At 70.3% G+C, this 57,114-nt stretch carries 47 protein-coding genes and 2 pseudogenes (1 of these 49 running past the window's edge); 19 read left to right on the forward strand and 30 right to left on the reverse strand.

Features of this window, described 5'->3' with window-relative positions; translation table 11 throughout:
• Together ACFY9I_RS23015 and ACFY9I_RS23020 are read right to left on the reverse strand one after the other, a co-directional pair.
• Positions 1-287: IPT/TIG domain-containing protein (locus ACFY9I_RS23015; protein ID WP_391004464.1), on the reverse strand; the 287-nt coding region annotated here is incomplete at its 3' end.
• Positions 288-536: 249 nt separating this feature from the next.
• On the reverse strand, positions 537-1,283 hold the full coding sequence (locus tag ACFY9I_RS23020) for an IPT/TIG domain-containing protein (RefSeq protein ID WP_391004466.1): 747 nt from the start codon (positions 1,281-1,283) through the stop codon (positions 537-539).
• 526 nt (positions 1,284-1,809) lie between these two features.
• On the opposite strand from ACFY9I_RS23020, the gene ACFY9I_RS23025 reads away from it, so the two are divergent.
• On the forward strand, positions 1,810-2,451 hold the full coding sequence (locus tag ACFY9I_RS23025) for an FAD-dependent oxidoreductase (protein ID WP_391004468.1): 642 nt from the start codon (positions 1,810-1,812) through the stop codon (positions 2,449-2,451).
• Here ACFY9I_RS23025 and ACFY9I_RS23030 read toward each other — a convergent pair.
• From ACFY9I_RS23030 to ACFY9I_RS23060, 7 genes and pseudogenes are all read right to left on the reverse strand, one after another.
• Positions 2,433-2,543: pseudogene (locus ACFY9I_RS23030) on the reverse strand (IS5/IS1182 family transposase); the annotation flags it as partial. The gene ACFY9I_RS23025 and the pseudogene ACFY9I_RS23030 sit on opposite strands and share 19 nt — an antisense overlap.
• 81 nt (positions 2,544-2,624) lie before the next feature.
• Positions 2,625-3,005, reverse strand: a complete 381-nt coding sequence (locus tag ACFY9I_RS23035) for a hypothetical protein (protein WP_391004470.1) — start codon at positions 3,003-3,005, stop codon at positions 2,625-2,627.
• Positions 3,002-3,667: pseudogene (locus ACFY9I_RS23040) on the reverse strand (DUF4389 domain-containing protein). Before ACFY9I_RS23040 ends, ACFY9I_RS23035 begins: the two are co-directional and overlap by 4 nt.
• A 186-nt stretch (positions 3,668-3,853) precedes the next feature.
• Positions 3,854-6,514 carry a bifunctional acetaldehyde-CoA/alcohol dehydrogenase gene (gene adhE / locus ACFY9I_RS23045; protein ID WP_391004472.1) on the reverse strand — a complete coding sequence of 887 codons (2,661 nt, stop codon included), beginning with the start codon at positions 6,512-6,514 and terminating at the stop codon, positions 3,854-3,856.
• A gap of 494 nt (positions 6,515-7,008) precedes the next feature.
• Positions 7,009-7,392 carry an anti-sigma factor antagonist gene (locus ACFY9I_RS23050; protein ID WP_391004474.1) on the reverse strand — a complete coding sequence of 128 codons (384 nt, stop codon included), beginning with the start codon at positions 7,390-7,392 and terminating at the stop codon, positions 7,009-7,011.
• A 273-nt stretch (positions 7,393-7,665) separates the two neighbouring features.
• The gene (locus ACFY9I_RS23055; protein ID WP_391004476.1) at positions 7,666-9,741 is read right to left on the reverse strand and encodes a fructose-specific PTS transporter subunit EIIC; all 2,076 of its coding nucleotides are present in this window, start codon (positions 9,739-9,741) and stop codon (positions 7,666-7,668) included.
• Positions 9,742-9,893: 152 nt separating this feature from the next.
• Positions 9,894-10,619 carry a CBS domain-containing protein gene (locus ACFY9I_RS23060; protein WP_391004478.1) on the reverse strand — a complete coding sequence of 242 codons (726 nt, stop codon included), beginning with the start codon at positions 10,617-10,619 and terminating at the stop codon, positions 9,894-9,896.
• A 740-nt stretch (positions 10,620-11,359) separates the two neighbouring features.
• Between ACFY9I_RS23060 and ACFY9I_RS23065 the strand changes: the two genes are divergently transcribed.
• Complete coding sequence (locus tag ACFY9I_RS23065; RefSeq protein WP_391004480.1) at positions 11,360-12,247, forward strand: universal stress protein; 888 nt, start codon at positions 11,360-11,362, stop codon at positions 12,245-12,247.
• On the opposite strand, the gene ACFY9I_RS23070 is transcribed toward ACFY9I_RS23065, so the two are convergent.
• Entirely contained in the window at positions 12,177-13,436 is a 1,260-nt protein-coding gene (locus ACFY9I_RS23070) for a cation:proton antiporter (protein ID WP_391004482.1), read from the reverse strand. The two genes, ACFY9I_RS23065 and ACFY9I_RS23070, sit on opposite strands and share 71 nt — an antisense overlap.
• 3 nt (positions 13,437-13,439) lie before the next feature.
• Positions 13,440-13,919 (reverse strand): TrkA C-terminal domain-containing protein, encoded by a 480-nt coding sequence (locus ACFY9I_RS23075; protein ID WP_391004484.1) that lies wholly within the window; start codon positions 13,917-13,919, stop codon positions 13,440-13,442.
• A 285-nt stretch (positions 13,920-14,204) separates the two neighbouring features.
• On the opposite strand from ACFY9I_RS23075, the gene ACFY9I_RS23080 reads away from it, so the two are divergent.
• Together ACFY9I_RS23080 and ACFY9I_RS23085 are read left to right on the forward strand one after the other, a co-directional pair.
• Positions 14,205-15,086 carry a universal stress protein gene (locus tag ACFY9I_RS23080; protein WP_391004486.1) on the forward strand — a complete coding sequence of 294 codons (882 nt, stop codon included), beginning with the start codon at positions 14,205-14,207 and terminating at the stop codon, positions 15,084-15,086.
• A gap of 204 nt (positions 15,087-15,290) precedes the next feature.
• The gene (locus tag ACFY9I_RS23085; RefSeq protein WP_391004768.1) at positions 15,291-15,524 is read left to right on the forward strand and encodes a hypothetical protein; all 234 of its coding nucleotides are present in this window, start codon (positions 15,291-15,293) and stop codon (positions 15,522-15,524) included.
• Between the two features lie 61 nt (positions 15,525-15,585).
• Here the strand turns inward: ACFY9I_RS23085 and ACFY9I_RS23090 are convergent, their stop codons facing one another.
• From ACFY9I_RS23090 to ACFY9I_RS23110, 5 genes are all read right to left on the reverse strand, one after another.
• Positions 15,586-16,263: a hypothetical protein gene (locus tag ACFY9I_RS23090; protein WP_391004488.1), complete on the reverse strand. Its 678-nt coding sequence runs from the start codon at positions 16,261-16,263 to the stop codon at positions 15,586-15,588.
• Between the two features lie 184 nt (positions 16,264-16,447).
• The gene (gene ptsP / locus ACFY9I_RS23095; protein ID WP_391004490.1) at positions 16,448-18,142 is read right to left on the reverse strand and encodes a phosphoenolpyruvate--protein phosphotransferase; all 1,695 of its coding nucleotides are present in this window, start codon (positions 18,140-18,142) and stop codon (positions 16,448-16,450) included.
• Between the two features lie 115 nt (positions 18,143-18,257).
• The gene (ppdK, locus tag ACFY9I_RS23100) at positions 18,258-20,951 is read right to left on the reverse strand and encodes a pyruvate, phosphate dikinase (protein ID WP_391004492.1); all 2,694 of its coding nucleotides are present in this window, start codon (positions 20,949-20,951) and stop codon (positions 18,258-18,260) included.
• Between the two features lie 105 nt (positions 20,952-21,056).
• Complete coding sequence (adhP, locus tag ACFY9I_RS23105; RefSeq protein WP_391004493.1) at positions 21,057-22,067, reverse strand: alcohol dehydrogenase AdhP; 1,011 nt, start codon at positions 22,065-22,067, stop codon at positions 21,057-21,059.
• Between the two features lie 135 nt (positions 22,068-22,202).
• A complete protein-coding gene (locus ACFY9I_RS23110) occupies positions 22,203-23,075 on the reverse strand; it encodes a universal stress protein (RefSeq protein ID WP_391004495.1) in 873 nt (290 codons plus the stop codon).
• A gap of 338 nt (positions 23,076-23,413) precedes the next feature.
• On the opposite strand from ACFY9I_RS23110, the gene ACFY9I_RS23115 reads away from it, so the two are divergent.
• The 3 genes from ACFY9I_RS23115 (at position 23,414) to ACFY9I_RS23125 (ending at position 26,586) form a co-directional block, all read left to right on the forward strand.
• On the forward strand, positions 23,414-24,106 hold the full coding sequence (locus tag ACFY9I_RS23115) for a response regulator (protein WP_391004497.1): 693 nt from the start codon (positions 23,414-23,416) through the stop codon (positions 24,104-24,106).
• A gap of 141 nt (positions 24,107-24,247) precedes the next feature.
• Positions 24,248-25,276 (forward strand): type I glyceraldehyde-3-phosphate dehydrogenase, encoded by a 1,029-nt coding sequence (gene gap, locus ACFY9I_RS23120; RefSeq protein WP_391004499.1) that lies wholly within the window; start codon positions 24,248-24,250, stop codon positions 25,274-25,276.
• Between the two features lie 314 nt (positions 25,277-25,590).
• A complete protein-coding gene (locus ACFY9I_RS23125; RefSeq protein WP_391004501.1) occupies positions 25,591-26,586 on the forward strand; it encodes an Acg family FMN-binding oxidoreductase in 996 nt (331 codons plus the stop codon).
• 258 nt (positions 26,587-26,844) lie between these two features.
• Here the strand turns inward: ACFY9I_RS23125 and ACFY9I_RS23130 are convergent, their stop codons facing one another.
• Positions 26,845-27,741 carry a universal stress protein gene (locus tag ACFY9I_RS23130; protein WP_391004503.1) on the reverse strand — a complete coding sequence of 299 codons (897 nt, stop codon included), beginning with the start codon at positions 27,739-27,741 and terminating at the stop codon, positions 26,845-26,847.
• 456 nt (positions 27,742-28,197) lie between these two features.
• Between ACFY9I_RS23130 and ACFY9I_RS23135 the strand changes: the two genes are divergently transcribed.
• Together ACFY9I_RS23135 and ACFY9I_RS23140 are read left to right on the forward strand one after the other, a co-directional pair.
• The gene (locus ACFY9I_RS23135) at positions 28,198-29,223 is read left to right on the forward strand and encodes an Acg family FMN-binding oxidoreductase (RefSeq protein ID WP_391004505.1); all 1,026 of its coding nucleotides are present in this window, start codon (positions 28,198-28,200) and stop codon (positions 29,221-29,223) included.
• A gap of 403 nt (positions 29,224-29,626) precedes the next feature.
• Positions 29,627-30,832 (forward strand): globin domain-containing protein, encoded by a 1,206-nt coding sequence (locus ACFY9I_RS23140; protein WP_391004507.1) that lies wholly within the window; start codon positions 29,627-29,629, stop codon positions 30,830-30,832.
• Between the two features lies 1 nt (position 30,833).
• On the opposite strand, the gene ACFY9I_RS23145 is transcribed toward ACFY9I_RS23140, so the two are convergent.
• On the reverse strand, positions 30,834-31,841 hold the full coding sequence (locus ACFY9I_RS23145) for a hypothetical protein (protein WP_391004509.1): 1,008 nt from the start codon (positions 31,839-31,841) through the stop codon (positions 30,834-30,836).
• Between the two features lie 268 nt (positions 31,842-32,109).
• On the reverse strand, positions 32,110-32,691 hold the full coding sequence (locus ACFY9I_RS23150; protein WP_391004511.1) for a hypothetical protein: 582 nt from the start codon (positions 32,689-32,691) through the stop codon (positions 32,110-32,112).
• A gap of 167 nt (positions 32,692-32,858) precedes the next feature.
• Here ACFY9I_RS23150 and ACFY9I_RS23155 point away from each other — a divergent pair, with 167 nt between their 5' ends.
• Positions 32,859-33,560, forward strand: coding sequence for a PE-PGRS family protein (locus ACFY9I_RS23155; protein ID WP_391004513.1), 702 nt, complete (start codon positions 32,859-32,861; stop codon positions 33,558-33,560).
• A gap of 39 nt (positions 33,561-33,599) precedes the next feature.
• Here ACFY9I_RS23155 and ACFY9I_RS23160 read toward each other — a convergent pair whose 3' ends face one another.
• From ACFY9I_RS23160 to epsC, 4 genes are all read right to left on the reverse strand, one after another.
• Entirely contained in the window at positions 33,600-33,950 is a 351-nt protein-coding gene (locus tag ACFY9I_RS23160) for a cupin domain-containing protein (protein ID WP_391004515.1), read from the reverse strand.
• 13 nt (positions 33,951-33,963) lie between these two features.
• Entirely contained in the window at positions 33,964-34,809 is an 846-nt protein-coding gene (locus tag ACFY9I_RS23165; RefSeq protein WP_391004517.1) for a methyltransferase domain-containing protein, read from the reverse strand.
• 167 nt (positions 34,810-34,976) lie between these two features.
• Positions 34,977-35,915 carry a cysteine synthase A gene (cysK, locus tag ACFY9I_RS23170; protein WP_391004519.1) on the reverse strand — a complete coding sequence of 313 codons (939 nt, stop codon included), beginning with the start codon at positions 35,913-35,915 and terminating at the stop codon, positions 34,977-34,979.
• Positions 35,912-36,502 carry a serine O-acetyltransferase EpsC gene (gene epsC, locus ACFY9I_RS23175; protein WP_391004521.1) on the reverse strand — a complete coding sequence of 197 codons (591 nt, stop codon included), beginning with the start codon at positions 36,500-36,502 and terminating at the stop codon, positions 35,912-35,914. Before epsC ends, cysK begins: the two co-directional genes overlap by 4 nt.
• A gap of 1,056 nt (positions 36,503-37,558) precedes the next feature.
• Between epsC and ACFY9I_RS23180 the strand changes: the two genes are divergently transcribed.
• The 5 genes from ACFY9I_RS23180 (at position 37,559) to ACFY9I_RS23200 (ending at position 44,444) form a co-directional block, all read left to right on the forward strand.
• The gene (locus tag ACFY9I_RS23180; protein ID WP_391004522.1) at positions 37,559-37,864 is read left to right on the forward strand and encodes a FeoA domain-containing protein; all 306 of its coding nucleotides are present in this window, start codon (positions 37,559-37,561) and stop codon (positions 37,862-37,864) included.
• Positions 37,861-39,810, forward strand: a complete 1,950-nt coding sequence (locus ACFY9I_RS23185) for a FeoB small GTPase domain-containing protein (RefSeq protein ID WP_391004524.1) — start codon at positions 37,861-37,863, stop codon at positions 39,808-39,810. The genes ACFY9I_RS23180 and ACFY9I_RS23185 overlap by 4 nt, the downstream gene beginning before the upstream one ends.
• Positions 39,811-39,828: 18 nt before the next feature.
• Positions 39,829-40,437 (forward strand): NifU family protein, encoded by a 609-nt coding sequence (locus tag ACFY9I_RS23190; RefSeq protein WP_391004526.1) that lies wholly within the window; start codon positions 39,829-39,831, stop codon positions 40,435-40,437.
• A gap of 285 nt (positions 40,438-40,722) precedes the next feature.
• Positions 40,723-42,681: an AAA family ATPase gene (locus ACFY9I_RS23195; RefSeq protein ID WP_391004528.1), complete on the forward strand. Its 1,959-nt coding sequence runs from the start codon at positions 40,723-40,725 to the stop codon at positions 42,679-42,681.
• Between the two features lie 5 nt (positions 42,682-42,686).
• The gene (locus tag ACFY9I_RS23200; RefSeq protein ID WP_391004530.1) at positions 42,687-44,444 is read left to right on the forward strand and encodes a UvrD-helicase domain-containing protein; all 1,758 of its coding nucleotides are present in this window, start codon (positions 42,687-42,689) and stop codon (positions 44,442-44,444) included.
• Positions 44,445-44,493: 49 nt separating this feature from the next.
• On the opposite strand, the gene ACFY9I_RS23205 is transcribed toward ACFY9I_RS23200, so the two are convergent.
• From ACFY9I_RS23205 to ACFY9I_RS23230, 6 genes are all read right to left on the reverse strand, one after another.
• Positions 44,494-44,748: a DUF6457 domain-containing protein gene (locus ACFY9I_RS23205; protein ID WP_391004531.1), complete on the reverse strand. Its 255-nt coding sequence runs from the start codon at positions 44,746-44,748 to the stop codon at positions 44,494-44,496.
• 87 nt (positions 44,749-44,835) lie between these two features.
• On the reverse strand, positions 44,836-45,471 hold the full coding sequence (locus ACFY9I_RS23210; RefSeq protein ID WP_391004533.1) for a vitamin K epoxide reductase family protein: 636 nt from the start codon (positions 45,469-45,471) through the stop codon (positions 44,836-44,838).
• On the reverse strand, positions 45,468-46,247 hold the full coding sequence (gene narI / locus ACFY9I_RS23215; protein ID WP_391004535.1) for a respiratory nitrate reductase subunit gamma: 780 nt from the start codon (positions 46,245-46,247) through the stop codon (positions 45,468-45,470). Before narI ends, ACFY9I_RS23210 begins: the two co-directional genes overlap by 4 nt.
• The gene (gene narJ, locus ACFY9I_RS23220) at positions 46,244-47,023 is read right to left on the reverse strand and encodes a nitrate reductase molybdenum cofactor assembly chaperone (protein ID WP_391004536.1); all 780 of its coding nucleotides are present in this window, start codon (positions 47,021-47,023) and stop codon (positions 46,244-46,246) included. Before narJ ends, narI begins: the two co-directional genes overlap by 4 nt.
• Positions 47,020-48,555, reverse strand: coding sequence for a nitrate reductase subunit beta (gene narH, locus ACFY9I_RS23225; protein ID WP_391004538.1), 1,536 nt, complete (start codon positions 48,553-48,555; stop codon positions 47,020-47,022). Before narH ends, narJ begins: the two co-directional genes overlap by 4 nt.
• A gap of 1 nt (position 48,556) precedes the next feature.
• Positions 48,557-52,255: a nitrate reductase subunit alpha gene (locus tag ACFY9I_RS23230; protein WP_391004540.1), complete on the reverse strand. Its 3,699-nt coding sequence runs from the start codon at positions 52,253-52,255 to the stop codon at positions 48,557-48,559.
• A 405-nt stretch (positions 52,256-52,660) separates the two neighbouring features.
• Here ACFY9I_RS23230 and ACFY9I_RS23235 point away from each other — a divergent pair, with 405 nt between their 5' ends.
• Both ACFY9I_RS23235 and ACFY9I_RS23240 read left to right on the forward strand, forming a co-directional pair.
• A complete protein-coding gene (locus ACFY9I_RS23235; protein ID WP_391004542.1) occupies positions 52,661-53,494 on the forward strand; it encodes a DUF2249 domain-containing protein in 834 nt (277 codons plus the stop codon).
• Between the two features lie 124 nt (positions 53,495-53,618).
• Positions 53,619-54,119 carry a hypothetical protein gene (locus ACFY9I_RS23240; RefSeq protein ID WP_391004544.1) on the forward strand — a complete coding sequence of 167 codons (501 nt, stop codon included), beginning with the start codon at positions 53,619-53,621 and terminating at the stop codon, positions 54,117-54,119.
• Positions 54,120-54,190: 71 nt separating this feature from the next.
• Here ACFY9I_RS23240 and ACFY9I_RS23245 read toward each other — a convergent pair whose 3' ends face one another.
• Positions 54,191-54,436, reverse strand: a complete 246-nt coding sequence (locus tag ACFY9I_RS23245) for a hypothetical protein (RefSeq protein WP_391004546.1) — start codon at positions 54,434-54,436, stop codon at positions 54,191-54,193.
• Positions 54,437-55,078: 642 nt separating this feature from the next.
• Here ACFY9I_RS23245 and ACFY9I_RS23250 point away from each other — a divergent pair.
• Positions 55,079-56,338, forward strand: a complete 1,260-nt coding sequence (locus ACFY9I_RS23250; protein ID WP_391004548.1) for a TIGR04053 family radical SAM/SPASM domain-containing protein — start codon at positions 55,079-55,081, stop codon at positions 56,336-56,338.
• Positions 56,335-57,114: the 5' portion of a multicopper oxidase domain-containing protein gene (locus tag ACFY9I_RS23255; RefSeq protein ID WP_391004549.1), read on the forward strand. Its footprint extends 1,878 nt past the window's final position; 780 of the gene's 2,658 nt are visible here — the first part of the coding sequence; the start codon lies at positions 56,335-56,337; its stop codon lies beyond the right edge, outside the window. The genes ACFY9I_RS23250 and ACFY9I_RS23255 overlap by 4 nt, the downstream gene beginning before the upstream one ends.

The following is a 57,114-nucleotide window of genomic DNA, read 5'->3' on the forward strand; positions in this document are numbered from 1 at the left end:
GGCGAGATGCTCGAGAGGGAGGGAGCCGATGTGGTGACGTAGGTGAAGGTGACCGTTTGGGTACTGGTGCCCTGACTGGTGGTGACGGTGACGTTCACCGTCCCGGTGCCCGATGGGCTGACCGCCGTGATCTGCGTGCTGCTGTTGACGGTGAACGACGTTGCGGCTTTGCTGCCGAACCGGACGGCTGTCGCGCCGGTGAAGCTGGTACCGGTCACGGTGATGGTGGTACCACCGGAGACCGACCCCTGGTTGGGACTGACCGAAGAGACAACGGGGGCAGCCATGGCTGTACTCCTTGGGCAAGCAGGGTGCCCTGGCTGTAATACTCAGGGCCGGATGGCGGTCTTGGAGTGAATGCCCGAGGGCGAGCGCCGGCTCAGCGGGGATCGCGATCCGCCCTCCCAAACTCATGCCGTGACCCAGGTGGTATGGGCCGTGCACGGCACCCAGCAGCAGGGGTGACCCCGTCCGGGCGGAGAGGGAGCTGCCGCCCGGACGGGGTCCATCGCCTTCCCTGCGCGAAGATCAGAGGGTCAGATGCCGGGTCCGGCGACGTAGGTGAACGCGCCGACCTCCGTGTCCGACCCTGCGGGGTTGGTCACCACCACGTCGGCCGCCCCCGCGGTGCCGGGCGGGGTGACCGCCGACAGCGTGGTGGCGTTGACCACCGAGAAGGGTGCCGGGGTGCCGCCGAAGGTGACCGAGTCGGTGCTGTCGAGGTTGGTGCCGGTGATGGTCACCGCCGTACCCCCCGACGTCGGACCCGAAGTCGGGCTGATGGTCCCGATCGCCGGGGTGTCGACGTAGGTGTAGGTCAGGCCGTTGTTGGTGCCCCCGGCGGTGGTGACGCTGACCGCGACCGGCCCGGCCGCCGCGCCCGCGGGCACGGCTACGCTGAGCGAGCTGTCGGAGTTCACCGTCGGCGTGGCGGTCACGCCGCCGAAGGACACGCTGGTGGCCGTGGACAGGCCGGTGCCGCTGATGGAGATGGTGTTGCCTCCCGCCAGCGGCCCTGACGGCGTTCCCAGGGAGGACTTGAACGGGGCGCCGACATAGAAGTACGACACCGGGTTGCTGGTCCCGCCTGGGGTGGTCACCGTGACCCCGACCGTGCCGGTCCCCGAGGGGGAGACGGCGGTGACCTGGGTCGGCGAGACCTGGGTGACGCTCGTGGCCGACTTGGTGCCGAACCTGACCGCGCTGGTGTTGGACAGGTTCGTACCCGTGATGGTCACCAGCGTTCCGCCGCCGGTGGAACCCTGATTCGGAGATATGGGCATGAGGACACTCCTCGCTGATTGAAGGGGACATGCGAGGAACCGGCAAGTGGGGACCTGACCACCGGCTGCCACGTCGCGGGACCGAGCCGCAGGCAGCAGGCAGGCCTGCTCTCTTGGCTCAGGCGCCGTCAGTTCTGCCGGGCCCAGAGCGAACGAAGAGATGCTCGCCCCGGCACGCTGGCAGGAGGCGCGGCAGGCTACGCCATCTCCCCCTGGGCAAGGAGAAAACCGGCATGGGCTGCCTGTCTCAACGTTCCCCCGGCACGGGATGGGCAGCCCGCCGGTTCACACTCTCAGTGACCCACACACCCGATCGGGTGACAAGGGGCCGTCAACGCACATCACCCGAACGGAGTAAACCTCTGCAGCCTTCCCGCCGGCCCGCCCGCTGAGAGGAGCTCCTCACCTGGCAAAACGTGCCGGGTTTGACTGCTGCTGGAGGTTCATGTCTGTGGCAGCGGCTTGGTGTCCAACGATCGCGGAGGCAAAAGGTGATGACCGGTCAGCGGCCGGGGGTCGCGCATACATGGCCGCGTTGCACCGAGAGGCGGGCATCGACCTGCGGACCGGCACCACGATCACGGACTTCTGCTCGTCGGCCGACGGCCGCATCACCGGCGTCCGGCTCTCGGACGGCTCCGAACTGCTCGCCGACACCGCCGTGCTGGCCATCGGAGCGGTGCCCGCCACGGGCTGGCTGGCCGACTCCGGTCTCGCGGTCGAGGGCGGGGTGCGCTGCGATCCGTATCTGCACGCCCTGTGCCCCGACGGAACGGTCGCGCCCGGTGTGGTCGCCGCCGGAGACGTCGCCAAGGTGCCGCAGCCGTCGGCCGACAGTGAGCCACTGGCGCTGGGCCACTGGACCAACGCCGTGGAACACGCGGCCACCGCCGCGCACACGCTCCTCAACCCGGCTGCCCCGCGGCCCTACGAGGGCGTACCGACCTTCTGGTCGGACCTGCACGCCGTCAAGATCCGCTCGGTCGGTCTGCCCGCCGCGGCGGACGAGGCCCGCGTCGTCGAGTACGACCTCGCCGCCCGCCGCCTCGACATCGCCTACCACCGGGCCGGCCGGCTGATCGGCGCCCTGACCATCGGCCGGACGAGCCGCCTCGCGGCCTACCGCAACGCACTGAGCCCTTTCCAATCTCAGGCCCATGCGATGTGAAGCGCGAGGACGGCCTGCACGAGGCCGGTGATGCGGGTGGTGCTGCACCGCAGTTTGCGCAGGAGACGCCAGCTTTTCAGGGTGGCCATGGCAACGATGCTTCGAGCGAGGCGGCACCCGAAGTCGTTGGCCATACGAGCCGTAACTGTGCGAGTCGAAGGGCCTGCCCGTCCTCAGTAGACGGAGGCGGGCCACGTGCAGGCCACGGCCACGATGACGCCCACATCGAGCAGTACGCCGATGCTGAGCCACGGGTCGAACCACACCGCCTTGAGGACGAGCCCACTGCCGGCAGCGACGAGAGCTGCTGTGGGCCACCAGCCGCTGCTCGCGAGCGCCCCGGCGCCGGCGATGGCGTAGACGACGGCCGTGTACCAGGCGATCGCCAGGGCTGCGGCTCGGGCAGGGGCAGGCGAGACGTGGGCGGCGGCCAGGGCCCATGAGTGTCCGGGGTCGAACGGGGAGGGCCTGTCGGGCTGCTGCGGCGCCGTCCAGACGCCGGGGTGCAGCAGCCCGTGCATGATCAGGAACGCTGCCACCAGAAAGGCGGTCATGACAGCACCTCCGGTTCGCTCGGTTCCGTGCCACCCATGTCGAGCCGGAACGGCGGATACGTGTCCGTCATCAAGGCAGCGTAGGCGGCGACTCGCAGCACCCACCGGTTGAGGCCGAGGACCAGGTCGAACAGACCCTTGGGGTACTTCTCTGTGAAGGCCAGCGTTACGGCGGCGATCACCGCCAGCACGGCGACGAGCCCGCCGTCCCACCAGCCGAGGTGCCAGCCACCGAGGAAGAAGCCGATGACGATGTAGTGCGGGATGACCAGCAGCCACCACTTCACCAGCACCAGGCCGCGGGAGAGCCGTTCGGGGTGGACGATGTCCAGCCGCGCCGGGTAGTCCGGCTCTTCACCCAGGCTGAACGGCGGATACCGGTCGGTGCCCAGGGCGCCGTACGAGTAGTAGGCGACCCGCCAACGTCAGCGCAGCACCCCCAGGTTGAAGTCGAACAGAGTGCGCGGATAGCGCTCGGTGAACAGGATGCTGAAGAACGCGATCACGCTCACCACGGTGAAAGCGATCCAGAGGAAGGACAGCACCACGTAGTGGGGGACGAGCAGGATCCACTTCACCAGCCACAGCCACCGGGACAGCGGCGCATCCAGCACCGCCTTCACCCGGACCGGGCGGTCCGGTGTTCCGGCCAGGGTCGTCATGGCGATCAACTCCTTCGGGCCCAGCACGACAACCGCAGAGTCGGGTCCATGACCAGCGTGGCTGCCGACGGGGAGCCGCGACGAGGGCCGTCCGGGACCGATGTGGGGCCATCGGTCCCGGACAGCACGACCGTCGCCGGGTGGATCGGCACCGGCTTCCTGCAGATGACGATGCCGCTGTATGGACTATGCGCCGGCTGTCCGGTCCGGGCCGTAGTAGGCCGCTCGCATGAGCTCCTGCATGTCGTCGAGCATGGGCATTCGCGGGTTGGCGGGGGCGCACTGGTCCTCGTAGGCGTTGAGGGCCTGCTGGGGCAGGGCGCTGAGGAAGGAGGGCTCGTCGACGCCGAGGGACTGGAACGACGGCTCGATGCCCACGGCGTCGCGCAGGCGCTCGACGCCCCAGGCGAGCGACTCCACACCGGCCTGTGGGGTGGCGGCGGGCAGGCCGAGGGTGCGGGCGATGTCCTGGAAGCGTTCGGGGGCGCGGTAGTTCTCGTACTTGGGCCAGCCCGTGAGCTTGCTGGGGACGGTGCCGTTGTAGCGGATGACGTGGGGGAGCAGGACGGCGTTGGTGCGGCCGTGGGCGATGTGGAAGGTGGCGCCGAGGGTGTGGGACATGGCGTGGACGATGCCGAGGAAGGCGTTGCCGAAGGCCATGCCCGCGATGGTGCCGGCGTTGTGCATCTTCTCCCGGGCCTCCGCCGAGCCCTCGCGGTCGTTCACCGCCGCTTCGAGGTTGTCGAAGATCAGGCGGATGGCGTGCAGGGCGAGGCCGTCGGTGAAGTCGTTGGCGTAGACGGACACGTACGCCTCGATGGCGTGGGTGAGGGCGTCGAAGCCGCTGTCGGCGGCCAGGGTCGGGGGCAGGGCGGTGGTGAGGAGGGGGTCGACGATGGCCACGCTGGGGGTGAGGGCGTAGTCGGCGAGCGGGTACTTCTTGCCGGTGGCCGGGTCGGAGATGACCGCGAAGGGGGTGACCTCGGCGCCGGTGCCGGAGGTGGTGGGCACGCACACCAGGCGGGCGCGAGCGCCGAGCGTGGGAAAGCGGAAGGCGCGCTTGCGGATGTCGGAGAACTTGTGCCGCATGTCGGCGAAGTCGATGTCCGGGTGCTCGTAGAGCAGCCACATCACCTTGGCCGCGTCCATGGGTGAACCGCCGCCGAGCGCGATGATCGTGTCCGGGCGGAAGTCCCGCATGAGGCGGGCACCGCGCTGCACGGAGTCGATGCTGGGTTCCGGTTCGACGTTGTCGATGATCTGCAGCGTCACGGGCTCGGGACGGCGCTTGAGGACGCGGTCGACGCGGTCGACGAAGCCGAGGCGGGTCATGGTCGCGTCGGTGACGATCGTGACGCGGTGGACGTCCGGCATGGAGGTCAGGTAGCGGATGGCCTGCGGCTCGAAGTAGATCTTCGGCGGGACCTTGAACCACTGGAGGTTGTTGCGGCGCGTGCCGACCCGCTTGACGTTCAGGAGCTGGGCGGCGGAGACGTTGTTGGACACCGACGTGCTGCCCCATGAGCCGCAGCCCAGGGTCAGGGATGGCAGGAGGCTGTTGTAGATGCCGCCGATGGCGCCCTGCGAGGAGGGTGCGTTGACGATGATCCGCACGGTCTTGATGCGTTTGCCGTACGCCTCCGCCAGCGCGCTGTCCTCGGTGTGGATGACGGCGCTGTGGCCCTGGCCGTGGAAGGCGACCATGTCGGCGGCCAGGGCGAAGCCCTGCTGCTCGGAGTCGGCGCGCAGGACGGCGAGGACCGGGCAGAGCTTCTCGCGGGTCAGTGGCTCGTCCGGGCCGACGCGTTCGGCCTCGACCAGGATGAGGGAGGTGTCGGCGGGCACGGTGAAGCCGGCCCGTTCGGCGATCCATGCCGGGCTCTGGCCTACTGCCGCGGCGTTGACCTTGGGCTCGCAGCCGCTGTTGGACTTGTCCGCCGGGAAGAGGTACGCCTCCAGCTTCCGCTTCTCCTCGGGGGTCGCCAGGTGGGCGTGCAGCGTGCGGAACTCGGCCAGCGCCTCGTCGTAGATCTCGTCGTCGAGGATGACCGCCTGCTCGGAGGCGCAGATCATGCCGTTGTCGAACGACTTCGACAGCACCAGATCGTTGACGGCCCGGCGCAGCTTGGCACTCTTGTGCACGTAGGCGGGGACGTTGCCGGCGCCGACGCCCAGGGCGGGCTTGCCGGCCGAGTAGGCGGCCTTGACCATGGCGTTTCCGCCGGTGGCGAGGATCAGCGAGACGCCCGGGTGGCGCATGAGCGTGCCGGTCGCCTCGACCGACGGGGTCTCGATCCACTGGATGCACTGCTCCGGTGCCCCCGCGGCGACGGCGGCGTCGCGCACGATCCGGGCCGCCTCGGCGCTGCAGCGCTGGGCTGAGGGGTGGAAGGCGAACACGACCGGGTTGCGGGTCTTCAACGCCATCAGCGCCTTGAAGATCGTGGTGGAGGTCGGGTTGGTGACCGGCGTGATCGCGCACACCACACCCACCGGTTCCGCGATCTCGACCATGTCCTCGATGTCGTCCCGGGCGATCACACCGACGGTCTTCATCCGGCCCATGCTGTGCGTGACGTGCTCGCACGCGAACATGTTCTTGGCCGCCTTGTCCTCGAACACGCCGCGGCCGGTCTCCTCCACCGCGAGCCGGGCGAGTGCCGTGTGCTGGTCCAGGGCGGCGACCGACGCCTTCTTGACGATGTGGTCGACCTGCTCCTGTGTCAGGTCCTCGTAGTCCGCGAGCGCCTTGAGCCCGTTCGTGACCAGCCGGTCGACGGCGATGACGGTCTCGGACGGCTCGCCGCCCGGGGCGGCGGGGCGGGTTCGGGCGTCCTGTCGGGTCATGGGGGTTGCGCCTCCATCGTCGAGGTCGTGAGCCGGAGGACCGGCAGCGTGCCGTGCGGGGAGCAGCACCGCGGGTCGGTACCGCTCCCACACCACCGTCCCGCAGACGGGAGCCGCCACCCAGACGGCAAAGGTCCCGACCGGGGCCCGACCGGCCCGGGGCGCCTGGGCCGGTCGGCCACCTGACGGCGAGGGGTGTCGGCTCGCGTACCGAGGCGGGCGTTCGGCAGCGCCTGTGAGCGCTGTGGAGTCGGCGCCGGCCCCCGCGGCTGGTTGCACGCAGTGGCAGCCACCGAGAGTCGCTCCCTGCACCTGGCGTAGGCTCCAGACCACTACCGGCGGGGATCCGGTACGCGGGTCAAAACGCGTGGATCGCAGTGCCCGCGCCGCACCGGGCCGCCGGGCGGCTGTGCTGCCTGGTCCCGCCCAACGGCGCCGACGCGCTGATCCGACATTGCGTTGCAGCCGACCCCGGGAGTCGTCGACGGTTCCGGCTAACGCGGCTCGTTGCGGGCGTCGGCAACCTGGGCATACACCGGCAGCACTGCATCGGCGCCGGTAAGGGAGAGGACCTGGCGTACCAGCGTCGGCACCGCGGCCAAGACCAGGCAGCCCCCTCCCTCGGCCGCCCGCTTACTCAGCCGCAGTACATCGTTCAGCCCCGCCGAGTCGAGGAAGTCAACCCCGGACATCTCCAGCACCAGGTGCTGGGCAGGCGATTCCAGCAGCCTCTGGGCAGCGGCGCGGAACTCGGGGCCGGTGAGGTAGTCCATCTCCCCGCTCACCGCGGCGATGAGAACCGCCGAAGCGCTGAGGCAACGCTCGAATGGGTGAGGCCGGACCTCTGCTCCCCAGTCGACAGACGTCCGGCCCTCCACGCAGCTGTCGGCCCCCCACCCGGGGGTGACACTGCAGCCCCTCCCGAAGCATGCGTCCCGTCCACTGTGGCCGGCCAACTCGCGCTTGCGACCGCTACGGGCTTTCCCAGCGGCCGCAGCGCTGCCACGGTCGGGCTACTGACGGCCGTGTGGATGAGGCGCCGCCGCTGCTGGAGATGATGGCGCTGCGGTGAGCCGTGAATGATGCCGGGCGCGGGGAAACGCCCAGTGGAGCCGCCGCAGGGTTACCGGGGCGGCTCCACTGGGTGGGGGTCAGGCTGCTGCCTGGAAGGTGTCGTGCTGCTTGTCCGGTACGGGCTGGTCCTCACCGTCGCCTGCCGGGACAGCGGGGTCTGCCGTGTGGGGTCGTCGGGCCTTGAGGGCGATGACCAGGGATGCGGTAACGGCGGTGCCTGCGGCGATGGCGACCAGGTACAGCAGCGGCTGGCCGATCAGCGGGACCACGAAGATGCCACCGTGCGGGGCGCGCAGTGTCGAGCCGAGGCCCATCGACAGGGCGCCGGTGACCGCGCCGCCCGCCATGGAGGCCGGGATGACCCGCAGGGGGTCGGCAGCCGCGAACGGGATGGCGCCCTCGGAGATGAAGGAGGCGCCGAGGACCCAGGCGGCCTTGCCGTTCTCGCGTTCGGTCTCGGTGAAGAGCTTGCCGCGGACGGTGGTCGCCAGCGCCATGGCGAGCGGCGGGACCATGCCGGCGGCCATCACGGCGGCCATGATCTTCATGGCCGAGTCGCTCGGGCTGGTGACGGCGATGCCGGCGGTGGCGAAGGTGTAGGCGACCTTGTTGACCGGTCCGCCCAGGTCGAAGCACATCATCAGGCCGAGGACGATGCCGAGAAGGATCGCGTTGCTACCGGACAGGCCGTCCAGCCAGTCGGTCAAGCCCTGCTGGGCCTCGGCGATCGGCTTGCCGATGACCACGAACATCAGGAAGCCGACGACGGCCGTGGAGACCAGCGGGATCACCACCACTGGCATGATGCCGCGCAGCACCGGCGGGATGTCGATCCGCTGGATCGCCAGGACGACCGCGCCCGCGATCAGACCGGCGGCCAGGCCGCCGAGAAAGCCCGCGTTGATGGTGAGGGCGATCGCGCCGCCGACGAAGCCGGGGACGAGGCCGGGGCGGTCGGCCATGCCGTAGGCGATGTAACCGGCCAGGACCGGGACGAGGAAGCCGAAGGCGGCGGCGCCGATCTGGAACATCAGCGCGGCCCAGCTGTCCACCTGCCCCCAGGCGAAGTGCTCGGTGACCGAGGCTGCCTTGTTGATCTCCCAGCCGCCGATCGCGAAGCCGAGCGCGATCAGCAGACCGCCCGCGGCGACGAACGGCACCATGTAGCTGACGCCTGACATCAGCCACGTGCGCAGCTTCGTGCCGAAGTGGTCACTCTGCGCGGCGCCCCGGTCCATCGGAGCGTTGCGGGTGGCAGCGGCCGGGGCGGTGGTCTCCCCGCGTTCGACCCTGCCGCGGGCCTCGTCGATCAGCTCGGCGGGGCGACTGATGGCAGCCTTGACGCCGACGTCGACGGTCGGCTTCCCGGCGAAGCGTTCCTTCTCCCGTACGGGGACGTCGTGCGCGAAGATCACCGCGTCGGCCGCGGCAATGACGGCTGGGTCGAGCCGGGTGAAGCCGGCCGAGCCCTGGGGCTCCACGGTCAGCTCGATGCCACGGTCGGCGGCGGCTTGCTGGAGCGACTCGGCGGCCATGTAGGTGTGTGCGATGCCGGTCGGGCAGGAGGTGACGGCGACCAGCCGCAGCGGCGCCCGAGTCTCGCTCGCCGTGGTTACCTTCGTCGTCCCAGCGGTGTTCGCCCGAGCCGGGGCCTGGGCCGGGACTTGGGCCGTCTCGGTCGTCCGGGCCTCGTCCGGGGGCGGGTCGCCGGTGATGAGCGCGGCGGCTGCGGCCGGATCCGCGACTGTGCGCAGCGTGCTGGTGAAGTTGCTGTCCATCAGGCGTCTGGCCAGTGAGGAGAGGATGCTCAGATGGGCGTCGTCGGCGCCGTCCGGCGCGGCGATCATGAAGATCAGGTCGGCCGGGCCGTCCGGGGCTCCGAAGTCCACACCCTGCGGGCTACGCGCGAAGACCAGGCTCGGCCGGCTGACGTGGGCGGACCGGGCGTGCGGGATGCCGATCCCACCCTCCAGGCCAGTGGGCATCTGTGCCTCGCGGGCCGCGATGTCGGCGAGGAAGCCGTCGAGGTCGGTAACCCGCCCCTCGTCGGCCAGGCGCTCGGCGAGGGCGCGGACGGCTGCGTCCTTGCTCTCCGCCGTCAGGTCGAGGTCGATCAGTTGGGGATTGATGAGGGGGACGGCGGAGTCGGTCATGCGCTCTGCTCCTTGCGGGCCGGGCCGGGCTGGTTGGTTGGTTGGGCTGGGGTTCAGGCAGGCGGCGGGGGTGCGGACGTCGCCGGGTGACGGGGACGCCGGAGCGGTCGTGGCTGCCGTACCAGTGGTGCGTCGCTGAATCAGTGCGGGGGTTACCGCTCGGGGAGCCAGTGATGGGCGATCCGGCGGGAGGGGTGTTTCTCCGGTGGGCGAGTGTCGTCGTCGCGGAAGGTGAGGCTGTTCATCACGCCCACGACGCCGTCCACCCGCCAGGTCAGCTGGACTGCCACCGGGATGTCGCTACGGCGTTCCAGGCGTCCCTCCAGCGTGGCCGTGCCGTCGTGTACCGAGACGATGACGGTGCGGGGCGGCAGGCACATGGCGCGGGTCAGGACTTCGTCGATGATCTCCTGACGGATCTCCTCGTCGGTGCGCAGGAAGACCCGCAGCAGGTCACGGCGGGTGGCGATGCCGATCAAACGGTCCTCCTCGTCCACCACGGGCAGCCGTTCGATGTGGTGGCGCTCCATCACCCGTGCGGCGTCGGCGACGCGTTGCTCCGGGTGCACGGTGATCGCGGGTGTCGACATCAGCTGCCCGGCGGTCATGGCGCGGGCCTTGGCCGCAGCGACACGTGCCTTCCGGCGCAGTGCCGGCAGCCGGAAGCGGCCTTCCCGGTCCCGTTCGGCCTTCGCCGCCTGCCGGTGCACCAGGTCGGTCTCGGAGATGACGCCGAGGACCTTGTCGTCGGCGTCCACCACCGGCACACCGCTGATCCGGTGCCGGGCCAGCAGCTGTGCCACGTCCTTGAACGGTGTTTCCTGGTGCGCCTGGATGACCTCGGGCGTCATCACCTCGCCGACCTTGGCGGTCTTCACGGCAGTTCCCTTCTCCGCTGGCGCCTGTCGAGGGCCACCGGTTCTCACTGAGTACGGCCACTGCGGCCCGTCCCGTATCCCCCGCAGGGCCATGTGCTCCTGAGGTGGGCATCGGGGCCGGAACTCGCGGGTGAGGGCGGCCGGTCCGGTCGCTGCTGTCCCGTTGGACTGTCCCGGGTAGCCGGCCCCTCGATGCCTCTTCAGCCTCCCGGGCACGGGCTTGACAGGGCAGGGCCAACTGGTCCCGAGCTCCCGGGCCGAACTGCCCTCTCAACGGACCTGGAGGGCGGCGACGAGACCGCCACGGCGAAGTCCGGAACGGCAGCCCCACCCTGCCGTGAGCTGGCTGGGGGAGCCCCAGCCACCAAGCGAGGCAGTGCGGTTGGCTCACCGCTCACACGGCGACGGCACCTGCTCCGGGTGCGACGGCGATGTGGAACGCCCATGGCTGAAGTCCGTGACAGTCCGCAACCTCAGGCTGAGCCCGGCCTGTTCCGTGCGTTGCGGCGCCGAGTGCCGTCGGCGCGGCGGTGAAGAGGACGGTCGTGAAAGCTGTTCGGCGAGGAGGTACGGCCCTTCGCCCAGAGAGGACGTCGTGGGCCAGCCGTCACATGGGGCACGTCGCTGCCGCAGGGAGTGCCGGTCGGCCTGGCAGTGACGCCATCAGGCCCCATGTAAGAGGGGAGTGGCCGGGTGAGTCTGGAGGTGACAGCAAGGGCGTAGTGGATGCGGGAGGCACGATGAGCGGTGTGGTGGTAGTCGGTGTGGACGGGTCGGCGTCGAGTCTCGCCGCGGTCGAGGCGGCGGCTCGGGAGGCGCGGTTGCGCGGGGCGGGGCTGCGGGTGGTGCACGCGTTCTTCTGGCCCGCGATGCATGTGCCCCTGGGCCCGTCGCCGGTGGGCCCGCCCGAGGGCGGGCTCCGGAACATGGCAGACCGTCTGGTGGCCGAGGCGGTCGAGCGTGCGCACGCTGCGGCACCGGAGGTCCATGTCGGCCATGCCGTGGTGACCGGTGAGCCGCTGACGGTCCTGGAGGCGCAGTCGCGTGCGGCCGAGCTGGTGGTGGTCGGGTCCCGGGGCTTGGGCGGGTTTGTCGGGCTGTTGGTCGGGGCGACGGCGGTGCATCTGGCGGCACACGGCCGGTGTCCGGTGCTGGTCGTGCGTGAGCAGCCGAGTGGGGAGGGCCCGATCGTGCTGGGCGTCGACGGATCGGCCGCGGGCGAGCATGCGATGGACTTCGCCTTCGCCGAGGCCGCGCTGCGGAAAGCGCCGCTGGTGGCACTGCACGCCTGGACCACGTGGAACGCGCCTCTGCCCGCACCGCAGGACGCGTCGACACCGTACGCGAACCCGCCCAGCGCCCTGCCCGGGGAGGAGGAGCGACTGCTGTCCGAGGCGCTCGCCGGCCGCCAGGAGCGTTACCCGGGTGTGGTGGTGGAGCACAGGGTGGTGCATGGCGGGACACGGGAGGCGTTGATCGAAGCGAGCCAGTCCGCCCAGCTGGTGGTGGTCGGTGCCCGGGGGCGTGGCGGGTTCGCCGGGCTGCTGCTCGGCTCGGTCAGCCAGGCCCTGCTGCACCACGCCCACTGCCCGGTCGCGGTGGTGCGGGGAGCGGGCCCGCATCACTGACCGCGTCCGGTGCGAGGCCCGCCGCCCCTTTCCGCCGTATGGGCGGGCGGGGGGCCGTGGGCCGGGTGGGCGCGAAGCGGGTGAGGACGGGGCCGCAGACGGCGAGGAGCATCACGTACGTGGTGACCAGAGCCGCCAGGCGGTCCTGTCCGGGAGCGGCCAGGCCGATGATGACGACGGAGAACTCGCCGCGGGCGATGAGCGCGGTTCCGGCCCGCAGCCGGCCGCGGCGGCCCGCACCCTCGCGTCCGGCGGCATACCAGCCGGCGGCCAGCTTGGTGGCCCCCGTGACCACGGCCAGCGCCACGGCGGCGGGCAGCACCGGCAGCAGGTCACCCGGATCGACGGACAGTCCGAGGGCGAGGAAGAACACCGCGGCGAACAGGTCGCGCAACGGGCTGAGCACAGCCCGGGCCCGGTCGGCGGCGGTGCCGGTCAGGGCAAGGCCGATCAGGAAGGCACCGACGGCGGCCGAGACGTGGATGATCTCGGCCAGCGCGGCCACGATCAGGGTGAGGCCGAGAACGCGGAGCAGTACCTGCTCGGCGTCAGGGTGGGACAGGACTCGGCCGACATGATGGCCCCAGCGCCAGGACGCGGCTATGGCCGCGGCGACGGCCGACATGGCGGCCGCGACGGCGAGCAGCGCCTGCCACCAGGTGCCTCCGGAGACGACGACGGCGAGCAGCGGCAGGTAGGCGGCCATCACGAAATCCTCCACCACCAGCACGGACAGCACCGCCGGGGTCTCCCGGTTGCCCAGCCGGCGCAGGTCGCCGAGCAGGCGGGCGACGATGCCGGAGGAGGAGACGTACGTTGCGCCCGCCAGCGTCAGGATGCCGCCGGCGTCCAGGCCGAGCAGCCAGCCGGCCACGGCACCAGGAGTGGCGTTGAGGACGAGGTCGACGGCGGCGGAGGAACGGTGGCGGCGGAGGCTGACGGTGAACTCCCGGACGGTGAAGTCCAGGCCGAGGACCAGGAGCAGCAGGATCACGCCGATGGCGGCGCCCATGTCGACGAACTCCCGGGCAGCCGGAACCGGCGCGATCCCGCCGTCGCCCAGGGCCAGTCCGGCCACCAGGTACAGCGGCACGGGCGAGAGGGCGAAGCGCCGTGCGAGCGCGCCGAGCAGGCTCAGCGCGGTCAGGATGACGCCCAGCTCCAGCAGCAGGGCGATGGGCGTGTGCACCGGTCAGCCCTGGACGATGCGCTCGACGCCGGCGATGCCCTCGCGGGTGCCGATCACCACCAGGGTGTCCCCGGCCCGCAGGGTCTGGCCCGGTCCGGGGGAGGCGATCACCTCCTCGCCACGGACGACAGCCACGATCGAGGCGCCAGTGCGGGTCCGGGCCCGCGTGTCTCCCAGGGCTCGGTCGGCGAACGGGCTGCCGGGACGTACCTCGACCTGACCCGCGTTCAGACCGGGCACCTCGCGGGTCAGGTCGGCGAACCGCTCCGCGATGCGCGGGGCGCCGAGGATCTCGGCGAGGGTGTCGGCCTCCTGGCTGGTGAGCCGGAGGACCGGGTGGGCCTCGTCGGGATCGTCACCGGGATACACCACCATTTCGAAGTCGCCCGAGCGCTGGGCGATGACCCCGATCCGGTCGCCCTCGTGGTTGACGAACTCGTACCGCAGCCCCACTCCGGGCAGCAGCACCTCGTTGACGTCCATGTGAACTCCCCGTCGTCACGCATCAGGATTCTCCGCGCGGGGCGGTGGTCCCGGCCCGCCGTGCACAGGTCTTCGGCAGGCGTCGCGGGGTACTCAAGCCCTCGTACCACAGGTGTCCGTTCCTGCGCTGCTGGTGATCAGTGTCCTGGGCCCCCGCGGGTACCCGACAGGGCCGAGTGGCCCCTTGGGGCGGCCTGAGGGCCCCTGGGCGTAACGGGCCGGCTGCACCGAGACTCGGGAGCCGAAGGGCCGCGCGTCGGCTGTGTTCCGGGACGGGAGTATCCAGTGAGTGATCCAGTGATCGTAGGAGTGGACGGTTCCGCCTCCAGCATCGGCGCGGTCGAGGCCGCGGCCCGTGAGGCGCACCTGCGCGGGGTGGGACTGCGGATCGTGCACGCCTTCGGTCATGGGCCCGGACACCTGCCGATCGGCGCGCCACCGTGGAACCCCGCCGACCACGGCCTGGAGCCGATGGTGCGGGGGGCTCTGGCCCGCGCCGAGGAACGGGCGCACGCGATCGCGCCGGACATCGAGATCACCCGGTCGGTGGTGGCCGGGGAGGCGCTCGAAGTGCTGGAGATCGAGTCGCGGTCGGCGTCGCTTGCGGTGGTCGGCAGCCGGGGCTTGAGCAGTTTCGCCGGGCTGATGCTGGGCTCGACAGCGGTGCACCTGGCCGCCCACGGCCGTTGCCCGCTGATGGTGGTGCGAGGCCGCCCCGATCCGGCCGGCCCCGTCCTCCTGGCCGTGGACGGCTCCGAGGCCGGCGAGGCGGCGGTGGAGTTCGCGTTCGCCGAGGCGGCACTGCGCGGGGCGCCGCTGGTGGCCGCACACGTGTGGAACACGTGGAGCGAGCGCGCCTACGAGGGCCCCGGCGACCCCCTGACCGCTGTGGTGGCGGACGCCGACCGTCTCCGTGAGGCCGAGCAGCACCTGCTGGACGGGACGGTGGCCTCCTGGCAGAAGGTCTATCCCCAGGTCGAGGTGGAGCGGCGCCTGGTGCGTTCCCGAATCCGCCCGGCCCTGATCGACGCCAGTCGCGGCGCCCAGCTGGTGGTGGCCGGAGCCCGGGGCCGGGGCGGCTTCACCGGCCTCCTGCTCGGCTCGGTCAGCCAGGCCCTGCTGCACCACGCCTACTGCCCTGTCACCGTCGTGCGCGGCAAGGGGTGACCGTGCCTCAGCGGACTACGGCCTCGGACCACAGCCTGTAGGTACAGACGCCCCCGCAGCCGGACACTTACCGACGCGACGCCGCCGAAGCGGCGGTCTTGCTCGCCGTGGTCCCGGCCACGGGCCTGACCACGGCGACGCCGAGCAGCGGACCGCCGCCTGGGAGCCAACGAACTGGCCGAACCGGCCCGTCGGCCGCAGTGGCTGTGCCTGCTGGACCAGTTCCGCAGCTGGCTGATCGGCATCCTGCTTGCCGCCGCCGTCGCTGGAATTGTCGACGAGATCAAGGACGCCCTCGTCATCACCGTCGTCCTGCTCATCAGCGCCACCCATCGGATACCTGCAGGAACGCCGGGCGGAGCGCAGCCTGGAGGCGCTGCGCCAGATGCGGCACCGCCCCACCGGCCACTGCCCATGTCCAGCACAACTGCCACCTGACAATGCAGGAAAGGGTCTTCGCGCTAGTGGTTGTGTCAAGGCCCCCAGGCCGAAGGAGCCTTCAGGAGCCGCCAGGGTGAGATCCGCCGATTCCTGGCCGGGGGCCTGGGGGGTTACGCGGGCTGTCGATGCGCCGCACGTGCGTAGGTGCCTCCTGGAGCCGACCGTCGATGCGCTGCAGAAGTGCGGTGCCTCTCCTGGTGGTGATGCACTGAACAGCCGCCGCGAGCGCATCGACGGGGAGCAACGGAAGCCAATCGGGCTGGAGGATGGCTCGGACGGCCATGTCGAGCAAATCCTCTGCCGTCCCCGGCTGAAGAGCTGTTCGTGCAAGCTCTTGTTCGTCGGTATCACGTACGTTGCGGTCCGCTGTCACGATGGGAGCCGACCGCCTCCGCACTGTTTTACGCCTCCCTGGAGGCTTTGGGGCCGGATGAGGTGCCTGCCGCTCCAACCCCCACTCAACCGCGTGACGAGCGAAGATCTCCTTCAGGCCGACGTGGTTCCAGGCTTTGGCGCGGATGGAGATCGCCAGCTCCTTGCAGTCCCTGACGAGCCCGGCACGGTCGGCTTGATCGCGAACGACGACACGACCGGGCGGTTCATCCGTGATCTGCGCGACGAGGGCCCTGTACTTGCCGAGCAGGCTGTCGATGTCCCCCTTACCCAGTTGTGCCTCTCGTGCCGCCGCCAGCAGCTCTGCGGCAGCAGAGTCGACGTAACGCATTGACTCGTCCATCGCCCCCCAATCGATCGGCAAGACTCCATTTTGGTGTGCGCGTCCGCGCGACCGGTAGAGCCCGAAGAGGCCATCACCTCCCGCCGACCAGGCGCTCAGCATGATCAATCTCGGCGCTACTTCCTGTACCTCAACTACTCACACCCGGTGCCGGCGAACCGGGTGCGCGGGGCGGTCGAGGGCGTCAGGCAGCCTCCCCGAACGGTTCGTCCGTGCCGGACAGGACGGTGCGGGCCGCTGCGCGTGCCTCCTCGGCGGTGTCCGCGGCGCGGGCCGCTGCGGCTGCCCGTCGGCATTGGGCGAGGGTGTGCCGGGCCAGTTCGGCGCGGACGTACGGCAGTGATGCGGCGCCCATGGACAGGCTGGTGACGCCGAGTCCGGTGAGGACGCAGGCGAGCAGGGGGTCGGCGGCGGCCTCGCCGCACACCCCGCAGCTCTTGCCCTCGGCGTTCGCGGCGTCGGCGGCCACGGCGACGAGGTCGAGCAGGGCGGGCTGCCACGGGTCCTGCAGCCGGGCGAGCGCGCCCACCTGCCGATCGGCGGCGAAGGTGTACTGAGCGAGGTCGTTGGTGCCCAGCGACAGGAACCCAACCTCCTGGAGGATCGCACGGGCGCGCAGCGCGGCCGAGGGGATCTCGACCATCGCGCCGGTCTTCGCACGCAGGCCCGCCTGGCGGCAGGCGTCGGCGAACGCCTTGGCGTCCGCGCGGTCCGCGACCATCGGCGCCATCACCTCCAGCTGTACAGGCAGGCCCGAGGCCGCCGCGGCCAGCGCCCGCAGCTGCGCGTGCAGTATGCCGGGGTGGTCGAGCAGCGTGCGCAGTCCACGCACGCCCAGTGCCGGGTTCGGCTCGTCGCCCGGGGTGAGGAAGTCCAGCGGCTTGTCGGCGCCCGCGTCCAGCACCCGCACCACCACCCGGCCCGCGGGAAACGCCTCGAACACCTGGCGGTACGCCTCCACTTGGCGTTCCTCGGAGGGCGCCTGCTTGTTGTCGTCGAGGAAGAGGAACTCGGTGCGGAACAGGCCGACGCCCTCGGCACCCGCCGCGACGGCGGCGGGCACGTCCGCCGGGCCGCCGATGTTCGCCAGAAGCGGCACTCGGTGTCCGTCCGCGGTGGTCCCGGGACCGGAGCTGGAGGTCAGGGCCGCTTTGTGGGCGGCGACCTGACGCTCAAGCTCTGCGCGCTTGCGGGCATCCGGCTCCAGGAACACCTCGCCGGTACTCCCGTCCATCGCGACGACGGTGCCTTCGGCCACTCCGGTGGCGCCGGGCAGAGCCACGACGGCCGGTACGCCAAGGGCGCGGGCGAGGATGGCGCTGTGGCTCGTCGGCCCGCCCTGCTCGGTCACGAAGCCCAGGACCAGGTCCGGGTCGAGCAGAGCGGTGTCCGCCGGGGCCAGGTCGCGGGCGAGCAGCACGTAGGGTTCCTTGCTGTCCGGCAGGCCCGGCATGGGCACGCCCAGCAGCCGGGCGATGATGCGGTCGCGTACGTCGTCCAGATCGGCGACCCGGCCCGCGAGGTACTCGCCGGTCTGCGCCAGCAACGCCCGGTACGCGGCGAACGTGCCGAAGACCGCGCGCTCGGCGCAGCTGCCCCCGGCGATACGTCGCTCGACCTCCGCCATCAGTTCGGGGTCCTGTGCCATCAGGGCCTGGGCTTCGAGGACCGCTTGTGCCTCACCGCCGGCCAGGGCACCGCGCGCCGTGAGATCCGCGGCGACCGCGTCCACCGCCCGCCGGGCGCGGCCCTGTTCACCCCCCACGGCCTCGGCCGGGATCCGCCGGTCGGGCGGCTGAAGGACCGCGGTCACCATGTGCCGTACCGTGCCGATCACCACACCGTGGCTGACACCGACGCCTCGAAACGTTGTCTCCATCGTGCTGTCTCCGCATAGGTGCGGCGGCGCACCGCCGCACATCGTCATCTCACTTGCAGCCGACGGCCCGCAGGACCGAAGCCGGGTCTTTCACCTCCGGCCCTGCGGGGGCGTGTCACCTGCTGTCGCTGGTCTTCGTCTCGGGCAACGCGGCCCGTCCGGCCTCCAGGCGGGCGACCGGGACCCGGAACGGTGAGCAGGAGACGTAGTCCAGCCCCACGCCGTGGAAGAAGTGCACGGAATCCGGGTCACCGCCGTGCTCGCCGCAGACACCAATCTTCAGCCCGGGCCGGGCCGCACGCCCCTCGGCGACCGCGATCTCGACCAGGCGGCCCACACCCGCGCGGTCGATGGTCTCGAACGGGGACACCGTGAAGATGCCCTTGTCGAGGTAGGCGGAGAAGAAGGCCGCCTCGACGTCGTCGCGGGAGAAGCCCCAGGTGGTCTGGGTCAGGTCGTTCGTGCCGAACGAGAAGAACTCCGCCTCCTCGGCGATCCTGCCGGCCGTCAGAGCAGCCCTCGGAAGCTCGATCATCGTGCCGACCGGGCATTCGACGGGGACGCCGGACTCCTTGGAGACCTGGGCCAGGACCTGCTCCACTTCTTCGCGTACGAGTCGCAGTTCCTCCACGGTGTCGATCAGCGGCACCATGATCTCCGCCCGCGGGTCGCCGGCCGCGCGCTTGCGCTCGACGACTGCCTCGGCGATGGCCCGTACCTGCATGGCGACCAGGCCCGGCGCGACCAGGCCGAGGCGTACGCCGCGCAGGCCGAGCATGGGGTTCTCCTCGTGCATGCGGTTCACGGCGTCCAGCAGTTCGGCGTCGTGTGTGCTGGGCGGGTTGCCGTGTGCCTCGGCGGCGGCGAGGCGGACGGCGAGTTCGGTGCGGTCGGGCAGGAACTCGTGCAGCGGCGGGTCGAGGAGGCGGATGGTGACCGGCAGGCCGTCCATCGACTCCAGGATGCCGACGAAGTCCTGCCGTTGCAGCGGCAGCAGCGCGTCGAGGGCGCGGTCGCGTTCGGCGTCGGTGCGGGCCAGGATCATCGCCTCGACCAGCTGGCGGCGGTCGCCGAGGAACATGTGCTCGGTGCGGCACAACCCGATGCCCTCGGCGCCGAACCGTCGGGCCCGGGCGGCGTCCTCGGGCGTGTCGGCGTTCGCCCGCACACCCAACCGCCGTACGCCGTCGGCCTGCTGCATGGCCCGGGCCACGGCGTCGACCAGCCCGGCCGAGCGCTCACCCTGCTCGCCGGTCTCGAAGTACCGCATCACCGCGGAGTCGACCAGTGGAGCAGCGCCCGGGTAGACGGCACCGTCGGAGCCGTCGACGGAGATGACCGTGCCCTCCTCGACGGTGGTGCCGCCGACGCGGAAGCGGCGGCCCTGCGGGTCCACGGTGATCTCTTCAGCCCCGCACACGCACACCTTGCCCATGCCGCGGGCGACCACGGCCGCGTGGCTGGTCTTGCCGCCCCGGCTGGTCAGCACGGCCTGGGCGGCGACCATGCCGGGCAGGTCATCGGGGGTGGTCTCCTGCCGTACGAGGACGACCTTCTCCCCGGTCGCGGCACGCCGGACCGCCTCGGCGGAGTCGAACACCGCCGCGCCGACGGCGGCGCCCGGCGAGGCCGGGATGCCGTGCGCGAGCGCCTCACCGACGGCAGAAGTGTCGAAGCGGGGGAACATCAGCCTGGCCAGCCCGTCCCCGCTGACGCGCGCCAGAGCCTCGTCCGGGGTGATCAGCCCCTCGTCGACCAGCTCGGCGGCGATGGCGAACGCGGCCTCGGCGGTGCGCTTGCCGACCCGGGTCTGCAGCATCCACAGCCTGCCGCGTTCGATGGTGAACTCGATGTCGCACAGGTCCCGGTAGTGGGCCTCCAACGTGGTCATGTGGTCGCGGAGTTGGGCGAACGCCTTGGGGTTCAGGCGGCCCAGTTCGTCCAGCGGGACGGTGTTGCGGATGCCGGCGACGACGTCCTCGCCCTGCGCGTTGGACAGGTAGTCCCCGTACACGCCTCGGGCGCCGGTGGCCGGGTCGCGGGTGAAGGCGACGCCGCTGCCGGAGTCGGAACCGAGGTTGCCGAAGACCATGGTCTGCACGTTCACCGCGGTGCCCAGGTCGTCGGGGATGTGCTCGCGCCGCCGGTAGAGGCGGGAGCGCTCGCCGTTCCAGGACTCGAAGACGGCCAGGACCGCACGGCGCAGCTGCTCGGCCGGCGACTGCGGAAAGAACTCACCCGACTCCTGGCGGACCAGCTCCTTGTAGAACTCGACGAGCCCGGCCAGATCGGCCGCGTCCAGCCCCAGATCGTCCGCCGCACCCCTGGCCTCCTTGAGGCGGGCCAGGGCGTTCTCGAACAGCGCGCTGTCGACACCCATGACCGTGCTGCCGAACATCTGCACAAGGCGGCGGTAGGAGTCCCAGGCGAAGCGCTCGTTCCCGGAGGACTTCGCCAGCCCCAGCATGGACTCGTCGTTCAGGCCGATGTCGAGGATCGTCTCCATCATGCCGGGCATGGAGAACCGGGCCCCGGACCGGACGGACAACAGCAGCGGGTCGTCCGGCTGCCCCAGCCGCCGTCCGGCGGCCTGCTCCAGGGCGGTGAGGTGATCGGAGATCTCGCGGGCCAGACCGTCCGGCTCGGCACCGGTGGTGAGGAAGGCGCGGCAGGCTTCGGTGGTGACGGTGAAGCCGGGCGGCACCGGCAGGCCCATGCGGGTCATCTCGGCCAGGTTGGCGCCCTTGCCGCCGAGCAGGTCGGCCAGGTCACGGCCGCCCACGGTGAAGTCGTACACGTAACGGACCATGACGGTGTTCTTCCTTCCTGCTTCCCGGAGGGAGAGTGCGCCTCGGCCACTCGCGGAGCTGCACCCCGATCGGTGCACGAGGTGCGGCAGCCAGGCGCGGGCGGGTCACATCTCGAAGACGATGCGTGCCTTGATCCGCCCGCCGAGGACGTCGGCGATGGAGTCGTTGACGGTGTCGAGCGGACGGGTCTCGTAGATCACCTTGGTGCGTCCGGCGGCGTGCAGTTGGAACACCTCGTCGAGGTCCTGGCGGGTGCCGACGATCGAACCGATGACGGAGGTGCCGTTCAGTACGGTGTCGAAGATCGGCACGCTGATGGTGCCGCCGGCGGGCAGGGCGACCATGACCAGTTTGCCGCCGCGCCGTAGACCGCCGTAGACGGAGGCGAACGCCTGCTCGTTGACGGCCAGCGCGATCGCCGCGTGGGCGCCGCCGTGCTGCTTCAGCACCTCGGCCGGGTCCTCCTTGCGGGCATCGATGAGGATGTCCGCGCCGAGCTCCCGGGCGAGTTCGAGCTTGTCGTCGGTGACGTCGATCGCGGCGACAGTGGCTCCGGCGATCTTCGCGTACTGCACCGCGAGATGGCCGAGCCCGCCGATACCGGAGATCGCCACCAGCTGGGTGGGACGTACGCCGGCGACCTTCAGGGCCTTGTACGTGGTCACGCCGGCGCAGGTCAGCGGGGCCGCGTCGCGCGGGTCGATGCCGTCGGGGACCGGGGCGGCGAAGTCGGCCGGGGCGAGCATCTTCTCGGCGTAGCCGCCGTCCACGCTGTAGCCGGTGTTCTGCTGCTTCTCGCAGAGCGTCTCCCAGCCGGACAGGCAGTGCTCGCACCGTCCGCAGGCCCAGCCCAGCCAGGGCACGGCAACCCGCTGCCCGACCGCCAGATGCGTCACACCGTCCCCGAGCGCCTCGACGATGCCGACGCCCTCGTGGCCGGGGACGAACGGCGGGCTGGGCTTGACGGGCCAGTCGCCGTGCGCGGCGTGGATGTCGGTGTGGCACAGTCCGGACGCCTCGAGGCGGATGCGGACCTGGCCGGGTCCGGGCTCCGGGTCCGGGCGGTCCTCGATCACCAGCGGCTCGCCGAAGGATCGGACGACTGCTGCCTTCATGTGGTGCTCCTCGGGTCTGTCTTGGCTGTCGGTGCGGTGCGGTTCCAGGGTCGAACGGGCTGTGCCGCGGCGGCAGGTGCTGGACGTCCTCGGTGGTGGGGCCGCTCGGCCCTGAAGTCGAGCGGAATCCGGCCCTCAGTGGTGGGGCACCACGGCGACCGGGGCGGCGGCGTGGTGCAGCACTGCGTGGGCCACCGGCCCGATGCGCATACCGAGCGCTGGGCGGTGCACTCGGCGGCCGACCACCACGAGTCCGGCCTGCGCGGCGGCCTTCAGTACGACTCCGGAGGGGCGGGCGAGATCGATCGTGTGGGCGACGGGGACCTGCGGGTATTTCTCGCGCCACGGTATGAGAGCGGCGGACAGTTCCTTCTCCGCCTGCCCCGTGATGCCGCCTTCCTGGCTGGCCAGTTGCCCCACAATCGGGCCATGTCCGTATAGCGGCGGCAGGTTCGGTGCGTGCACGGCGCGCAGTGCGGTCCTGCGGGTGGCGGCCGCGTCGAAGGCGAATTCCAGCAGCGGCGCGGTGGGGTCGCCGAGGTCGTCGAGCCCGACGATGACCTCTCCACCGTCGTGCTTGGCGGCCGAGCGGGCGTTTGCCCGCACCATGACCACCGGGCTGTTCGCCCGGGCGAGCACCTGCTGCCCGACGGAACCGAGCAGGAACCCGGCAATGGCGCCGTGACCGCTGGAGCCCAGCACCAGCGTCTGGGCCTTCTCCGCCTGGCCCAGCAGCACCTCGGCCGCAAGGTCGGATATCTGCTCGGTGCTGACCGCCAGTTCCGGATGCCGCCCGCGCAGCTCCTTCTCGGCCTCCCGCAGCACGCGCTGGGCCCAGTGCTTCTGCGTGTCCAGATCCTGTGCGACGGGCACGTCGTGCGGCTGCCAGATCCAGGCATGCACCAGATGCAGCGGCGCGCCACGGCGCTGCGCCTCGCGGGCGGCCCAGTCGGCGGCGGCCAGGCTTTCGGGGGAGCCGTCCAGGCCGACGGTGATGGGGCGAATCATGGGAAGAGACCTCCGCGTCCGATAGGGGATCAGCGGGCCGCGGACAAGTGCGCCGGCCCTCGTCCCGAGCCTCACGACCACGCGGCTGCGGTTCCAGGGGCCGATGGTCCCGACTTGGACGGCATGGTCCTCACGGTGAGGGCCCGCCCGGTCTCCTCTGCCGGGTAGGCGATCAGAACCGGTACGCGTGGGAACACGGGAACATCGGAGCGAAAAGGGCCGGTCGGCCCTGGCCGTTCGGCCCGGAATCGCGCAGGATCTGCGACAGGGAAGGACCGGTCCCGCCCAATTGGCGGTTTTCGGTTCTCGAGACAGACGACACAGGACAGGAGCCGTCGATGGCGGACAGCGAGCGACCCGGTACCGACAACCCGATCCGGGTCTTCCTGCTGGACGACCACGAGGTGGTACGGCGCGGGGTGCGCGACCTGCTGAACGACGAGCCGGACATCACCGTGATCGGCGAGGCCGGCACCGTCGAGCAGGCCCTGGTGCGCGTACCCGCACTGCGCCCGCAGGTGGCCGTGCTCGACGTGCGCCTGCCCGACGGCGACGGCGTGACCGTCTGCCGCGAGCTGCGCTCACGCATGCCGGAACTGTCCTGCCTGATGCTGACCTCGTTCGACGACGAGGAGGCCCTCCTGGACTCGATCATGGCCGGAGCCTCCGGATACGTGCTGAAGCAGATCCAGGGCACGGACCTGGTCTCGGCCGTTCGCACGGTGGCCGCCGGCCAGTCCCTGCTCGACCCGAGCGCCACCGCCAAGGTGATGGCCCGGCTGCGCCAGGACCAGCAGCCGGAGGAGGAGCCGGACGCCCTGCCGGGGCTCACCGCCCGGGAGCGGGAGATCCTGGCCCTGATCGGCGAGGGCCTGACCAACCGCCAGATCGGCCAGCGGCTCTACCTCGCTGAGAAGACCGTCAAGAACCACATCTCCCGCCTGCTCGCCAAGCTCGGCGTGGAGCGGCGCATCCAGGCCGCGGTGATCGCCACGCAGGCCCAGGACCGGCTGCGGCACGAAGGACGCTGAGCTGCCCCTCGCAGCCGCAGCCCGCAGGGCCGAAGGTCCCTCACCTGACCCCCGTGCGGCCCAAGCCGGATCCTCTCCCTGGCCAGCAGGCTGGCAGCGCACCCCGGATACCGCCGGGCGCTGATCGGGAGGGCGACGGACATGACCGTGCGCGTGGGCATCAACGGCTTCGGCCGCATCGGACGCAACTACCTGCGCTGCGTGCTGGAGCGCGCGGAGAGCGGTACCGGCGCACCGGTCGAGGTCGTGGCGGTCAACGACCTCACCTCGCCGGGGGCACTGGCCCATCTGCTGGCGTACGACTCGACGTACGGGCGCCTGGGCCGCACCGTCGAGCACGACGACGCCTCACTGACCGTGGACGGGCACCGCATCGTGGTGACCGCCGAGCGTGACCCGGCCGAGCTGGACTGGGCGAACCTCGGCGTGGACCTGGTCATCGAGTCGACCGGCCGCTTCCGCACCCGCGAGCAGGCCGGCCTGCACCTGAAGGCCGGCGCCCGCAAGGTACTGCTCTCCGTGCCGGGCAAGGGAGTCGACGCCACGGTCGTGATGGGCGTCAACGAGGGCACGTACGTCCCGGAGAGCGACCACGTCGTCTCCAACGCCTCCTGCACCACCAACTGCGTGGCGCCCATGGTGAAGGTGCTCGACGAGCACTTCGGCCTCGTCAAGGGCCTGATGACCACCATCCACGGCTACACCAACGACCAGGTGGTCCTCGACGGCCCGCACAAGGACCTGCGCCGCGGCCGCAGCGCCGCCGTCAACATCATCCCCACCTCCACCGGCGCCGCCCGCGCCGTCGGCCTGGTCCTGCCGGAGCTGACCGGGACCCTCGACGGCATCGCCGTCCGCGTGCCGGTCGAGGACGGCTCGCTGACCGACCTGAGCGTGATCCTGGAGCGGCCCGTGACCGCCGACGAGGTCAACGCCGCGTTCCGGGAGGCCGCCGACGGACCGCTGAAGGGAATACTGCGCGTCTCGGACGCCCCGATCGTATCCCGTGACGTCGTCGGCGACCCCGCCTCCTGCGTCCTGGACGCCCCGCTGACCCAGGCGCAGGGCGAGCTGGTGAAGGTCTTCGGCTGGTACGACAACGAGTGGGGCTACACCAACCGGCTGCTCGACCTCACCGAGTACGTCGCCCGCACGCTCCCACGGGCCTGATCAACCGGCCGGGGGCCGAGAGGGCAGATGGGAGCCGGCGGCGCGGGCGCCGCCTTCCGGTCGGGTACGGGGGAGCCCTCGCGGATCGTCGATCCCGGCGTCCGCGCCTGACTCCATCATCGGTTTGTGGGAACTGGCTACGTCGGCGTGCGGATTCCAGGTGCTCGGCGGTGCCGCCGGGCAGACACTGGAATCGGCCCGTCGGGTGATGGTGGCCGGACCGCCGTTGTGGCCATGGCGCCGACCCGTAGGCCAGCCGCTTATGCGGTACCTGGTGGGGCCCGCGTCACGGCGGGGCAAGACAGGAGGATTCCATGGCTTCGCGCGAACTCGACGAGAAGACGGTGACCATGCTCGTGGCCGAGGCCACCGCGGCTCCGTCCATGCACAACGCGCAGCCCTGGCGTTTCCAGTACGTCGTCGACGAGCGCCTCCTGCTGCTGCGCGCCGACCTCGCGCGGGCCATGCCCCGGTCCGATCCCGGCAACCGGGCGCTGCACATCGGCTGCGGGGCGGCGCTGTTCAACCTGCGCGTCGCCGCAGCGCACACGGACCTCGCTTCCGACATCCGGCTGCTGCCCGAGCCACAGGATCCGCTGCTGCTCGCGGCCGTCCATCTGGCCGATCCGGACGAGGGACGCCTGCGGGAGGACGACCTGGCGCGGCTGCATGAGGCGATCCGGCAGCGGCACACCAGCCGCCATCCCTTCGCCGAGAAGGACATCCCCGAGGACGTCCAAGCCGCCTTGCAGAATGCGGCGGCGCGCGAGTCGGCCGTCCTGCTCTTCCCCGGCCCCTGGCACGCCGAGACCGTGCTCGACCTGGTCCGCGATGCGGAGAGCCGCGACGCCATGGACCCCGGCGCCCGCGCCGACCTCATCCGCTGGACCCGACTCGGAGCGGAGGCGGACACCGCCGTCGACGGCGTCCCCGAGTACGCCTTCGGCCCGCGCAAACGGGACGGCAAGGCTCCCGTACGTGACTTCACCGGACGCCGGCCGGTGGCCGACCGCGGCAGCACCGCCTTCGAGCACACCCCGCACCTGGCCCTGCTGAGCACCCCCGGTGACACACCCACGGACTGGCTGCGCGCCGGACAGGCCCTGGAACGGGTTCTGCTGGAAGCCACTCTGGCCGACCTGGCCACCTCCCTGACCTCCCACGCCCTGGAAGACCGCGAGCTGCGCCTGCTGGCCCGAGACCCAGGATTGGGCACGGGCCACGTGCAGATGGTGCTGCGACTCGGCTATGGCCCCCGGGGCCCGGCCACCCCTCGCCGCCCGGTGAGAGATGTTCTCGACATCGTGTGACCGAGGACCCCCAGCCCTGGTTAGGCAGGAAGACATGGCTCTCCGGCCGTCGACGGGCTCGACGCCGCTCGTGTGCGCCGCGTGTGGTTCAGCCTTCTTGATACAGGGCCGACCCGGGTCCCGCACGGGCCGGTCGTCCCTTCCCATGCCGGTCCTCGCGCTTGCGGGACCCGAGGAGACCGGCAGCGGTGCCGCGTCCGGGGCCCGGCCCGTGCCCCGGACCCTGCTGCACCTCGCAGCCATCACTCGGTCTTTCGGTCACTCGTGCGGGATCACCGCGACCGGCGCCGTGGCGTGGTGCAGCACCGCGTGCGTGACGGGTCCGATGCGGGCGCCGAGCGGGGTGCGCCGGATACGGCGGCCGACGACGACCAGCGACGCCTCGCGGGCGGCGTCCACCAGATGGTCGCCGGCGCTGCCGACCGAGGTCTGCTCGACGACCTCCACGCCGGGGAACTTCTCGCGCCACGGCGCCAGGGCCGCCTCGACGGCGCTCGCCTCCTCGCGGGCGAGTTCGGCGTTCAGTACCGGGTCCAAGGGGAGCCCGTAGGCGAAGTAGGGCGGCAGGCTCCAGCCGTGCACCACGCGCAGCCTGGCCGAACGACGGGCCGCCGCCTCGAACGCGAACGCGATGACCGCGTCGTCGGGGTGCTGATGGTCCAGCCCCAGCACAACGTCCCGGTACGGCGTCGTGCTCGACGGCCGGCCGTCCGCGTCCATCTGGTGCTCGTCCTCTGCGCTTACACCGGAGCGTACGAGGACGACGGGTCGGTCGGTGTGCGCGACGAGAGCGAGCCCGACGGAACCGACCAGGAATCCCACGGTGCCGCCGAGGCCCCGGGATCCGATGACCAGCGGGTCGGCGTCCGCGGACGCCGACACCAGCGCCGTCATGGGCGGTTGTGGAACCTGCTGCGAGGTGATCTCCAGGCCGGGGTGGTGCTCGTGCAGCCGCTCGGCCGCCTCGCGCAGGACACGCCCGCCCCAGTGCCGGTGTGCCGCGTCGTCCGGCACCGGCAGGGCGTAGGGCTGCCAGTCCCAGGCGTGCACCAGGTGCAGGGGGAGGCCACGCAGTTCCGCCTCGCGCGCGGCCCACTCCGCGGCAGCGAGACTTTCGGGCGAGCCGTCCATTCCGACGGTCACAGTACGGGGCATGGCACGACCTCCAGGGTGAATGAGGCGCTTGCTGCGCCCGGTTGACACGGTGTCAGCCGAGGCCGTCGCGACAGCAGGGCCGATCGGCCCGCCCTGTGGCGGCGTATGGCCCTGATGAGCAGGCAGGTCGGGCCGGACAAGACAGGCCGGGCGAGGGTCCTGGCTGGCCATCCGACCAAGACCGGGCGGAACCCCGCCCGCAGTTCGTCGTGGGGCCTGCCTGCGGGTTCCTGGCGAGTGCTCCCCCGAGGGTGGCCGGCCCGGTCCATGTCAGGCCCTGACATGGACCGGCTGAGGGGCTGACAGGCATGCCCTTCACGGGACAGACCGGTGCGTCAGGCTCGCGGTTTCAAGGCCGTATGGCCGGCCCGGAAGGGCCGGTCAACCCTCTCCCGAGCCGGGGACCGTGGCGCAGGGTTGGCGGTACGGGGGAGAGCTTTTTAGAGGAGAGCCGTCATGCAGACCCGGGAAGTCGACGCCACAGCCGTTCGGTCCCTGCTGGCCGCGGCGGTGGCAGCACCGTCGATCCACAACACACAGCCCTGGCGGTTCGGCCTGGACCCGGACAGCCGGTCGGTCGAGGTCCGCGCCGACCGCAGACGGCCACTGCCGATGACCGATCCTGACCTGCGTGCCCAGCACCTGTCGGTGGGCGCGGCCGTCTTCAACCTCCGGGTGGCCGCGGCACACCTGGACTGGGAACCGATCGTCCGTCTGCTGCCCGACGCGGACGATCCCGACCTGCTCGCCCGCGTGCTCCTCGCCCGGCCCACCGAGGACGGACCCTCGACCCTGGGCGGCCTGTACGAAGCAATCGAGCGGCGTCACACCAGCCGGATGCCCTTCACCGGCCGCCCTGTGCCCGAACCGATCGTGACGCAGATGATCACCGCCGCCCGGGCCGAGGGCGCGCACCTGGACGTTCCCGACATCATGGGAACCCGGCGTCTGCTGCAGTTGACCCAGGCGGCCGAGGCCCGCAACGCATCCCATCCCGCCCGTACCGCCGAGGCACGCACCTGGCTCACCGCCCCGGGAAGGAACACCCCCTACGGCATCCCCATCACAGCGCTGGGTGCCCGGGATGCCTCCGGGCGGATGCCGATGCGGGACTTCACCGGCCGGCTGCCCCTGCCGCACCTGCCCGCGCTGCGCTTCGAACGCCACGCCCAGGTAGGGCTGCTGTGGACCTCGTGGGACCGGCGCGAGGACTGGCTGCGGGCCGGCCAGGCCCTGCAGCGCGTACTGCTCACGGCGACGGTGCACGGGGTACGCACCTCGATGCTGCACCAGGCGATGGAGTGGATGGATCTGCGGTCGGCGATGGGCGGATCGAGAAAACCGTGCCCACAGCTGCTGATCCGGTTCGGGTACGGCCCCGACGGCGGCCGCACGCCACGCGCGGCCGCGCAGGCCACACCACGTCCCGCTCTCGGATCCGAGCCGGCTGCCTCCGATGCGCGTGCCATTCCATCCGACTGACTGTGCCGCCAGGCGGCATACGCCGGGCGTGGACTGAGTGTTAAAGGTTGACGTGTTGACGTGACGAGGTCAACACCGGCTCGGTCCGGCCTGGTCCGAGACTGCCGGTAGACGGCCCGTAGCCGGGAAAGTCTCGTGGGAGTGTTTTGCATGTCCGTCACTGGAGAGCCGTGCGGAACAAGCGCGACACCCATGACGCGAACGGGCCGGGACTGTCGGAGGTCTACTGGCGTGTGTCGCCGTCCGTGACGGACCGAGGGACTCGGTCTTGGGATGTCCGAACTCATACGAGCCGATCGATTCCACCCAGAAGGCGCGCTGTCACGTCTGCCCCAGTTGGACGGGCCTGGCCGCGACGGTGAGCGCCATTCCCCTTGCACATCCCGTACCGGGGAGAAGATCCATGCTTTCGCCCGAGTCGGCCGCCGTGGTCCGCGCCACCCTGCCCACCGTCGGCGGGGCCCTGGACGAGATCACGGAGCGGTTTTACGCCACGATGTTCGCCGAGCAGCCCGAGCTGCTGGACGGGCTGTTCAACCGCGGTAACCAGGCCAGTGGCCAGCAGCGCCGTGCCCTGGCGGGTTCCATCGCGGCCTTCGCCCAGGCGCTGCTCGCCGACCCCGACGCCCGGCCGGACGCGCTGCTGTCCCGGATCGCCCACAAGCACGCCGCGCTCGGTGTCACCGAAGACCAGTACACGATCGTCCACAAGTACCTGTTCCGGGCCATCGCCGACGTGCTCGGGGAAGCGGTCACCCCGGAGGTCGCGGCCGCGTGGGACGAGGTGTACTGGCTGATGGCCGGCGCCCTCATCGCCCAAGAGGCCCGCCTGTATCAGGAGGCCCAGGTTGATTCCCGGCATCCGTGGCGGCAGTGGACCGTGGTGGAACGGCGGGAGGAAACCCCCGACGTGGTCTCCTTCCTGCTGCGCCCGGCCGACGAGGGACCGCTTCCGCCCGCCCGCGCCGGGCAGTACGTCAGCGTCTGGGTGAAGATGCCCGACGGCGTCCACCAGGTGCGCCAGTACAGCCTGTCCAACGCCCCCGGCGATCGCCTGCGGCGCATCACCGTCAAACGCGTTGCGAGCGTGGCGGAGGCGCCCGAGGGCGAGGTGTCCAACCAACTGCACCGTACGGTCCGGGCCGGCGACGAACTCACCCTGTCCGCGCCGTTCGGCGACGTGGTCCTCGACGATGCCGACAGCCCGCTGCTGCTCATCTCGGCCGGTATCGGCTGCACCCCGATGGTCGGCATGCTCGAGCACCTCGTGGCCACCGGCAGCACTCGTCCGGTCACGGTGCTGCACGCCGACCGCTCCCCGGCCGACCACGCCCTGCGCGCGGATACCCACCGACTTGTCGGCGAACTCCCTGATGGACGAGCCCAGTTCTGGTACGAGCAGGACACCGCCGACGAAGCGGGCGCCCGCACCGGCCTGATGGACCTTGCCGAGGTGGATCTCCCCGCGGACGCCGACGTTTACCTGTGCGGCTCGCTGCCGTTCATGCGCGCCGTACGTGCCCAGTTGCTCCAGGCCGGCATTCCCGCCCGGCACATCCGCTACGAGGTCTTCGGCCCGGACCTGTGGCTGGCCCACGCGGAAGACTGATTCAGGGCAACGGCGGTGGTTCTGGGAGGCGGCCAGTCAGGGATTCGATGTACTGCAGCACCAGTTGAAGGTCAATATCGGCAAGGAACGCAGTCTCTGTATGTCCGCCGTACTTCATCTGGTCGGCGGTCAGCGCTCGCGGAATCCCCCGCCCGCGTATCCAGATCTTGATCTGGCGCTCGAAGGCCCACGCATCACCGGTGAGCTCGAAGTCCCAGCGCGCGACCAGCTGCCAGCCTTGGGACACGTGCTGGGTGATGCGTTGTTCGAGGTTGGCGATTCCCCACTTCAGAGCGCGGTGGCCGTCGTGGACGACGAGGTACAGGTAGCCCGGCCGGACGGGGTTGATGCCGCGCTCTGCGCAGGTCGGGCAGCCTCCCTGTGGGCCTCGGATGTTGTGCAGCGTCGGACCAGGGGCCAGGACCGTCTCGCAGGTCAGGCAGCGCGCCTTCCAGGGCAGGTCGGTGCTGCCTGGATAGGGGAGGAGCGGATCGAGTCCCTTCTCCAGCATGCTGGCGACGGCTTCTGCGGCGCCGAGCCGCAGCGCGTCCGCGATCTTCTCCGAACGGCACGACCAGCATTGGTGACCGCGGGCACGGACCTTGGCGTAGGTGGGAGTTCCGACGTGACCGCAACGCACGCAACGACACAGCCAAGGCTGCAGCGAGCCCGGATAGTCGACGAGGGGCTTCAGATCAGCCTCCGCCATTAGCTTCCGCGCGGACTCATCGGTGACATCGCGCCCGGCGCACTTGGTGCAGCCGCCGCGACCGTTCTGGACGTGTGACAACTTCTTCGGCTTGATGACCCCGCAGTGGACACATCGGGCCGGCCACGTCTTGCCCGCCCCCGGATAGTCCTCAAGCGGGTCCCAGCCCCACGTGAGCATGACGGCAGCAGCCTGAGCCCCATCGCGGGTGAGCTTGGTTGCGATTTTGAGTGAGCGGCAGGTCTTGTTGCAGACCCCGGTCCCCTTGTTCACGACGTCGTTGTAGCGCGGCGAGCTCACCTCCTTGCAGGTGAGACAAAGGCATTTCCAGGGAAGTTGTGTCCCCGGAAACGGCTCCAGCGGGCGCGCTCCACGGCTGGTCAGGGCCTCGATAGCCTCAGCTTCGGTTACCTTGCGTGGCACACGGTCCCTCTTGGCGGTGAGTCGGGCGCTCAGCTCCGCTTGAGGGAGATCCTATTCCAAGGGGTTGTGGAGGTGGCAGGGATTCGCAGAACCACGTAGGGGGCCGCAGGAATAGGACGTGTTCGGCCCTGCTGTTGGAGGTGTCCTACGCGTGCCGGTGGCCCCGGTGGGCGTTGAACTCCGCCCAGGCCCGGTCCCACTGCGCCCTGCGATGCACATCCAGCCGTACCCGGACGATCCACCAGCCGCCCACGACCAGCACGCACACACCCGCCCCGGCCGCAGCGCCGAGGGCGGCTCCCTGTGAGCTGGCCTGAGCGGGGGTGGGCGGGGCGGGACGAAGGCGGCCCGCGTTGTCGAGCCACACCGTGGTGGACGAGCCCGCCTTGCTGCCCGCTGCCACCAGGGCCTCGCCGGTCTTGGGGGAGCCGTCGGGCGTCGTCCACCGCACGGTCGCCCGCACGTGGTCGTCTGCGATCCCGGAGAAGCGTGACGGTGTCGCGGGGGCGTCCTCGACGAGGTGCGCGGCAGTGCGGTGCAGACCCTGCGCCTGGTCGAGGGCGGAGCGTTCGCCGAAGTCGGCCATCGCCATGCCCACGGCGGGCACTATGAACAGCAGCATCGCCACCGCTGCCACGCCGATCCAGGCTTCGGCAACGTCGGAGCGCCGCTTGAGCAGGTTGCGCCGCCAGCGCCAGAGCAACACCCTGCCACTCCGTTTCAGCATGCGTGTATCCCTCCGGGTACGACGGACCTGACCATCACACCTACGGTGGCGGATCGGCGATCGATGGCGGCAGAGACCAACGGGGTCGTCTGTGAGGGCCGATCGGCCCCGTTACGAGAGCCAGCCGGGTCCGGGCTATCGAAGCGCCACCGGGCACAATGCCGTTCATGACAGACGAAGCGGCCGATGGCATGGATACTCCTCAACTGGGGGAAGCCGTAGCGCTGTTGGCGGGCTTCCTGGGCGCTGAGCCGTTGACCGCGGCCATCGCCTCTCTGGAGCGGGACCTGGTGGGAAGGCCCGTGAGGGAGGTCGGTGACATGGCCGCCGCCCGGGGTTTCGGTCCGGAACTGATGGTGGCGGCCTTGACGGTGCGTGAGCGCCTCGGTCGGCTGAACGACCTCATCCACGCGGCCGGGATCGTGCTGGCGCTGCCTCATCTCCTGGAGGACGGGGAGGAGATCTCCGTACGTCCTTCGCTGGCCGCCGGCAACGACCCGCGTCGGCCGTTCGACCTGGAGACGGACCGGCGCGTGGCGGAGTTCAAACTGGCGCGGTGGCGCGGCGCGGACGCCATGCGCAAGCGGCAGACGTTCAAGGACCTGGTCATGCTCGCCGCTGACCGCACGGGCCGTCGCGCCGAGTTGTTCGTCGTCGGGCCCGAGCCCGGCCGCTTCCTGAGCACCTCCAAGGCGACGGCGGCCTGGGCGCTGGACCGCACCCTGCACGCGCGCCGCGTGTTCGAGGAGTCCTTCGGCTCCCTGGACGTCTCCGTCGCGCAGTTCACCGAGCGGCACGCCGGCCATGTTGAGGTCACCGACCTGTGCGACGTGCTGCCGCCCATGGTGGCAGCGGCGCTGGTGCGCTGATCAGGGCAGGGCAGGGCAGGGCACGCGGCCGGGCGTAGGTCATGCTGCGGGAGGCACCCCGGCTCCCGACGGCTCCGGGACGGGCAGCATGGTCAGCAGCATGACGCTGGGCTCGGTGGCGCGCACCGTGTGCGGCAGCCGCGCGGGCAGGTGGATCCAACTCCCAGGCGTCGCCTCCGTCTTCTCCTCGCCCAGGACGAGGTCGAGCCGGCCCTTGACGACCTGGATGACGACGGGCAGGGCGGAGGTGTGCTCGGTCAGTTCCTGGCCGGTGGCGAAGGCGAAGCCGACCACGCGCAGGCGGTCGTCGCGGTACAGGACGCGGCTGAGGGTGCCGTCCTCGGGCACGGTCAGTTCGGCGGCCAGGTCGGTGATCACGGTGGCGGTCATCCGGGGTTCCTCCTCAGGACTGGGACGGGGTGGGGACGGCGAGCATGCTGATCGCGCCCAGGTGGTCGCGATGGCGGTGGAAGACGCGGCGCATGTGCAGTACGCGGCGCAGGGCGGCCGGGTGGCGCAGTGCCCGGCCGACGATGCGCAGCGCGGGGACCACTCCTTCGTCGGCGATCAGTCGGCGTGGTTCGAGCAGTGCCATCGGTGCCGTCTTCATGGCAGTGACGGTGAAACCCTCGGTGGCGAGCAACTCACTCCAGGCGGTGGGGGTCAGGGGGCGGGCACCGACGTGGATGGCCTTGTGCAGGTCATGGGTGATCCGCTCGGCGAGTGCCGGGTCGAGATCGTCGGGCAACAGGCACAGTTCGTGGATGGCGTACCGGCCGGTGGAGCCGTCGAGCAGACGAAGGGCCTCTCGTACGATGCGCCGCTTGGCGGGTTCGGGCTGCATGGTCAGCATCGCCTCGCCGTACACGACGGTGGCGTCGCCGTCCGGCAACCGGGTGTCCGCGGCGTCCGACCGTACGGCGCGCACCTGGGTCGGGCTGGGGGTGGGGAGGGCGCTGAGCGCGGCCACTGCGGTGGCGTCGCGGTCGACGGCGGTGTAGGTGGCCGGGTGGCGGGCGAGGGTCAGCCGGGCGGTAGCTCCGAGGCCGGCGGCCAGCTCCACCACTCGGTCTTCCGGGTCCACGCCCAGGGCGTCCAGCATCCACCGGGTCAGCTCCACACCGCCGGGGCGCAGCACCCGCTTGCCCAGGCGGGCCAGCAGCCAGTGGCCGGGCATGCGGGAGGCGTCCAGTCCGTCGCCGGGAAGGGGGATGTTCTTCTGCAGGGCCGAATGGTCTGTCGATGCCATGTTCGTGCCTCGCTCTCTGCCTGTATCGGTGTTACTTAGGCGAACCTAACTCGGAATGGTGGTGGGGTGCGGGGGCCGAACGTCCCGATCGAAGGGGCCAGTGGGCCCGTCTCGGCAGGCGGCGTGCGGTTCATGGCTTCGCTCTGTGTTCCGGGCCCGGAGAGCCGTCATTCATCATGGAACAGGTCCGTGCTGAGGTAGCGCTCCCCGGTGTCGGGCAGGACGACGACGATCAGTGCGCCCTGGTGCTGTGGGTAGTGGGCGAGGGTGGTGGCCGCGTGGAGGGCGGCTCCGCCGGACACGCCGGTGAGGATGCCCTCGGTGCGGGCCAGGCGCCTGGCCGCGGCGCGTGCCTGGGGCGCGGAGACGCGCTGCACGGTGTCGTAGACCTCGGTGTCGAGGACATCGGGGACGAAGCCCGCGCCGAGGCCCTGGACGCGGTGCGGGCCGGGGGAGCCGCCGGACAGCACGGCCGACTCCGCCGGTTCCACGGCCACCACGATGATGTCGGGGTTCTTCTCCTTGAGAACCTGTCCGACGCCGGTGACGGTACCGCCGGTGCCGACGCCGGCCACCAGGATGTCGACCTGGCCGGCGGTGTCCTGCCAGATCTCCTGGGCGGTGGTGCGGCGGTGGGCGTCCGGGTTGGCCGGGTTATGGAACTGCTGCGGCATGAACCAGCCGTGGCGCTCGGCCAGCTCCGTGGCCCGGGCGACCGCGCCGCGCATACCCTCGGCGGCCGGGGTCAGGAACAGCTCCGCGCCATACGCACGCAGCAGTGCGCGCCGCTCGGTACTCATGCTCTCGGGCATGGTGAAGGTGACCGGGTAGTCCTTGGCGGCGGCCACCATGGCCAGGCCGATGCCGGTGTTGCCGCTGGTCGGTTCGACGATGCGCTGCCCGGGCCGGAGCGCACCGGTGTCCTGGGCGTCCTCGATCATCGCGAGAGCGATGCGGTCCTTGACGCTGCCACCAGGGTTGGCGGACTCCAGCTTCACAACAAGGCGCACGGGCAGGTCCCCGCCGTAGCGGTGCAGCGCCACCAGAGGAGTACGGCCTATCAGGGCCGTGATCGAGGGCATGATCGAGGGGCGCGTCGCCGTCATGGCCGTCCTTCTTTCTTGTCTGCGGAGGTGAGGATCCCGGCGTGGGCCGCCGCCGGCGCTGTGCCGTGAGGGCGGGCGGTGGAGGCCGCCTGGGGGGCGTGGACACGTGAGTGGGCGGGGACGTCACGCAGCACGAGGGCGTGCGCGCCGACGATCGTGTCGTGGCCGACGAGGACCGGGCCGAGGACGGTGGCGCCGACGCCGAGGACGACCCGGTCGCCGATGGTGGGGTGCCGCTTGGCAGCCTTCGTGTCGGTCCACCAGCCGGTGCCGCCCAGGGTGACGCGGTGGTACAGCATCACGTCGTCGCCCAGGACGGCGGTCTCGCCGATCACTACGCCCATGCCGTGGTCGATGAAGCAGCGGCGGCCCACGACCGCACCCGGGTGGATCTCGATGCCGGTCAGCGCCCGGGCGAGCTGGGACAGCAGCCGGGGCACCAGCAGCACACCGAGCCGGTACAGCCGGTGGGCGACCCGGTGGGCCCAGATCGCCCACAGGCCGGGATACAGCAGGACCTCGACCACGTGGACGCCGTGCAGAGCGGGGTCCTTGCGGCAGGCTGTCCGGAGGTCTTCGAAGATCATGCGCGTCTTTCTGCGGGCCGGTCGCGGCATGCAGCCGGTGAGTGCGGGGCCGGGTGGCACGCCGTGCTCGACGGGCCGCGCCGACAGAGGGAGTGAAGGCTTGTGGGGCTGGGGCCGACGGAGGTCTGTCACCGCCGTGACGGGTGCACAAGCGCCGACCAACGGTCGGCGCAGACAGCTGCGGACCCGATGAGCCTCAAGTCGCCGAGGAGGGAAAGCCCTCCGCGTCGGAGGTACAGGACAAGCGTGTGAACGCAGGGAATTGACATCGCGCCGGTCCCTGTCGCGCGACGAGTCGACGCTCCCTCTCGTCGTCGGCTTTTGAAGCCACCGCACTGGTGCCGTTGTCCATGCGAGTGAACGCTACGGTCCGTTCCCGGTGCGGCGCCCGGTCCGAAGCGCCTGGTGTGGGTGGGCCGGATGGTCCGGATCGTCGCTCGTGGTCCGGGACCAACAGCCCCCGGCAAAGGGACCGTTCGGCCCGAGCGCACCTTTCTGCGGTCCGGTGATGCTGCTTCCCGAGATCGAACGGGAGGAGGCCACGGACCACCGCCTCCATCTGCCGGCTGTGCGTTCTCCATTCCAGAGGCCGCAGTTGGAAGCGGTGCCCTCCCGGCTCGGTCACCGTCCGGCCGCCCGCCACACCCGTCCCGGGCGGCCGGACGCACCCTCCGCACGCTCGGCGGCGACGCGGAGTGCTGTGTTCACCTGCGGCATTTCGACCATTGGCCGCAGAGACGGGCCCTGCACGCGACGGCCCAGGAGCAGCCGAGCAGCTCCGCTCCGGCGTGGTCACCTTCTGGCGCAGCCTTCCCCTGCCTTATCTCGGCACCACCGAGCGCGTCCCGCAACTCGCCGCGTCTGAGCCTGACGTGCGCCTGTCCGTCTGGCAGCCGACTTGCCGCTGTGGGCCGTGTGGCCCGGCTGAAGGGGCCAAGGGGCCCATGCCTGAGGGCCGCAAGCCCCAGGTCTCCGCTGGACAGGTAAGGCTAACTTCACCTTATTGGTGATCTTTCGCTGGGCGGATGTGCTCGGCGCAATGCCGTGGAGACACACATGAGTGGCACTGATGGGGAATTCGAGGCAGCAAACGGCCGGGGAACCACCGTCATCGGCCCCCTACCGCGATCTTTGGCGGACCTGGCACGCGGTACCCACGCCGCGGTGATCGGGGTCGTCGCTGACGGAGAGCCCGTCGTTGTCCGCCGGTTGCACGACCTCGGCTTCACCCCTGGGGCGGTCGTGGAGGTGGTACGCCGGGCGCCACTGCGTGAACCGGTCCTCTACCGGGTCAGGGACTACGAGGTGTGCCTGCGCCGCGCGCAGGCGGAGTGCGTGCACGTCACCGAGGCGAAGCGGTGAACGCGGGCTGCCACGACTCCGGCGCCGCGGATGCGACTCTGACCGAAGCACCACGGATCGCCCTGGTCGGCGCACCCAACTCGGGCAAGACCAGCGTCTTCAACGCCCTCACGGGTCTGCGCGCCAAGACCGGCAACTACCCCGGAGTGACCGTGTCCCGCTACGTCGGGGAAGCCCGGACGGGCCGCCACCAGCACGCGGTCGAGGATCTGCCGGGCACCTACAGCCTGGAGCCGATCAGCCCGGACGAGCAGATCACCGTCGACGTACTGGACGGACGACTCGAGGGAGCCGACCGGCCCGACGCGCTGCTGGTCGTGGCGGACGCCACCACGCTGCGGCGCTCCCTCGGCTTCGTCGCCCAGGTCCTGGCCCGCGGACTGCCGACCTGTGTCGTGGTGACCTTCACCGACGAACTCGCCCGCCGTCAGGGCCGCTTGGACGTCGACGCGCTCGCTCAGGCGCTCGGCGTGCCGGTACTGCCCGTGGTTGGCCACCGAGGGCTGGGTATCGCGCAGCTGCGCGAGCAGCTCACCACGTGGCGCGCCTGGCCGGCTCCGGCCGTACCACCGCCCACCGAGCCCGGTGAGTGGGACGCCTGGGCGGAGTCGGTCCTGGCCTTCGCCGACTACCGGCCCCCGGAACGCCACCGGATCACCCGGCGTGTGGATGCGGTGCTGCTGCATCCGCTGTGGGGGACGACGGTGTTCTTCGCGGTGATGGTGCTGTTCTTCCAGACCGTCTTCACCGTGGCCGCCCCGTTGCAGGACGGGGTGGAGTCGCTGTTCGCATGGCTTTCGGACCAGGTGGACGCCCACATCAGCAGTCCGTGGCTGTCCGGATTCCTGGGGGATGCCCTCATCGGCGGGGTGGGCGGGGTGCTGGTGTTCGTTCCGCAGATCGTGCTGCTGTTCCTGCTCCTGGCCCTGCTGGAGGGCGTGGGGTACATGGCGCGGGCGGCCTTCCTGATGGACCGGGTGATGGCCCGCTTCGGCCTGGAGGGCCGGGCCTTCGTGGCGCTGCTGTCGTCGTTCGCCTGCGCGATCCCGGGCATCATGGCCACCCGCACCCTGCCGTCGGCCAGGGACCGCCTGGCCACGATGATGGCCGCCCCGCTGATGACCTGTTCGGCGCGGCTGCCGGTCTACGTGCTGCTCATCGGCCTGCTGGTCGACCCGTCCGCCAAGGCCGGCCCGTTGGGTGCGCAGGGCCTGGTCTTGTTCGGCCTGTACCTGCTGGGCGCTGTCTCGGCGATGTTGGCCGCCTGGGCGTTCAAGAAGCTCGGCGACCGCCGCGGACAGGCCGTGCCGTTCTTCATGGAGCTGCCGCCCTACCGGCTGCCCGCCCCACGCGCGGTGCTGGTGGCGATGTGGTCCTCCGCGCGCGCCTTCCTGCGCAAGTGCACGACCGTCATCGTCGCCACCAGCGTCGTGCTGTGGCTGCTGCTGAACCTGCCGTTGCATACGGACGCGCAGCTGCGCGCGGCGGGCGTCGACACCATCGACTCCGTCGCGGTGTCCGCCTACACCGTCGACCACAGCTACGCCGCCGGCCTGGGTCGCCTGGTCGCCCCGGTCTTCGATCCGCTGGGCTTCGACTGGCGCATCAACGTCGGTGTGCTGTCGGCCCAGGGCGCCCGGGAGACCTTCGTCGCCACCCTCGGACAGGTCGCCGCCGCCGAGGACCCCGAACAGCCGGCGCAGGCGCTGGAAGCCATGACCCACCTTGACGGGCCGCACGCCGGAGAGCCCGTGTTCACGGCGCCCACCATCGCGGCACTGCTGGTCTACTTCGTATATGCACTGCAGTGCATGGCCACGGTGGCGGTCCTGCGCCGGGAGACAGGCACCTGGAGATGGCCGACGATCGCCTTCACCTACCTGACCGTTCTCGCTTGGTTGATGGCCTATCTGGCCCGAACGGCCACCGTCCTGCTGGGCGGGTGAGTCGACATGATGATCCCCATGCACCCCCAGGAGGTCCCCGGCCGACCCGATCGGCTGCGCTGGATCATCCCCGCCGGGACCCTCACCGGCAGCGGCCCGCTCGCCGAGGTGCCCGCACCGCTGGCCGCGCTGCTGGCCGACGGCATCCTCGCGCGGATCACCCTGGACGGCGAGGCCGTCGTCACGCGCCTCGGTGCGGGGCGCGACTGGGCTCGGGAGGGAGCCCGGGTCCGTACCGCGCTGCATGCCGCCCTCGAGGACCCCGCCGTGTGGATCCCGGTTGCCGGCACCCCCGCCGGCGATGACGACGCACAGCTGTACGGCGTGGCACGCGAGGTTCTCGCCGGCGAGGTGGGCGAGTTCGCCCGGTCGCACGGCGGCAGCATTGACCTCATCGACGTGTGCGACGGCATCGTCACCGTCCGCCTCGGCGGTGCCTGCAGCGGTTGCCCCGCCTCCTGGTTCACGCTGCACCAGCGGCTGGAACGTCAGCTGCGCCGAAGCCACCCAGGTCTGCTGAGAGTCAGGAACATCGCCTCACTCGTGACACCGGCCGACCAACGAGTGTCCCGGGCCGTTCACGCGGCCCAAAGTGATCGCTACGGCACCCACGGGGCGTGCCCCTGACCACCCCCTACTACGTCGCCGTGGCCACGGGGCCGTATTCGTGCCCGTGCTTCCCTCCTGACCAGGCCCAATACTCATGCGGCAGCGCGCAATTGGCCACCGGCTCGGGACGCAGCGAGGTACCCGCCACCCAACGTGGCGAACAACACGCTGTGTTGCTTGCTGGTTCGTCAGTACGACCTTGGGATCGTGTGCCAAAGTGCGCAAGGGCTGGCCTATGCGACGGATGGTGCAGATGGCTGCTTTCGCGTGCATTGGTAGGCGTGAACTTACGGGGATGTGCTGGTGAGCCAGAGGCAAGAAGAGCCGGAAGCCGGGATGTATTTGTCCAAGCTCGGCATCAAGAACTTCCGGTCTTGTTACGACGTGGCGGTCGAATTCCGGCCGGGTATCACGCTGCTCGTTGGTGAGAACAACTCTGGCAAGTCCAACGTCATCGAATCGTTGCGGCTGGCCACCACGCCCCTGAACCGTCGCAGCACAAGGTGGTTCGACGAGTCCGACCTGTCGCGAGGCCGGGAAGTGCAGGAAGCTGAGTTCCAAGCCACCTACGACGGGCTGACAGCGATACAGCGAGCTCACTACATCGCCGCGCTCGACGTGGACACGCATCAAGCGATCTACACGACGACCTACAAGAAGGACCCGGCCCGGCAGCAGATGCGGCCCAGTGTCTCGGCCGGGCCTGTCGGTGGTCCGGACGCCGAGCCGGGGAAGCGCGAGCAGATAGGACACGTCTACCTGGCCCCGTTGCGCGACGCCCAGCGGGAGCTCGACTCGTCCGACGGCAACCGGCTGCTGCGGATCATCCGGTACCTCACCAGCGAAGAGGAGCAGGAAGAGTTCCGTACGAGCGCCAACGACTCGCTGACGAAGCTCAAAGACCACAACGTCCTGACCTCAACAACCAGCGAGATACAGGTCCACCTCGGCGAGCTCACTGACTCGGTGCGGGGCCAAACCGTCGAGGTCACGTTCGCCGAGTACGAGTTGCACCGGCTCGCGCGGAGTCTCCGCGTGAAGATGGCAGAGGCCGGGATCGAACCAGCTGATCTCGCTGAGTCGGGTCTGGGCTATGCCAACCTGCTCTTCATCGCGACCGTCATCCTGGAGTTGCGGAAGGCGCAGGCAGCGGAGCTGACGCTGTTCCTCGTTGAGGAGCCCGAGGCTCATCTCCACCCACAGCTCCAGGCCGTGCTCCTGGACTACCTGCGTGAGCAGGCCGAAGCCTCTCCCCGGGACGACACGCAGGGGCCTGCGGGACGCATCCAGATCATCGCGACCACCCACTCGCCGAATCTGGCCAGCAGCGTGGGCATCGAGAACGTCGTGGTGCTGCGGACGCGTGTGGAGAAGGAGACGTTCCAGGACGACGAGGGCGATGGCAAGGAGGTCCTTCGCCGGAAGACCCAGTCGCTGCCTCTGGCCAAGCTCGCGCTCGCCGACGACGAGCGGCGGAAGATCAATCAGTACCTGGATGCCACCCGCGCCGGCCTGCTCTTCGCTCGCCGCGTCATTCTCGTCGAAGGCATCGCGGAGGCGGTCCTCCTCCCGGCCATCGCCCGGCACTGCGTCTTCAAGGGTGAGGACAAGACGAAGCAGCGCCGTGACTTTCACGGCGTCACGATCATCAATGTCGGCAGCGTCGACTTCGCTCCTTACATCACCTTGCTGCTCTCGACGGTCAACGGCTGCCGCCTGCTGGACCAACTTACGGTCGTTACCGACCGAGACCCGGATCCCGAGCTGCCCAAGAAGCCGAAGCAGAAGGATGGCCAGCAGGCTGAAGGTGGACCTGAGGGTGATTCTGAAGCGCTACCTGCTGAACAGCACGAAGTGATCGAGGACCGTGCTGCCAATCGAACCAAGGTGAGCAACCGGAAGGAACTACTCACGGCGCATGCCGCAGCTATTGGTGCTGCCGACCACCTGATCGTGGCTGAAGCTCCCCACACACTCGAAGCGGATTTGCTCGCCTCAAAGATAAACGAGCCTGTACTCAAGGCGGCCTATTTGAAGCAACATCCCCAGTCAGAGCACCATTGGAAAGACATCCTGGGGCATAGTAAAGGTCCGGCTTTTGGCTTCTATCAGAAGCTTTGCAAGTACGACAAGTTCATCAGCAAGGGCGAGTTCGCGCACGACGTGGCCCTCGCGATCCAGGGCGGTATGGCCTTCGAGGCGCCCAAGTATCTGGCAGACGCCATCCGCGGCGTGTTGGTGGACAGCGGCGGTGAAGGTTGAGCACTGTGATCTTGACCGGTGATCAGCAGGCACTTGTTGACGCCGAGGACAGCCTGTTCGCTGTCGCCTGCCCTGGAGCAGGAAAGACCCGCGCCATGGTCGCCAGGTTCTTGAAGCGAACTGCCGAAGAAAAGCGCCGAGGTATCGCCCTCATATCGTTCACCAACGCGGCCGTGAACGAAGTACGGCAACGGTGTGGGGACCGAGCTGAAGCTCTAGAGGCGCCACATTTCGTAGGGACCTTTGACGCATTTATTCACCGCTTCATTGTGACCCCCCTATACGTAAAGGTGTACAAGCAGAAGCCCAACTATGTGCAGTCCTGGCGAGATGTGCCCAGTACGAGCTTCCGCCTGCGTGACATGGGGAGAACCAAAGACCTGGAGTTCAACTGGTTCGACTTCGATCCAGATGGGCGGGCTCACCTCGATCTGAGTCGAGTGCCGCGAGAGTTTGGCGATGCGGATGCGCACAGGAAGATTGCTGAGCGTAAACAAGAGGCGGAGGCCAATGCCGCCTATATCTTTGGCCGCCTCCTCAGGGCAGGTACCGTCAGTTGTGCAGCCGCACGCGTGCTGGCTGAATTTTGGCTCGGCAGCGCCAAGGAGCGGGTCATCCTCGCGCCGCTGTTGCGGTCACGTTTTGCTGAGGTGATTGTCGACGAGGCGCAGGACTGCGGTCGCGAGGAGCTGCGCATCCTGGAGTTTCTCCGCGACTGCGGAGTACGCGTCGTGCTGGTCGGCGACATCGACCAGTCGATCTACGAGTTCCGCAGCGCCACACCTGCCGCCGTTCAGGTGTTCGCCACCAGCCTTCCCCGGCTACTGGAACTGCGGGACAACTGGCGCAGCTCGCCAGCCATCTGCGCGCTCAACAGCGCCTTGAGGTCTGGGCCGTTCGCCGAGACAGCTCGGGGTGACAACTCCATCGTCCAAACTCCGGTGCACCTGATCGAGTTCTCGTCTCTCGACCAGATCGTGCCCGCTGCTCTGGACGTTGCTGAGCAGCACAAACTGGCCGCAGCCGATTTGATGCTCCTGTCGCACGCCGAGGTCCACGGTATGAAGGCAGCCGGCGTGGTGAGCCCCGAAAGTGTGGGAAGCAGCCGAGTCCTCGCCATCGCCAGTGCCGGGCTGAAGCTCAGGTCCCGGGAGACCGATCCGAAGACCCGTCAGAAAGCAGTGGATCAGGTGCAACGTGCTGTTCTGGCAGTCCTCACAGTGAACCAGAAGACTGAGCACCACAGCTTCGATGCGTTGTGCGAGCAAGCAGGGGTCGAGCGGCGCTGGTTGGAGGCGTTTGCGGTCCGGATGGCGATGAGTCTCCACGCCGAGCCCAAGGCCAAGCAGACGTTCGCCGCAGAAGTACGTGACTTCATGAAAAGGGCGGATTGGGGCGACGTGGCACCTCCCAGTTCCGGCGACCTCGGCAAGCTGTTCAAGGCTCCGTCGGATGAGGCTTGGACAAGCGTCGCCGGCTTCGGCAACAGCCCAGCGATTCCCTTCTCCACCGTGCACGGCGTCAAAGGCATGGAGTTCCCCGGCGTGGTGCTCGTCCTGCCGGAGAGGCTTCGCGTAGATCGCGTCACAGAGCGGACAGTCCTCGACGACTGGGAAGGCGGTCATGACACCGAGGCCCGGCGCGTCCTCTATGTGGCCGCCTCTCGGGCCCAGCAGCTGCTGATGTGCGCGGTCCACCGCAAGCATGTCGCCCGAGTGGGGGCACTCCTCGACGCTAAGGGCGTCCCGTATGTCAAGACTTAGTGCGATCTGCCAGTCTGCCTGCTGATCGCGACTGACGGTCGGGGGCTGGTCATGCGGCCCTGGAGCCGGGGCGGCGGTCGGCTTCGTCGGCCCACTGGGTGGCCAGTTCCACGGCGCGCCGGGTGGCGGCGGCCACCGCGTCAGGACCGCCGCCCGCTTGCCCCGCCGCGTACCCGACCAGGAAGGTCGTCAGCGGGGCGGCGGGCCGGGCGACGCCGTGAGCGGCGTCGCCCGCGAGGGCGAGGAGTAGCGTCCGGTCGACTCGAGCTCGATGCCCAGCTCGGCCTTGAGAGCGGCCGTCCATTCCTTCAGTACGTCGTCCATGATCGTCGTATCTCTCGTCCGGATGACCTGTGAGCGTGTTGGGCGGCGTGCGGAGGGCGTTGGCCGGTTACAGCACGCTGCTCCAGTACGGCCAGAAGCGGGTGAGGACCAGCAGCACGATTACCCCGTACCAGGCGCCGAGGAGCATCCAATGCGTGTCGCGGACGATATACAGCACGCCCCGGGGCACGGGGACGATTCCCCGTTCCAGGCAGTGCAGGGTGAGGTACCAGAACAGTGCGATGGTGACGACCCAGACGGCGGCGCAGTAGGGGCAGAGCTTGTTGAGCTCGTAGAGCGACTGGCCGATCAGCCAGTGCGTGAACACCACTCCGACCAGCGCACCGGCATCAAGGGCGAGCCACAGCCGGCGGTGCAGGCGCGTCCCGGAGAGGACGGCGATGCCCAGGGCGGTCACGGCGGCGAAGGCGCCCAGTCCGAGCAGCATGTTGGGGAAGCCGAGCAGGCTGCCCTGCGGGCTGGACATGACGCTGCCGCAGCTCACGACGGGGCTGATGTTGCAGGGCGGTTGGTAGGCGGGGTCGCGCAGCAGCCGCCAGTCGTCCACGGTGAGTTGGAAGGAGGCGAGCCAGCCGACGGTTCCGGTGAGGACCATCACCCATCCCGTGCGGCGGCTCGCGCCCAAGGCGTGCGGGCGCGGGGTGGGCGGGGCGTTTGGTGCGAGCGCGGGTCCGTGACTCATGCCGCTCGCCGGGAGCCCGAGGCCGATCGGGTCCGGCCGCCTGCCGCCGGGGCCGCCACCGGTGCGGTCCGCCGCCGGTAGACCAGGTACGGGCGGGCCAGGTATCCGATCGGGGCGCTCCACACGTGGACCAGCCGGGTGAACGGCCAGGCTGCGAAGAGCAGGAAGGCGGTCAGGGCATGCAACTGGAAGAGGACAGGCGCTCCGGCGATGGCCTCGGGCTGGGGTTGGAGGACGAACAGGCCGCGGAACCAGACGGAGACGGTTGCGCGGTAGTCGTATCCGGCGCCGAAGATGTTGTGGGCGAAGGTGGCGGTGATGCCAAGCAGGACGGTGGCGGACAGTAGGGGGAAGAGGAGTTTGTCGCTGCGGTCGGTGCCGAGGCGGATCTGGCGGGTCAGCAGCCGGCGGGCGCACAGCATGCCGAGCCCGGTGACCATGGCGACGCCCGCCACCGAGCCCGCCCATACGGCCGTGGTGTGGTAGGCGTGCTCGCTGATGCCGGCGGCCTCGGTCCACGAGTCGGGAATGGCGAGCCCCACGACATGTCCGGCGATCACCATGAAGGCGCCGAGGTGGAACAGCGGGCTGCCCCAGCGCAGCCAGCGGTGTTCGAGGAGCTGGGTGGTGCGGGAGGTCCAGCCGAACTGGTCCTGCCGGTAGCGCCAGACGTGTCCGACGGCGAAGACGGCGAGACAGATGTAGGGGACGGCGACCCACAGGAGCAGATCGGCGCCGCTCGCCGAGGCGGCCAAGGGGGAGAGCGCGGTGTTCATCGGGGGCCTTCCGTACGGCTGGTCGGAGCGGACGGCACATGGGTCGGCGGGGCGGGCATCGGCGGCACGAAGGTGCCGGGAGGAGCGAACTCCCCCTCCCCGTAGGTGCCGTAGGGGTCGAGCCCGACCTCCTCGTTCGGCGGGCCCTCGGCGACGAGCTGGGCCACGGCCGCGCGGTCGGCCTCGGTGGGCGGCGGCAGCAGGGTGAGCAGCGCGGCAAGGACGTGCCCGTAGGGGGAGTCGGCGTCGGTCAGCGCCCGGTGGATCAGCTCCAGCCCGCGCCGATGCTGGCGCAGCGGTGCCTCTCCGCCACCCGGACCCGCCAGGGCGGCGAACTCCAGGACGACCGGGAGGTGGTCGGGGAGTTCGCCGCCGTCGGTGTCCCAGCCGGTGGCGCGGTAGCGCTGGTTGAGGGTGAGCAGGGCCATGCCGCGGCGGCGGGTGTCGCCGTGCAGGTAGTAGGTGAGGTAGAGGCTGCTCTTGCGGCGCAGGTCGAACATCTCGACGTAGTGCCGCTCCAGCGCCTCGGGATCCTGTGCGGCGAACCAGTCGGTGAACCGGGCGAGGTGTTCCGCAGCGGGCGTGGCCGGCAGCGCCTCCACAACGGTCGTCAACTCCGTCCGGGCTGCGGTCAGTTCGGAGTCGGGGTACTGCAGAAGCAGCGACACGAGCCGCAGCGTCAGCGCTCGGCCCGCCGCCTCCTCGGGGGTGAGCCGGGCCGGGCGGCGTACGGCCGCGCGGACGCGGGCGGGAATCGTTGCGGGCAGCGGGCTCACGGACGGCCTCCGGCGGGAGCTTCGGGCGCACGGCGGCGCAGGGTGGGGATGCCGAGCATGATCTTGCGGGGCTCGGCGTCGCCGGACGTCTCGACCGGGCAGCGGTTCTCCATCGCGGTGAGCGCGGCGGCGTCCTCCTTGTGGGCGGCGGGGACGACGTAGCGGTCGGCGTACTTGGCGACGGCGAGGAGGCGGTGCAGGTCCTCCGCCTCGCGGGCGATGAGGCCGACGGCCTTGAGTACGGCCTCGTCGCCGTCCTCGCCAAGAGTGCGTTCGCGCATGTACGAGCGCAGCGCGGTGAGCTTCATCAGAACCCCGGCGACCACGTCGGTGTCCCCGGCGGTGAACAACTCGGCCAGGTACTCCAGCGGGATGCGCAGGCGGGTGACGGCGGCGAAGACGTGGTCGGGGTCGTCCTGGTTGCCGCCCGCCGCGTCGACGGCGTCGAGGACGGGGGAGAGCGGGGGCACGTACCAGACCATGGGCAGGGTGCGGTACTCCGGGTGCAGCGGCAGTGCGACCTTGTACCGCATGACCAGGTCGTACACCGGGGAGCGGCGGGCAGCCTCCAGCCAGTCCTCGGGGATGCCGGACTCCCTTGCGGCCGCACGGACTTCGGGGTCGTGCGGGTCGAGGAAGACGCGCCGCTGCGCGTCCAGCAGGTCGTGCTCGTCCGGGGTGGCGGCGGCCTCGCCGACGCGGTCGGCGTCGTACAGCAGCAGGCCGAGGTAGCGCAGGCGGCCGACGCAGGTCTCGGAGCAGACGGTGGGCTGGCCGGCCTCGATGCGCGGGAAGCAGAAGGTGCACTTCTCGGCCTTGCCGGTGGCGTGGTTGACGTACACCTTCTTGTACGGGCAGGCGGTCACGCACATGCGCCAGCCGCGGCAGCGGTCCTGGTCGACGAGGACGATGCCGTCCTCGACCCGCTTGTACATCGCGCCGGACGGGCAGGCCGACACGCAGGCGGGGTTGAGGCAGTGCTCGCACAGGCGGGGCAGGTGGAAGAGGAAGGTCTGCTCGAACTCGAACTTGACCTTCTGCGCCCACTCACCGCTGAGATTGGGGTCGCCGCCGGCGTTCTCGGGTGCGCCGCCGAGGCCGTCCTCCCAGTTGGCGCCCCAGGTGATGGCGGTGGGTTTGCCCGTGAGGACCGATCGCGGGCGGGCGACGGGGATGTCCTTCTGGGCAGGGGCGCTGACGAGGTTGTCGTAGTCGTAGGTGACCGGCTCGTAGTAGTCCTCAATGGACGGCAGGTCGGGGTTGGAGAACAGCGACAGCAGGCGCTTGATTCTCCCGCCGGAGCGCAGGACCAGGCGCCCGCGCTTGTCGAGCATCCAGCCGCCCTTCCACTGCTCCTGGTCCTCGTAGCGGCGGGGGTAGCCGACGCCGGGCTTGGTCTCGACGTTGTTGAACCAGGCGTACTCGACGCCGGTGCGGTTGGTCCACGTCTGCTTGCAGGTGACGGAGCAGGTGTGGCAGCCGATGCACTTGTCGAGGTTCATGACCATGGCGATCTGTGCCATGACGCGCATGTCAGTACTCCACATCCTGCGAGCGGCGGCGGATGACGGTGACCTCGTCGCGCTGGTTGCCGGTCGGGCCGTAGTAGTTGAAGGCGTAGGTGAACTGGGCGTAGCCGCCCGCGAGGTGGGTGGGCTTGAGCAGCAGCCTGGTGAGCGAGTTGTGGATGCCGCCGCGCTTGCCGCTGACCTCGGTCTTGGGGACGTTCACGTTGCGGTCCTGGGCGTGGTACATGTACACGGTTCCCTCGGGCATGCGGTGGGTGACCACGGCCCGGGCGGCGACGACGCCGTTGCGGTTGTACGCCTCGATCCACTCGTTGTCCTTGACCCCGATCTTCTCGGCGTCGACGGTGGACATCCAGATCGTCGGGCCACCGCGGGACAGGTCGAGCATGTACTTGTTGTCCTGGTAGTTGGAGTGGATGGACCACTTGGAGTGCGGGGTGAGGTACCGGACGGTGACCTCGGCCCGGTCCTTGTCGTGCAGGTGCTCGTCGCCGTAGTGCCGAGGTGTGTTCAACGGGGGCCGGTAGACGGGGAGTTGCTCGCCGAGTTCGGCGATCCAGTCGTGCTGGACGAAGAAGTGCTGGCGGCCGGTGAGGGTGTGCCAGGGCTTCTTGTGCTCGGTGTTGATGACGAAGGGGGAGTAGCGGCGGCCTCCGGTCTCCGAGCCCGACCACTCGTAGGAGGTCATCACGGAGCGTGGCTGGGTGCGGGTGTCGGCGAAGGTGATCCGCTCCGCCTCGCGCTCGGAGGCGAGTTCCACCAGGCCTTCGCTGCCGGTCCGTTCCTGAAGCTCGCGGAAGCCCTCGGTGGCCAGGCGGCCGTTGGTGGTGCCGGACAGGGCGAGGATCGCGTCGCACATGTGGCTCGCGGTGGCGAGCGAGGGCCGGCCGGCAGCGATGCCGTCCCTGACGGTGCCGTTGCGGCGGCGCAGCTCCTCGATCTCGGGGCCCACCGTGACGGAGACACCCTTGGTCGTGGTGCCCAGCTTGTCCAGGAGCGGGCCGACGGCACGCATCTTCTGCGCGGTCGCGGCGTAGTCCCGTTCGATGACGACCAGCTTGGGCATGGTCCGGCCCGGGATCGGTTCGCACTCGCCGGTCTTCCAGTCCCGTACGACCCCGCCGGGCTGGGCGAGTTCGTCGGGGGTGTCGTGCAGCAGCGGCACGGCCAGCACATCGGTGCGGGTGCCGAGGTGTTCCGCAGCGAGTTCGCTGAACTTGTCGGCGATGGTCAGGAAGGTGTCGTAGTCGGTGCGGGCCTGCCAGGGCGGGGCGATGGCCGGGGTGAACGCGTGCACGAAGGGGTGCATGTCCGTGCTGGACAGGTCGTCCTTCTCGTACCAGGTGGCGGCCGGCAGGACCACGTCCGCGAGCAGTCCGGTGGAGGTCATCCGGAAGTCCATGCAGACCAGCAGGTCGAGCTTGCCCTCGGGGGCCTCCTCCCGCCACACCACGTCCTTCGGACGGTTCTCGGGCGGGGTCTCCTCGGAGCGGACGGCCGCGTCCGTTCCCAGCAGGTGGCGCAGGAAGTACTCGTTGCCCTTGCCGGAGGAGCCGAGCAGGTTGGCCCGCCAGACGGTCAGTACGCGGGGGAAGTTGGCGGGGTCGTCGGGGTCCTCGGCGGCGAACCGCAGCCGCCCGGACTTGAGCTCGTCGACGATGTGCTCGGCGACCGGACGGCCGGCCCGCGCCGCCTCGTCCGTGAGGTCGAGCGGGTTGCGGTTGAAGCCGGGATGTCCCGGGGTCCAGCCCAGGCGGATCGCCTGCGCGAGGCAGTCGGCGAAGCCCTTGCCCTGGAACCGCCCTTCCCCGAGCGGGGAGGCCAACTCCTCGGGCCCGAACGCCTCGTAGCGCCACTGGTCGGAGTTCAGGTACCAGTAAGAGGTGCCCGCCATGTGCCGGGTGGGCCGCTGCCAGTCGAAGGCGAACGACAGGTGCTGCTGCCCGGTGACCGGGCGGACCTTCTCCTGGCCGACGTAGTGCGCCCAGCCGCCGCCGTTGACGCCCTGGCAGCCGGTCATGGTGATCAGGGCAAGGAAGGCGCGGTAGATGGTGTCGGAGTGGAACCAGTGGTTGGTGCCGGCGCCGAGGGCGATCATGGAGCGGCCGTTGGTGCGCTCGGCGTTGCGGGCGAACTCCCGGGCGATCCGTGCCGCCTGCGCGGCCGGCACCGAGGTGATCGTCTCCTGCCAGGCCGGGGTGTAGGGCTCCGAAGCGTCCTCGTACGACGACGGCCAACTGCCGGGCAGTCCCGGTCGCCGCACCCCGTACTGGGCGAGCATCAGGTCGAAGACCGTGGTGACGAGCCGTCCGCCCATCCGGCGCACCGGAACGCCCCGGACCATGACCGAGCCACCCTCGGTGCCGCCCTCGTCGAACCGGGGCAGCGCGATCTCGACGCTCTCCTCGGCCCGCTCCAGCAGGCTCAACTCCGGGACGACGTCGCCCAGTTCGAGGTTCCAGTGGCCTCGCCCGGCTTCCCCCCACCGGAAGCCGAGCGAGCCGCCGGGGACCACCGCATCACCGGTGGCCCGGTCCAGGAGGACGGTCTTGAACTCGGCGTTCTCCTCGTTACGGCCGAGGTCGGCCGCCGTGAGGAACCCGTCCGGGACGAGACCGTGGTCGTGCTCGCGCAAGGTCACCAGGAACGGAGCGTCGGTGAACTTCCGCATGTAGTCCTGGAAGTACGGCACTTCGCGGTCGACCAGGAACTCGCGCAGGATCACATGCCCCATGGCCATCGCCAGCGCCCCGTCCGTACCGGGGTGGGGGGCGAGCCACTCGTCGGCGTGCTTGACGTTGTCCGCGTAGTCCGGGCTGACCGCGACGACCTTGGTGCCGTTGTAGCGGGTCTCGGTGAGGAAGTGCGCGTCCGGCGTGCGGGTGACGGGGATGTTCGAGCCCCACATGATCAGATAGCCGGCGTTCCACCAGTCCGCCGCCTCCGGCACATCCGTCTGGTCGCCGAAGACCTGCGGGGAGGCGATCGGCAGGTCGGCGTACCAGTCGTAGAACGACAGCAGCGTGCCGCCGATCAGCGAGTGGAACCGTGCCCCGGCCGCGAACGACGCCATCGACATCGCCGGGATGGGCGAGAAACCTGCGACGCGGTCGGGGCCGTACGTCTTGACGGTGTGCACCTGGGCGGCGGCGATCAACTCGCTCACCTCGTCCCAGTCGGCGCGCACCAGGCCGCCCTTGCCACGGGCCCGCTTGTACGCCCGCGCCTTCGCCGGGTCACCGGTGATCTCCGCCCAGGCTGCCACCGGGTCACCCAGCCGCTTGCGTGCCTCGCGCCACAGCTTCAGCAGCGCACCCCGCACATACGGGTAGCGGACCCGGCTGGGCGAGTACGTGTACCAGGAGAACGACGCTCCACGCGGGCAGCCGCGCGGCTCGTACTCGGGGCAGTCCGTGCCGATGGACGGGTAGTCGGTGGCCTGGTGCTCCCAGGTGATGATGCCGTCCTTGACGTACACCATCCACGAGCACGAACCGGTGCAGTTCACGCCGTGGGTGGAGCGCACCACCTTGTCGTGCGACCAGCGGTCCCTGTAGAAGCCCTCCCACTTCGGGTCGCCCGTGCCGAACACGGCGCGCCCGTCGGCGGACACCTCGCGGCGGGTGAGCAGCCTGCGGGCGGCCAGCGGCCAGCTTTCACCGGCGCGCAGCGCCTCACGCCGTACGTTCTGATCGTTCTCCATGGCCGAGAACGCTAGGCGGCGCACCGCGTCCCCCACCTGGGGCTGGCGGTCCCTGACGACTGGCCTTCCGGCCCAATCCGGCTGGTCGCAATAGGGCCCAATGGTCCCTGTGGTGGGGTCCGGTCGGCCGGGGAGTCAGCGCGGCCGGCGTTGCATGCTTGGCATTGATCGAACCGCAGATGCCCCTCTGTACGACCGCATTCCGTGCCTGCCAGGCGGCCAATTCCCCCGTCCCTGGCCGCCGCAGGTGTAGCGCGTACAGCGCGAGGCGAACGGGCCGGTCACGCGTCCGGCCGCCCCTCGCGGCCGGACGCGGCATCCCTCTTCCCCAGCGGCGACGCCCGGGATGCCATCCACCCGCACCGGTCGGCCGAGCCGACCGTGAAACTTGCTGGAGACACTGCCATGAGCGTGCTCACCCTCGCCTCGGCCCCCGAAGACGCCACAGCCCTCGAAGCCGCCGAGGCGCACCACGCCCGCCTGGCCGGGGAACTGGCCGGGCGGGTGACGATGCTGCTGACCGCCGTGGACCGCGACCCCAGCGCCGCCGAGAAGATCCACGCCGGACTCGTCGCCTTCTGCGACCGCTCACTGCTGCCCCACGCCGCAGCCGAGGAGGCCGCGCTCTACCCCGCCGCCCACCGCATGCCCGAGGCCCGCCTGCTCATCGAGAGTCTCATCGGCGAACACCGCTGCCTCACCGCGCTCGTCGACGCCCTGCGCAACGCGCCCGGCCCGGCGGGCGCGGCGGCCGATGCTCGGGCCCTGCAGGTGCTCTTCGAGGAGCACGTGGCCAAGGAGAACGGCCTCGTGCTGCCCCTGCTCGCCATGACGTCAGAAGTCTCCCTGGCGGAGCTGCTCGCGGAGATGCATCACCGGCTCGCGAACGACACGGGCAACACCAGCGCTCAAGAAGATCAGGACACCGAGGAAGGACAGGCCATGCGAGAAGGACAGATCGAGGAGACCGGCGGCTGCGGCGGAGTATGCGGCTGCGGCGGTGCGGAGGAGACGGCCGAGCCCGAACTGGACGTGCGGGAGGTTCCGCACGCCATTCGTCACGCCACGGTCTTCGGAGCCCTGGACGCCGTCCCGGCGGGTACCGCGATGGTGCTGGTCGCCCCGCACGACCCGCTGCCGCTGCTCGCGCAGATCGAACAGCGCAGCCCGGGAGTCTTTGCCGTGGAGTACTTGGAACGCGGCCCCGAAGCCTGGCGGTTGAGGCTCAGCCACCGCTGACCCGAAGTCCCACCTCAACCTCCCGGCGGCGCGGGGAGATCACCCTACCGGCGGGTACGCATCGCCGTACCCCAAGCCCGGCCGCCGCACCCGCAAGCACATGAGGAAAGAAGGACAACACATCATGGACGCATCGCACCGTCGCGCCGGCACCCTGATCGCCGCGGTCGGCATGGCCCTGGGCGTCGCCGGCCCGGTCATGGTGCTGCGGGGCCGCAGCGGCAGGAAGGAGATCCGCACCGAGCTGGCCGCTCAGAAGATCACCTTCCCCGAGCGCGGGCTGCCCGCCGAACTCGCCATCTACACCGGCCGCCGTGTGGAAACCGGCCCCGAGGCGCACGCCTACGCCGAGTTCATCAAGGGCAATCTCGCCCATGCCACCGGAGGCCGCACCTACGCGGAGATCAGCGCCGAGCTGCACGCCGCCGGCGGCGACGACGAGAAGCTCGCCGAGCTGCGCCAGACGGCGTTCATGGGCCAGTCCCTGCGCGGTTCTCTGCTCTCCGCCTATCAGGCATGGCACCTCACCACCCTGGTCATGGGCCTCGGGACTCTGCTGACCGGTGCCGGAGCGGCCCTGTTGGCCACGGCGAAAACCCTGGGTGCGGATACGCGCCGCCCCTGAACACCGGCCATGCGGCATCCCTGTCGGTCGTCCCCGCCGCGGTCTCGGCAACCGCGTTGCGCGAATCGGTGTCAGTCGCGGGTGATACGCACCTCGAACGATGGGCGCCGGATGAAGTACCGGAGGCTACCGGCGGCAACAGTGAGGAGGACGCCGAAGAAGGCGGTGCCGAATCCCCAGATGATGATGGGCGGGGGCCCGAAGCGGCCCTCGTCGTTGCCGTTGGCCATGAGATCCAGGAACCCCACGCCGAACAAGGCGAAGCCCGCGAACACCATGAGCCCGCCGATCACCGATAACACGCGCAGAAACTTCAACGTTCCCCCTGCCATTCTGCTTGGGCGACATGCCTGGGCATGAAGAACCCGAGCAGGCCGTGTGGTCATTTCCCCGTACCGGCTTCCAAATGCCACACGGCACCACGGAGTTGGGGTGCGGGCAGTGGAAGTGCCGACAGGGCGACGTCAGGATAGAGCATGATCAGCAGCCTTTGATCATGCACTCGCCAAGGCCCGGCAGGCGGGGGCCCAGTTCAGCAATCCGGGGCGAGGCAGGGCCTCGTCGGTCCGCCCCGGCCCGGCCGACCAGCAGTCCCTGGCGGCATTTCCTGTGGCGCGCGACGACTGGCTCAGGGGCCGTGCGCCCGGAGCGCCGCGTGCGTTCGGACGGGCCGTTCGGCCCTGGCACGAAGGCCGGACCCAGGGACCGTCGGCCCACCGGCGAGGGACTGATCGGCCGCCGCGCCGCCCCTGGGCGGCGGCGCATGCTGATCAGCGAACGATCCGGAGGTATCCCGTGTACTACTGCAACCAGCATCCGTGCGGCCGACTCCACTGCCGTCCCCCGTCACGGACGCTGCGCACGGCCCGGGTCGGTCACCGTCCGGCCGCCCGCCTCGTCTGCCCCGACTCCCGGGTGGCCGGACGAACGATCCGTACGAGCCAAGGCCGGAGGGCCCGGTGAGCGGCGCCCGCGCGATCCGACGGCAGCACCAGAACGTCGCGGACCGGCCGTTCATCGTGATCTGGGAGTCCACCCGTGCCTGCCCGCTGGCCTGCCTGCACTGCCGCGCCGAGGCCGTGCCGAACCGCGACCCGCAGGAGCTGGACACCAGCGCGGCCAAGGACCTGCTGGATCAGGTGGCCGCCTTCGGGCAGCCCGCCCCGATCTTCGTGATCACCGGCGGCGACCCTTTCCAGCGCCCCGACCTGACGGAGCTGCTCGCGTATGGGAAGGAGGTGGGCGTACGGGTCGCCGTATCACCCTCCGGCACCCCCACGCTCACCCCGGAGCGGCTGCGGGAGGTGCACGCCGCGGGTGCGGTCGGGCTCTCCCTCAGCCTGGACGGATCCACCGCCGACCTGCACGACGGGTTCCGCGGCGTGCCCGGCGTGTACCGGTGGACTCTGGACGCGTGGGACGCGGCCCGCGCGCTGGGCATGAAGGTGCAGATCAACACCACGGTCGCCCGCCACAACCTCCATGACCTCCCCGACATCGTCCGCCTCGTCGCCGAGCACGGCGCGATGCTGTGGAGCGCCTTCTTCCTGGTCCCCACCGGCCGCGGCCGCACCCTCGGCGCACTCACCCCGGGCGAGGTCGAGGACGTGCTCAACTTCGTCTACGACGTGGGTCTGACCGTGTCGGCCAAGACCACCGAGGCCCACCACTTCCGCCGCGTCGCACTGCAGCGCCAGATCCTCGCCACCGCCGGTGACGACCACGTTGCGGCGCTCGGACTCGGCCCGCTCTACCAGGAGTTGCGCGACCGGGCCGCCGAGCTGGGCCTGGACACCAGAGCGCGCCGGGTGCGGCGCCCGCCCCTGGACGTCAACGCGGGCCGCGGCTTCGTCTTCATCTCCCACACCGGCACCGTGCACCCCAGCGGCTTCCTGCCGCTGGGCGCCGGAAACGTCCGCGAGACACCGCTGACAGAGATCTACCGCACCTCGGAGCTGTTCACCAGGCTGCGGAACCCGGACCGGCTCGGTGGCCGGTGCGGGGCCTGCGAGTTCCGCCGGGTCTGCGGCGGCTCGCGATCGCGCGCGTACGGCGTCACCGGCGACCCGTACGCCGAGGAGCCGTGGTGCGGATACGTCCCCGGATCCTTCCCGCACCAGGAGGAGTTGGCCGCGCTGCTGTCCGGCGGCGCCGACGGCGGGAACGCGTCGCACCAGGACAGCGGCGCGCGTTCGAACCAGCACCAAGGAGTGGCATGACCAGCATCGCCAACGGGCCCACCGGAACCGGCGACGCGAGCGGACCCGGCAGGTACCCCAGCAGGTTCAGGGCGTCCGGCGTGAAGGCCCGGCATCTGCGCGCCCATGTCCTGGTCGTGGGGTGGCTGGGCCTGGCCCTCCTCGCGGTCGCGGCGCAAGAGGCGCTGCCGGTGGCCCACTGGCTGGCCGTGCACATGTTCCTGCTCGGCGCCGTCACCACCGCCATCTTCATCTGGAGCGAGCACTTCGCCGTCGCCCTGCTGCACGCGAAGATCCCCGACGAGCGCTGGAGCACCGCCCGGCTCGCGACGGCCAACCTCGCCGTCGCCGGGCTGCTCATCGGCGTGTGGAAAGCAACTCCCGTACTGACCGCCGTTTCCGCCGCGTTGCTGGTGGCCGCGGCCACCGCGCATCTCGTCACGCTGGTCCGCCTCGGGCGGGGCGCGCTCGGCGGACGTCTCAAGCCGATCGTCTCCTACTACCAGGCGGCCACCGCCGCTCTGATCGCCGGTGCGATTCTCGGCTGGCTGATGGCCGGCGGCGGTGCCGGCGGGCCCGACCGGTACGCGGGGCTGCGCCTGGCCCACATCCACGTCACGCTGCTCGGCTGGATCGGGCTGCCCGTCCTGGGCACGCTGTTCATGCTGTGGCCGACTGTGCTGGGCGTACGGATGAAGGACCGCACCACGAAGGTGTCCCGATGGGTGCTGTGGCTCACCGGCAGCGGACTGCTGGTGGCCGTCTCCGCTCTGGCACTCGGGTGGCGCTGGCCGGCC

The organism is Streptomyces sp. NPDC012510, from assembly GCF_042955065.1.
Taxonomy (GTDB): Bacteria; Actinomycetota; Actinomycetes; order Streptomycetales; family Streptomycetaceae; genus Streptomyces.

Excerpts from the sequence above, each read along its gene's own strand:
- ACFY9I_RS23090 (WP_391004488.1), bottom strand. The coding sequence starts at position 16,263 with ATGGACGAGTCAATGCGTTACGTCGACTCTGCTGCCGCAGAGCTGCTG.
- ACFY9I_RS23240 (WP_391004544.1), top strand. The coding sequence starts at position 53,619 with ATGGACGCATCGCACCGTCGCGCCGGCACCCTGATCGCCGCGGTCGGC.
- ppdK (WP_391004492.1), bottom strand. The coding sequence starts at position 20,951 with ATGGTCCGTTACGTGTACGACTTCACCGTGGGCGGCCGTGACCTGGCC.
- cysK (WP_391004519.1), bottom strand. The coding sequence starts at position 35,915 with ATGACGGCGACGCGCCCCTCGATCATGCCCTCGATCACGGCCCTGATA.
- ACFY9I_RS23140 (WP_391004507.1), top strand. The coding sequence starts at position 29,627 with ATGCTTTCGCCCGAGTCGGCCGCCGTGGTCCGCGCCACCCTGCCCACC.
- ACFY9I_RS23115 (WP_391004497.1), top strand. The coding sequence starts at position 23,414 with ATGGCGGACAGCGAGCGACCCGGTACCGACAACCCGATCCGGGTCTTC.
- ACFY9I_RS23020 (WP_391004466.1), bottom strand. The coding sequence starts at position 1,283 with ATGCCCATATCTCCGAATCAGGGTTCCACCGGCGGCGGAACGCTGGTG.
- ACFY9I_RS23235 (WP_391004542.1), top strand. The coding sequence starts at position 52,661 with ATGAGCGTGCTCACCCTCGCCTCGGCCCCCGAAGACGCCACAGCCCTC.
- ptsP (WP_391004490.1), bottom strand. The coding sequence starts at position 18,142 with ATGGAGACAACGTTTCGAGGCGTCGGTGTCAGCCACGGTGTGGTGATC.
- ACFY9I_RS23210 (WP_391004533.1), bottom strand. The coding sequence starts at position 45,471 with ATGAGTCACGGACCCGCGCTCGCACCAAACGCCCCGCCCACCCCGCGC.
- adhP (WP_391004493.1), bottom strand. The coding sequence starts at position 22,067 with ATGAAGGCAGCAGTCGTCCGATCCTTCGGCGAGCCGCTGGTGATCGAG.
- ACFY9I_RS23230 (WP_391004540.1), bottom strand. The coding sequence starts at position 52,255 with ATGGAGAACGATCAGAACGTACGGCGTGAGGCGCTGCGCGCCGGTGAA.
- gap (WP_391004499.1), top strand. The coding sequence starts at position 24,248 with ATGACCGTGCGCGTGGGCATCAACGGCTTCGGCCGCATCGGACGCAAC.
- ACFY9I_RS23035 (WP_391004470.1), bottom strand. The coding sequence starts at position 3,005 with ATGACCGCCTTTCTGGTGGCAGCGTTCCTGATCATGCACGGGCTGCTG.
- ACFY9I_RS23110 (WP_391004495.1), bottom strand. The coding sequence starts at position 23,075 with ATGATTCGCCCCATCACCGTCGGCCTGGACGGCTCCCCCGAAAGCCTG.
- ACFY9I_RS23075 (WP_391004484.1), bottom strand. The coding sequence starts at position 13,919 with ATGGACGTCAACGAGGTGCTGCTGCCCGGAGTGGGGCTGCGGTACGAG.
- ACFY9I_RS23065 (WP_391004480.1), top strand. The coding sequence starts at position 11,360 with ATGAGCGGTGTGGTGGTAGTCGGTGTGGACGGGTCGGCGTCGAGTCTC.
- ACFY9I_RS23055 (WP_391004476.1), bottom strand. The coding sequence starts at position 9,741 with ATGACCGACTCCGCCGTCCCCCTCATCAATCCCCAACTGATCGACCTC.
- ACFY9I_RS23205 (WP_391004531.1), bottom strand. The coding sequence starts at position 44,748 with ATGGACGGCCGCTCTCAAGGCCGAGCTGGGCATCGAGCTCGAGTCGAC.
- ACFY9I_RS23160 (WP_391004515.1), bottom strand. The coding sequence starts at position 33,950 with ATGACCGCCACCGTGATCACCGACCTGGCCGCCGAACTGACCGTGCCC.
- ACFY9I_RS23165 (WP_391004517.1), bottom strand. The coding sequence starts at position 34,809 with ATGGCATCGACAGACCATTCGGCCCTGCAGAAGAACATCCCCCTTCCC.
- epsC (WP_391004521.1), bottom strand. The coding sequence starts at position 36,502 with ATGATCTTCGAAGACCTCCGGACAGCCTGCCGCAAGGACCCCGCTCTG.
- ACFY9I_RS23025 (WP_391004468.1), top strand. The coding sequence starts at position 1,810 with ATGGCCGCGTTGCACCGAGAGGCGGGCATCGACCTGCGGACCGGCACC.
- ACFY9I_RS23125 (WP_391004501.1), top strand. The coding sequence starts at position 25,591 with ATGGCTTCGCGCGAACTCGACGAGAAGACGGTGACCATGCTCGTGGCC.
- ACFY9I_RS23135 (WP_391004505.1), top strand. The coding sequence starts at position 28,198 with ATGCAGACCCGGGAAGTCGACGCCACAGCCGTTCGGTCCCTGCTGGCC.
- ACFY9I_RS23180 (WP_391004522.1), top strand. The coding sequence starts at position 37,559 with ATGAGTGGCACTGATGGGGAATTCGAGGCAGCAAACGGCCGGGGAACC.
- narI (WP_391004535.1), bottom strand. The coding sequence starts at position 46,247 with ATGAACACCGCGCTCTCCCCCTTGGCCGCCTCGGCGAGCGGCGCCGAT.
- adhE (WP_391004472.1), bottom strand. The coding sequence starts at position 6,514 with ATGACCCGACAGGACGCCCGAACCCGCCCCGCCGCCCCGGGCGGCGAG.
- ACFY9I_RS23190 (WP_391004526.1), top strand. The coding sequence starts at position 39,829 with ATGCACCCCCAGGAGGTCCCCGGCCGACCCGATCGGCTGCGCTGGATC.
- narH (WP_391004538.1), bottom strand. The coding sequence starts at position 48,555 with ATGCGCGTCATGGCACAGATCGCCATGGTCATGAACCTCGACAAGTGC.
- ACFY9I_RS23155 (WP_391004513.1), top strand. The coding sequence starts at position 32,859 with ATGACAGACGAAGCGGCCGATGGCATGGATACTCCTCAACTGGGGGAA.
- ACFY9I_RS23150 (WP_391004511.1), bottom strand. The coding sequence starts at position 32,691 with ATGCTGAAACGGAGTGGCAGGGTGTTGCTCTGGCGCTGGCGGCGCAAC.
- ACFY9I_RS23130 (WP_391004503.1), bottom strand. The coding sequence starts at position 27,741 with ATGCCCCGTACTGTGACCGTCGGAATGGACGGCTCGCCCGAAAGTCTC.